The sequence below is a fragment of the Caballeronia jiangsuensis genome (genome assembly GCF_046030135.1).
In the GTDB taxonomy this organism is placed as follows: domain Bacteria; phylum Pseudomonadota; class Gammaproteobacteria; order Burkholderiales; family Burkholderiaceae; genus Caballeronia; species Caballeronia jiangsuensis.
In genome coordinates this window covers 166,159-223,829 of record NZ_JAQQDB010000005.1, presented here as the reverse complement: position 1 = coordinate 223,829, position 57,671 = coordinate 166,159, and the positions used below count along the sequence as shown (strand labels likewise).

The 57,671-nt window shown below is 61.0% G+C and carries 49 protein-coding genes and 3 pseudogenes (2 of these 52 only partly in view); 29 read left to right on the top strand and 23 right to left on the bottom strand.

Annotated features, from left to right (window positions below; translation table 11 throughout):
- Both PQR08_RS07635 and PQR08_RS07630 read right to left on the bottom strand, forming a co-directional pair.
- A protein-coding gene (locus tag PQR08_RS07635; RefSeq protein WP_408161219.1) for an O-antigen ligase family protein crosses the window boundary here: on the bottom strand, nt 1-1,214 show its 5' portion. The gene continues 88 nt to the left of window position 1, outside the view; only the first 1,214 of its 1,302 coding nucleotides appear in the window; the start codon lies at nt 1,212-1,214; the stop codon falls past the left edge of the window.
- A 20-nt stretch (nt 1,215-1,234) separates the two neighbouring features.
- A complete protein-coding gene (locus tag PQR08_RS07630; protein ID WP_250483981.1) occupies nt 1,235-2,263 on the bottom strand; it encodes a glycosyltransferase family 4 protein in 1,029 nt (342 codons plus the stop codon).
- A 551-nt stretch (nt 2,264-2,814) separates the two neighbouring features.
- Here PQR08_RS07630 and PQR08_RS07625 point away from each other — a divergent pair.
- A pseudogene (locus tag PQR08_RS07625) lies at nt 2,815-3,241 on the top strand (FAD-binding protein); the annotation flags it as partial.
- Nucleotides 3,238-3,977, top strand: a pseudogene (locus PQR08_RS07620) (SDR family oxidoreductase). The pseudogenes PQR08_RS07625 and PQR08_RS07620, both read left to right, overlap by 4 nt.
- A gap of 1 nt (nt 3,978) precedes the next feature.
- On the opposite strand, the gene PQR08_RS07615 reads toward PQR08_RS07620, so the two are convergent.
- The 4 genes and pseudogenes from PQR08_RS07615 to PQR08_RS07600 form a co-directional block, all read right to left on the bottom strand.
- On the bottom strand, nt 3,979-4,380 hold the full coding sequence (locus tag PQR08_RS07615) for a GtrA family protein (RefSeq protein WP_408161244.1): 402 nt from the start codon (nt 4,378-4,380) through the stop codon (nt 3,979-3,981).
- A 1,167-nt stretch (nt 4,381-5,547) separates the two neighbouring features.
- Nucleotides 5,548-5,808: pseudogene (locus tag PQR08_RS07610) on the bottom strand (IS256 family transposase); the annotation flags it as partial.
- A 724-nt stretch (nt 5,809-6,532) separates the two neighbouring features.
- Complete coding sequence (locus tag PQR08_RS07605) at nt 6,533-7,924, bottom strand: FAD-binding oxidoreductase (RefSeq protein ID WP_250483967.1); 1,392 nt, start codon at nt 7,922-7,924, stop codon at nt 6,533-6,535.
- Nucleotides 7,921-8,910: an isopenicillin N synthase family dioxygenase gene (locus PQR08_RS07600; RefSeq protein WP_250483968.1), complete on the bottom strand. Its 990-nt coding sequence runs from the start codon at nt 8,908-8,910 to the stop codon at nt 7,921-7,923. Before PQR08_RS07600 ends, PQR08_RS07605 begins: the two co-directional genes overlap by 4 nt.
- A gap of 287 nt (nt 8,911-9,197) precedes the next feature.
- On the opposite strand from PQR08_RS07600, the gene PQR08_RS07595 reads away from it, so the two are divergent.
- The 10 genes from PQR08_RS07595 to PQR08_RS07550 all read left to right on the top strand — a co-directional run bounded on the left by PQR08_RS07595 (nt 9,198) and on the right by PQR08_RS07550 (nt 16,532).
- Nucleotides 9,198-10,025, top strand: a complete 828-nt coding sequence (locus PQR08_RS07595; RefSeq protein WP_250483969.1) for a transporter substrate-binding domain-containing protein — start codon at nt 9,198-9,200, stop codon at nt 10,023-10,025.
- A 34-nt stretch (nt 10,026-10,059) separates the two neighbouring features.
- The gene (locus tag PQR08_RS07590) at nt 10,060-10,710 is read left to right on the top strand and encodes an amino acid ABC transporter permease (RefSeq protein ID WP_250483970.1); all 651 of its coding nucleotides are present in this window, start codon (nt 10,060-10,062) and stop codon (nt 10,708-10,710) included.
- 10 nt (nt 10,711-10,720) lie between these two features.
- Nucleotides 10,721-11,383, top strand: coding sequence for an amino acid ABC transporter permease (locus tag PQR08_RS07585; RefSeq protein WP_408161218.1), 663 nt, complete (start codon nt 10,721-10,723; stop codon nt 11,381-11,383).
- Between the two features lie 45 nt (nt 11,384-11,428).
- Entirely contained in the window at nt 11,429-12,307 is an 879-nt protein-coding gene (locus tag PQR08_RS07580; protein WP_284508977.1) for an amino acid ABC transporter ATP-binding protein, read from the top strand.
- Nucleotides 12,304-13,431 carry a histidinol-phosphate transaminase gene (gene hisC, locus PQR08_RS07575; protein WP_408161217.1) on the top strand — a complete coding sequence of 376 codons (1,128 nt, stop codon included), beginning with the start codon at nt 12,304-12,306 and terminating at the stop codon, nt 13,429-13,431. The genes PQR08_RS07580 and hisC overlap by 4 nt, the downstream gene beginning before the upstream one ends.
- A gap of 12 nt (nt 13,432-13,443) precedes the next feature.
- A complete protein-coding gene (gene hutC, locus PQR08_RS07570) occupies nt 13,444-14,247 on the top strand; it encodes a histidine utilization transcriptional repressor HutC (protein ID WP_250483972.1) in 804 nt (267 codons plus the stop codon).
- A 735-nt stretch (nt 14,248-14,982) separates the two neighbouring features.
- Nucleotides 14,983-15,585, top strand: coding sequence for a hypothetical protein (locus PQR08_RS07565; RefSeq protein WP_408161216.1), 603 nt, complete (start codon nt 14,983-14,985; stop codon nt 15,583-15,585).
- Between the two features lie 137 nt (nt 15,586-15,722).
- Complete coding sequence (gene tnpA, locus PQR08_RS07560; RefSeq protein WP_408161243.1) at nt 15,723-16,139, top strand: IS66-like element accessory protein TnpA; 417 nt, start codon at nt 15,723-15,725, stop codon at nt 16,137-16,139.
- The gene (locus PQR08_RS07555) at nt 16,139-16,270 is read left to right on the top strand and encodes a hypothetical protein (RefSeq protein ID WP_408161215.1); all 132 of its coding nucleotides are present in this window, start codon (nt 16,139-16,141) and stop codon (nt 16,268-16,270) included. The genes tnpA (PQR08_RS07560) and PQR08_RS07555 overlap by 1 nt, the downstream gene beginning before the upstream one ends.
- Nucleotides 16,271-16,385: 115 nt before the next feature.
- Entirely contained in the window at nt 16,386-16,532 is a 147-nt protein-coding gene (locus PQR08_RS07550; RefSeq protein ID WP_408161214.1) for a helix-turn-helix domain-containing protein, read from the top strand.
- A gap of 355 nt (nt 16,533-16,887) precedes the next feature.
- On the opposite strand, the gene PQR08_RS07545 is transcribed toward PQR08_RS07550, so the two are convergent.
- The 7 genes from PQR08_RS07545 to PQR08_RS07515 all read right to left on the bottom strand — a co-directional run bounded on the left by PQR08_RS07545 (nt 16,888) and on the right by PQR08_RS07515 (nt 26,109).
- The gene (locus PQR08_RS07545) at nt 16,888-17,064 is read right to left on the bottom strand and encodes a hypothetical protein (RefSeq protein WP_408161213.1); all 177 of its coding nucleotides are present in this window, start codon (nt 17,062-17,064) and stop codon (nt 16,888-16,890) included.
- A gap of 151 nt (nt 17,065-17,215) precedes the next feature.
- A complete protein-coding gene (locus tag PQR08_RS07540; RefSeq protein ID WP_408161212.1) occupies nt 17,216-17,848 on the bottom strand; it encodes a hypothetical protein in 633 nt (210 codons plus the stop codon).
- Nucleotides 17,849-18,461: 613 nt separating this feature from the next.
- Entirely contained in the window at nt 18,462-18,938 is a 477-nt protein-coding gene (locus PQR08_RS07535; RefSeq protein ID WP_408161211.1) for a hypothetical protein, read from the bottom strand.
- Nucleotides 18,939-19,520: 582 nt separating this feature from the next.
- Entirely contained in the window at nt 19,521-20,261 is a 741-nt protein-coding gene (locus PQR08_RS07530; RefSeq protein ID WP_408161210.1) for a nuclease-related domain-containing protein, read from the bottom strand.
- A 3,000-nt stretch (nt 20,262-23,261) separates the two neighbouring features.
- On the bottom strand, nt 23,262-24,554 hold the full coding sequence (locus tag PQR08_RS07525; RefSeq protein WP_408161209.1) for an integrase domain-containing protein: 1,293 nt from the start codon (nt 24,552-24,554) through the stop codon (nt 23,262-23,264).
- A 917-nt stretch (nt 24,555-25,471) separates the two neighbouring features.
- Complete coding sequence (locus PQR08_RS07520; RefSeq protein ID WP_250490198.1) at nt 25,472-25,861, bottom strand: type II toxin-antitoxin system VapC family toxin; 390 nt, start codon at nt 25,859-25,861, stop codon at nt 25,472-25,474.
- Nucleotides 25,858-26,109: a type II toxin-antitoxin system Phd/YefM family antitoxin gene (locus tag PQR08_RS07515; protein ID WP_250483977.1), complete on the bottom strand. Its 252-nt coding sequence runs from the start codon at nt 26,107-26,109 to the stop codon at nt 25,858-25,860. Before PQR08_RS07515 ends, PQR08_RS07520 begins: the two co-directional genes overlap by 4 nt.
- 143 nt (nt 26,110-26,252) lie before the next feature.
- On the opposite strand from PQR08_RS07515, the gene tnpA (PQR08_RS07510) reads away from it, so the two are divergent.
- From tnpA (PQR08_RS07510) to PQR08_RS38830, 3 genes are read left to right on the top strand one after another with little or no spacing between them, the layout of a single operon-like run.
- Nucleotides 26,253-26,630: an IS66 family insertion sequence element accessory protein TnpA gene (gene tnpA / locus PQR08_RS07510; protein ID WP_408161208.1), complete on the top strand. Its 378-nt coding sequence runs from the start codon at nt 26,253-26,255 to the stop codon at nt 26,628-26,630.
- On the top strand, nt 26,603-26,782 hold the full coding sequence (locus PQR08_RS07505) for a hypothetical protein (RefSeq protein ID WP_408161245.1): 180 nt from the start codon (nt 26,603-26,605) through the stop codon (nt 26,780-26,782). The genes tnpA (PQR08_RS07510) and PQR08_RS07505 overlap by 28 nt, the downstream gene beginning before the upstream one ends.
- Nucleotides 26,749-27,273 (top strand): hypothetical protein, encoded by a 525-nt coding sequence (locus tag PQR08_RS38830; RefSeq protein ID WP_456264719.1) that lies wholly within the window; start codon nt 26,749-26,751, stop codon nt 27,271-27,273. The genes PQR08_RS07505 and PQR08_RS38830 overlap by 34 nt, the downstream gene beginning before the upstream one ends.
- On the opposite strand, the gene PQR08_RS38825 is transcribed toward PQR08_RS38830, so the two are convergent.
- Nucleotides 27,211-27,381 carry a GtrA family protein gene (locus PQR08_RS38825; protein ID WP_456264718.1) on the bottom strand — a complete coding sequence of 57 codons (171 nt, stop codon included), beginning with the start codon at nt 27,379-27,381 and terminating at the stop codon, nt 27,211-27,213. The two genes, PQR08_RS38830 and PQR08_RS38825, sit on opposite strands and share 63 nt — an antisense overlap.
- A gap of 89 nt (nt 27,382-27,470) precedes the next feature.
- On the opposite strand from PQR08_RS38825, the gene PQR08_RS07490 reads away from it, so the two are divergent.
- From PQR08_RS07490 to PQR08_RS07430, 13 genes are all read left to right on the top strand, one after another.
- The gene (locus tag PQR08_RS07490; protein WP_408161207.1) at nt 27,471-28,676 is read left to right on the top strand and encodes a hypothetical protein; all 1,206 of its coding nucleotides are present in this window, start codon (nt 27,471-27,473) and stop codon (nt 28,674-28,676) included.
- A gap of 196 nt (nt 28,677-28,872) precedes the next feature.
- Complete coding sequence (locus PQR08_RS07485) at nt 28,873-31,092, top strand: hypothetical protein (protein ID WP_408161206.1); 2,220 nt, start codon at nt 28,873-28,875, stop codon at nt 31,090-31,092.
- Between the two features lie 66 nt (nt 31,093-31,158).
- The gene (locus PQR08_RS07480) at nt 31,159-32,109 is read left to right on the top strand and encodes a glycosyltransferase family 2 protein (protein ID WP_408161242.1); all 951 of its coding nucleotides are present in this window, start codon (nt 31,159-31,161) and stop codon (nt 32,107-32,109) included.
- Between the two features lies 1 nt (nt 32,110).
- On the top strand, nt 32,111-32,326 hold the full coding sequence (locus PQR08_RS07475) for a GtrA family protein (RefSeq protein ID WP_408161241.1): 216 nt from the start codon (nt 32,111-32,113) through the stop codon (nt 32,324-32,326).
- A 313-nt stretch (nt 32,327-32,639) separates the two neighbouring features.
- The gene (locus PQR08_RS07470) at nt 32,640-33,515 is read left to right on the top strand and encodes a glycosyltransferase family 2 protein (protein WP_408161205.1); all 876 of its coding nucleotides are present in this window, start codon (nt 32,640-32,642) and stop codon (nt 33,513-33,515) included.
- Nucleotides 33,502-34,416, top strand: coding sequence for a lysylphosphatidylglycerol synthase domain-containing protein (locus PQR08_RS07465; RefSeq protein WP_408161204.1), 915 nt, complete (start codon nt 33,502-33,504; stop codon nt 34,414-34,416). The genes PQR08_RS07470 and PQR08_RS07465 overlap by 14 nt, the downstream gene beginning before the upstream one ends.
- Entirely contained in the window at nt 34,413-35,888 is a 1,476-nt protein-coding gene (locus PQR08_RS07460; protein WP_408161203.1) for an aminoglycoside phosphotransferase family protein, read from the top strand. The genes PQR08_RS07465 and PQR08_RS07460 overlap by 4 nt, the downstream gene beginning before the upstream one ends.
- Before the next feature lie 10 nt (nt 35,889-35,898).
- On the top strand, nt 35,899-36,297 hold the full coding sequence (locus tag PQR08_RS07455; RefSeq protein ID WP_408161202.1) for an HAD family hydrolase: 399 nt from the start codon (nt 35,899-35,901) through the stop codon (nt 36,295-36,297).
- A 2-nt stretch (nt 36,298-36,299) separates the two neighbouring features.
- On the top strand, nt 36,300-37,037 hold the full coding sequence (locus PQR08_RS07450; RefSeq protein WP_408161201.1) for a glycosyltransferase family 2 protein: 738 nt from the start codon (nt 36,300-36,302) through the stop codon (nt 37,035-37,037).
- A 141-nt stretch (nt 37,038-37,178) separates the two neighbouring features.
- Nucleotides 37,179-40,013 (top strand): hypothetical protein, encoded by a 2,835-nt coding sequence (locus PQR08_RS07445; protein ID WP_408161200.1) that lies wholly within the window; start codon nt 37,179-37,181, stop codon nt 40,011-40,013.
- A 1-nt stretch (nt 40,014) separates the two neighbouring features.
- Nucleotides 40,015-40,389 carry a GtrA family protein gene (locus PQR08_RS07440; protein WP_250476998.1) on the top strand — a complete coding sequence of 125 codons (375 nt, stop codon included), beginning with the start codon at nt 40,015-40,017 and terminating at the stop codon, nt 40,387-40,389.
- 357 nt (nt 40,390-40,746) lie between these two features.
- Nucleotides 40,747-41,907, top strand: a complete 1,161-nt coding sequence (locus PQR08_RS07435) for a methyltransferase domain-containing protein (RefSeq protein ID WP_408161199.1) — start codon at nt 40,747-40,749, stop codon at nt 41,905-41,907.
- A gap of 4 nt (nt 41,908-41,911) precedes the next feature.
- The gene (locus tag PQR08_RS07430) at nt 41,912-43,912 is read left to right on the top strand and encodes a glycosyltransferase (RefSeq protein WP_408161198.1); all 2,001 of its coding nucleotides are present in this window, start codon (nt 41,912-41,914) and stop codon (nt 43,910-43,912) included.
- Between the two features lie 55 nt (nt 43,913-43,967).
- Here the strand turns inward: PQR08_RS07430 and PQR08_RS07425 are convergent, their stop codons facing one another.
- The 5 genes from PQR08_RS07425 to PQR08_RS07405 form a co-directional block, all read right to left on the bottom strand.
- On the bottom strand, nt 43,968-46,151 hold the full coding sequence (locus PQR08_RS07425; RefSeq protein ID WP_408161197.1) for a glycosyltransferase: 2,184 nt from the start codon (nt 46,149-46,151) through the stop codon (nt 43,968-43,970).
- Nucleotides 46,152-46,162: 11 nt separating this feature from the next.
- The gene (locus tag PQR08_RS07420; RefSeq protein ID WP_408161196.1) at nt 46,163-48,217 is read right to left on the bottom strand and encodes a methyltransferase domain-containing protein; all 2,055 of its coding nucleotides are present in this window, start codon (nt 48,215-48,217) and stop codon (nt 46,163-46,165) included.
- 89 nt (nt 48,218-48,306) lie between these two features.
- A complete protein-coding gene (locus tag PQR08_RS07415; protein ID WP_408161195.1) occupies nt 48,307-50,490 on the bottom strand; it encodes a glycosyltransferase in 2,184 nt (727 codons plus the stop codon).
- A gap of 46 nt (nt 50,491-50,536) precedes the next feature.
- Nucleotides 50,537-51,250: an ABC transporter ATP-binding protein gene (locus PQR08_RS07410; RefSeq protein WP_250477004.1), complete on the bottom strand. Its 714-nt coding sequence runs from the start codon at nt 51,248-51,250 to the stop codon at nt 50,537-50,539.
- 3 nt (nt 51,251-51,253) lie between these two features.
- Nucleotides 51,254-52,072 (bottom strand): ABC transporter permease, encoded by an 819-nt coding sequence (locus PQR08_RS07405; RefSeq protein WP_162066855.1) that lies wholly within the window; start codon nt 52,070-52,072, stop codon nt 51,254-51,256.
- Nucleotides 52,073-52,481: 409 nt separating this feature from the next.
- On the opposite strand from PQR08_RS07405, the gene PQR08_RS07400 reads away from it, so the two are divergent.
- Nucleotides 52,482-54,656 carry a glycosyltransferase family 2 protein gene (locus tag PQR08_RS07400; protein WP_408161194.1) on the top strand — a complete coding sequence of 725 codons (2,175 nt, stop codon included), beginning with the start codon at nt 52,482-52,484 and terminating at the stop codon, nt 54,654-54,656.
- A gap of 17 nt (nt 54,657-54,673) precedes the next feature.
- On the opposite strand, the gene PQR08_RS07395 is transcribed toward PQR08_RS07400, so the two are convergent.
- The 4 genes in view from PQR08_RS07395 to rfbA are tightly spaced (at most 14 nt apart) and all read right to left on the bottom strand, a layout consistent with a single transcriptional unit that may run on beyond the window.
- Nucleotides 54,674-55,588, bottom strand: coding sequence for a glycosyltransferase family 2 protein (locus PQR08_RS07395; RefSeq protein ID WP_408161193.1), 915 nt, complete (start codon nt 55,586-55,588; stop codon nt 54,674-54,676).
- 2 nt (nt 55,589-55,590) lie between these two features.
- Nucleotides 55,591-56,490: a dTDP-4-dehydrorhamnose reductase gene (gene rfbD, locus PQR08_RS07390; protein WP_408161240.1), complete on the bottom strand. Its 900-nt coding sequence runs from the start codon at nt 56,488-56,490 to the stop codon at nt 55,591-55,593.
- A gap of 14 nt (nt 56,491-56,504) precedes the next feature.
- The gene (gene rfbC / locus PQR08_RS07385) at nt 56,505-57,056 is read right to left on the bottom strand and encodes a dTDP-4-dehydrorhamnose 3,5-epimerase (RefSeq protein WP_408161192.1); all 552 of its coding nucleotides are present in this window, start codon (nt 57,054-57,056) and stop codon (nt 56,505-56,507) included.
- Nucleotides 57,041-57,671, bottom strand: partial view of a glucose-1-phosphate thymidylyltransferase RfbA gene (gene rfbA / locus PQR08_RS07380; RefSeq protein WP_408161191.1) — the 3' portion only. 263 nt of this gene lie beyond the right edge of the window; only the last 631 of its 894 coding nucleotides appear in the window; the start codon falls outside the window, past its right edge — the gene reads right to left on this strand; its stop codon occupies nt 57,041-57,043. Before rfbA ends, rfbC begins: the two co-directional genes overlap by 16 nt.

The following is a 57,671-nucleotide window of genomic DNA, read 5'->3' as shown; positions in this document are numbered from 1 at the left end:
CCTTCAGTGAAGTTGAGCAGCAGGGAGTTCGCGAGACAGCCTACCGTGAATGCAATCAGATATCCGAAGACGAGCGTGCGCGAAAGAGGATCTACGCGCCGGCATTCGCGGTACAGCGCGACGAGCAACCACACGAAGAGTGCGATGCCAACGATGCCTAGCTGCACGCCCATCAGCAGAAACTCGTTGTGCGGATTGCCTGCCGCGGTGGCCCGCCCACCCGTCTCGTTCTTCACGAGACGCTCGAACTCGGACAGAACACTGCCCACGCCATAGCCCGCGACCGGCCGGTGCTCGAACAACTCGATGCTCCGGCGATAAAACTCGAGACGCACGCCCGCGGACGTGACCACGTTCTTGTCCCTGAAGTTCGCGATTTCCTGGCCGGTATCGGCAAGACGCGAATCCCTGGGCATGAACTCGTGATACGAGAACGCCAGGCCGGCGACCACGATGGCGAGCGTCGCGCCGGCGCGCATGCGCCCTGCGCGCGCCCTGCTCAGCTGCACGAGCCGCCACATCACGTACATGACGACATAGACAAGCGCCACGACCTGGCCGGTGCGGCCTTGCAGCACGAACAGCACGTTGAAGAGCGCGAGAAGCGAGGTCAGATAGAGGAGCCAGCGCCAGACGGGCTTGTCGGCCGCGTTGCCGAGCGCCATCGACAGATACACGAGGAAGGCCATCAGCAGCCCGCCGGAGATGTGATCCTTGAACACCCAAGACCGGCTCATCGGTCCTTGCGTGTCGTGCATGGGGCCGACCGAAGTCCAGCCGAGGAAGTTCGTGTACGTCAGCACCATCGCGAGCGTGAGCGCGGCAAAAAGGCCCCAGATCGCCACACGGCCCCATTTCGAGCGGTCGTCGCTGCCGTGAAACACGAGGAAGAGAATCGGCAGCAGCAGCAACTTGCGATACTTCAGCAGAACATCGACCGCCTCTTTCATCGGCGCCGTGGTGTAAAGAAGACTCGCGCCGAGTGCCGCGAAAAGCGCGACGGCGGCAATACTCGTGGGGGACGTGACGAGTCTCGGCAACGCGCGCCATGCCTCGGGCGAGCAAAGCGCGAAGACAAGCACCAGTGCGGTCGCGACATTCACGCCTGCGGTGGAAATCGGCACGGACACGAGTGCGAGCACCGCCGAACCCCGTGCGAACAGCAAGGGCCAGGACGCTTCGCGCGTCGGCCCGTTTCGATCCAGAAAGGTCATCTTGTTTTGGTACGGTTATTTCATTCGGTCTCGGGAGCGATTGCGTGACCGTGATAAAACTGCGAGCGGCGAGCGAGGGCATCAGGCGAGTACAGGGCTTCGACCGTGCGTCGCGCATTTGCGCCGACCTTCGCGCGCAGCGCAGGTTGAAGCAGAAGTTCGCGCACGATCTGGCGCGCCTCTTCCGTCGTGTCGAAGAGAAAGCCGTTTTCGCCGTCACGAATCGTGTCCGCGTAGCCGCCGCGCCGATGACAGACCACGGCGAGTCCGCAGGCCATCGCCTCGAACACGACGCGTCCGAAGGTTTCGACGTGACTGCCGGTACGGTAAAAGAAGATATCGAGCGAGCGCATGAAATTGGCCGAGGGCATCGCGCCTTCCGGCATCAGTTCGAGATAAGGACCTGTCTCGATCCGATCCGCGAGACAGGTCGCGCCTTGCAGCTTCACGTGCGCGCCATCGGCCGACCACTCGCGGTACAGCATCAGGTCTTCGATGTCGTGCTTGGCGAGCGTATCCCGGCTCATGCGGCCGATCACGGGGCGCGCGTGCGAGCGCTGCTTTGCGGGCGTGAAATACGCGATGTCAATCGGCGACGGATGAACGACGCCCCGCGTACCGAGCAGCCTCTTCTGATACTCAGAGATGAACACGAATTCCGTCTTCGGCCAGCGCAACAAAAGCGGATGGCTCGACGTCATCGCCAGAATTCTCGGATGGAATGTGTTGAACACGTAAATGAGCCGCTCTGGCGCGGGAATGACTAACGGCCAGACCTTGTTGCGCCAGTGCGCGCCGACGAACACATAGGTGCCGCCGTCAGGATAAGCGTCCCGCATCAGCCCGAGACCGCCGCCGCCCGCGCGCGAGAGCGTGATGCGCTCGATGCCGTGCTGCTTGCGCAGCGAGGCCGGACTGCGCGACGAAGTCGCCCACAATCTGACGACGCCTTGTTTGCGCAACTCATTGGCAAGCGCCAGCGCTTCGAGCTCGCTCCCGCCTCGAGGATTGAGAAAGCCGTTGAAAACATGGATGACCTGGCTATTCATGTGATTAATGATTCAGCTGCTACTGTGCTGGTAGATCCATCATGATGTCATCGATGATCTTCGTGGGCATTACCGTGGCAGCGACAATACCAGCTGCTCCAGTTTCGGCCGGAATACGCCCCTTTCCACCAGAAGCCGCGTTCAGCCTTCGCTCGTGCATCCAATGTCAGTATGGCTTTAACCCGTAGGACGCATTTTTTAATGAGAAACCACGCAAGTCATTGTGGCGCGTCATATTGATTCGACGGGCTGGACAGCTCGGGTACCGCGCGCCAGCGTCGGCACCTATATCACCCCCTATCGCGAACGAGAGCAGCGTGCGGACGCGCGCACGGTGGCGTTCGCTCATTGCGTGCACACGAATCAAACGCTTCGAACTCACCAACTCCGGCGTCCTAAAGCGACAATGGGTTTCGGCAATCGGCCAGGCTCAAACGCGGGTCGCATTACCAGGCCTCACGCGGCGCAGCTTTCCGGGTGGCCGGAGCAGCAAGATCCCAGTTCAAGCAAATTGAAACTTCGCATTTTAACTCATTGACTTCAGCTTCCACCGATCGAGAAGCTACGACCTGGGCTTTCCCCCTCGCGTCTACTGGACGTCGGGTTTTCAGCAGCATCGATGCCTCGTGCCGATCACAAGCACGCGCGAAGCTCGATCGCATTTCGTCGAGCGGCACGGGTTCGTTTCTCGCGGTGCTCAAGCGTTGCGGGGACATTCCATCGCCGGGACTGCTGTCGTTTCCGATGGAAGGCACCTCGCTCGCGCTCGACTTTCCGCAACACGAGATGCGCAACTCATCACTCTTCGGCGCGCTCGACACGATCGTGCGCGAAGCCGGCGGACGCATCTATCCGGCCAAGGACGCGCACATGTCGGGCGCCGATTTTCGCGCCGCCTATCCTCGATGGCAGCAACTCGAATCGCTTCGCGATCCCGCGATGCTGTCGCATTTCTGGAAACGAATGACCGGCCTATGAAGAACATCGTCATCGTGGGCGCCACATCCGCCATTGCCATCGCCTCGCGCGCGAATGGGCGACCAAAGGCGCGCGCTTCTTTCTCGTCGCGCGCAATCAGGAGCGCATGGAGCAGGTCGCCGCCGATCTGAGCGCGCGCGGCGCTGCTGCGGCGGCTGTGCATCGGCTCGATATCGACAAGCTCGACGATCACGCCGCGATGCTCGCCGACTGTGCCGCACAGATGGATTCGATCGATATCGTGCTGGTCGCGTCGGGTACGCTGCCGGATCAGGCGGTCTGCCAGAACGATCCTGCCGTCGCGGTGCGCGAGTTTCATACCAATGCGCTCTCGCTGATCGCGCTGCTCACGCCGATCGCCAATCGGCTCGAGGCGCAGCGGCATGGCACGCTCGCGGTGATTTCGTCGGTGGCGGGCGATCGCGGGCGGCCGTCGAATTATCTTTATGGCAGCGCGAAGGCCGCGTTGCAGGCGTTTCTCGAAGGCTTGCGCGCGCGGCTTTTCAAAGTGGGCGTGCATGTGGTCGATATCAAGCCCGGCTTCGTCGCCACGCCGATGACCGCGGGTCTGCCGCTGCCGGGGCCGCTCGTCGCGACGCCGGAGAAGGTCGCGAAGGATATCGTGCGCGGGATCGAGAGGAAGAAGGACGTGCTTTATACGCCGTGGTTCTGGTGGGGCATCATGCTGATCATTCGCAATGTGCCTCGTTTTGTGTTTAAGCGGGCTTCGCTTTAGGTCAGGCGAAGGTGCGGAAGACGTAGCGCTTGTCGAGGCGGTACTTGATCACGTAGCCGATCGCCAGGCCGATGCACGCACCGATGTAGCGCGCCTCCGCCGTTCCGAAGATGTGGTTGAAGCCGAATTCCACGCCCCAGAAGATCGCCGTCGTGACGAGGCCCATCGTCACGTAAAGCGTGAACATGGTCGCGTCGTGACGCGCGTTCTCCGCCTTGAAGCGGAAGATCCATTTCTTGTCGAGCACGTATTTCACGACGAGACCGACGCCGGTGCCGATGAATACCGAGAGCAGGATGTGCCACGGGCCCGTGTAGAGGCGCGTGGCGAGGTCCTGCGCGCCGATGTTGGCGGCAGTGGCGATGGCGGCGAAGAACGTGTAGAGAAGGGCGGTTGCATTTATCTAGAACCGGGATAGCTATTTGACACTCGAGTGCCTCTTCGGCATGTCGGAATTCGAACGCGTTCACTTCTCGCACAATGGCCCGAACCGAAGTGAAAGGAACTCAATGTCGGAACCGGAGCAATATACATTGTTGCCGAGTCCACGTCCTTCGCGACGGCCAATACACTACCGTCACGACACCGGGTCATTGGAGTTGCGGCCATCGTTCCCGCACACGCAGCAGCGGAGAGGGCGGAAGTCGAGCGCATGGATGACACCATTTGAGCAGATGAATAACATATATCGAAGCCGCCGTTTGACGTCGTAAAAGCGTACGACTTCCTTGAGATGCCTCGCGAAGCCGATTAATCGAACCGATCAGCAAAGGTCCACGAAATAAATCAATCTAACTACCTCGTGTATGCGTACGCATGTAAGCTAAAGCCACGAGGCCAATCAGAATATTCTGTACTCTTCTCGTCTCCCGCGATAAGGCTAATGCGGGTCGCCCATGCCATCGCGTTTTCGACAGACGTTCTGCGTCGACGCTCACAACTCGCCGCCCCATTTATCTACTCTGCCAAATTTGCAAATGACTGATGCGGCAACTGTTAGATATTGATAAAGCTACAATTCGTTGACTTGGAAGCTGTTGAATAAATTGGCCCACTCACATTTGGCTACTCATTTATCGCTGTAATGCACAACCCAAGACTCGGGGAATAAACTGTTCGGGAAATTGAGTGTCCCTGGACTACTGGCTCATTTGCCGTGCAAACACCGATGGAAACAACGATGGATTGAGAACATGCTCGGGCGGACACTTAGGCCAAGCGGTACACCCTTGTCTCACGGCCGAGGCATTTCGCACACGTACATACTAGATTAATGGCAATGCTTAGGGATGTTGATCGCTAGCTTTCCTGCCTAATGCATATTTGCAGAGCGTCGCACTCGCAAGACGGCGATCTCCACTTTAATCGCCGGGGTTAATCTAATAGACGGGGCTAAAAAATGTAGATAAAGTTTCGAGCTTTTTCCGCTTTATAACTCCAGCAGCTCGAATATATCTAAAAGGCATTGCGAGTTTCGACTCGAATGGCAAACAATCCACGACGCATTGATAAGTTAAGGCGCAAGGGCGTCAGGGTCGTTTGCCATGATTTCCCAGCAATTCGAGCGGCCAATCGCTTCCTTCCCGTTTCCGTTGCGATGATTGCCAGCCACGCCTTGATCTACTTCGCTCTCCGATTGGTGAGACAGTTCCGCCGCGAGCATGCGCTCGCCAGTTGCTTCTTCAATTGCCCGGCCAAACCCGATTCGCCGAGAATCGACTCCGCATCCCTTGCTTTGCAACTGCGCTAGCAGTTGGTCGATCAACTCATCGGGGAAAAGCTTCGGCGCTTTCTGGATCTTGCGCTTCTTGGTCACGGTTGCTTCGGTCATAGGGCATTATTCCCGTTATCGTCTCATGACCTCGGCACACTAAAAATCTGAAAGGCTCGGAGCCCTGGCGACCCCGTGCTTCTCGACAAAACCCAGCCGTACGTCGCTCCGTTTTAAGGCAATTGACTTCCACTCTTGGAATTACCTGTTGATCGTTTTACCCCTTAGCCCGTGTTTTCCGTTCCTGTAGCCAGGTTTCGAACACGGCTGTTCAGCGCTTCCTGCTGTGCCTTGCACACAGCATCCGCCACGAGTGTATCCGCGGAGCGGTCCGGACGACGAGTCTCTAACGGCTTCTTCGGCATGCATCATGCGGTACCACGCTTGTCGGAATTTTGTTCCCGCGGCAATCATCCGATAGTAGCCCTACCGTAATACGCCAGTTTTCTTTAAGTCAAACTCGTCTTCGCGCCCGGGCTTCAAGTGCGGCCTGCGGGTATTGTCCAACTCGGGGCTCCTACGCGATGCTTTGCGGCTGCTCACAGAACGACGTTGCCGTGCTCGCTTTTCGACATCAAGGCCAAAGAGTGTTCAGGCGAGGTCGACGATCCCACGTTCGCGTAGTCCATTTCGTCTAACGTTTTTTACGTGCTAATGGATACTGCTCAACAGCTTGGGTGGGATCGCAAAATTGCCGCACGATGGATTCGAGCCCGCCCGGTCGCGGACGTCGAAGAGAAAGTGCTGCAGGTGTAGCGCGAGTTCTGGTCGAAACGCTGACACGCTAGATCAGCTTGCCGGGGTTCAAGATGCCGTTCGGGTCGAGCGCGCGTTTGATCGCGGTCATGGCCGCGATCTCCTCGGGCGAACGCGAGAGCGGCAGGAACTCGCGCTTGAGCAACCCGATGCCATGCTCCGCCGAAACCGATCCGCGATATGGCACGACCATGTCGTAGACGAACGCGTAGAGCTCATGATGCGGCACGCCCGGCACCGAATGACCGTCCACGGTCACGTGCAGGTTCGAATCACCGATATGGCCGAAGTAGTACGAGCGGTTCGACGGCCAGCGCGCATCCAGCGCGGCGCGGCATTCGTCGACGAATTGGCCGATTGAGCCGACCGGCAAGCTGACGTCAAAATTGATCGGATCGAGCCGTGCCGGAAATTCCGCGGTGCACTCGCGAACTTGCCACAGCGCGCGCGCATCCGCCACCGATTGCGCGACGATCGCATCGCGCACCGCGCCGGCGTCGAAGGCGTCGGCGAGCGCGGCAGCGAAGCGCTCGCCGTCGTGGTCGGCATCGAAGCCCGCATGTTCGATCAGCGCGTAAAGCGAATGCGCCGCGACAAACGGCGAGCGCGCCGAGGATGTGAGCGAAACGCCGAAGTCGAAGAAGTCCGGCCACATGATTTCGAAAGCGCCGATATCGTTACCGAAGCGTGCCGAGAGCGCACGCAATAGCGCGACGACCTGATCGTAGCCATCGAGCGCGACGAGTGCCGTGTGACGCCTCGCGCGCGGCGGATGCAGCCGCAACACTGCGCGCGTGATAACGCCGAGCGTGCCCTCCGAGCCGACGAAAAGCTGTTTCAGGTCATAGCCCGTGTTGTTCTTCATCATCTTGTTCATCGAACTGAGCACGGCGCCGTTGGCGAGCACGGCTTCGAGGCCGAGCACCTGTTCGCGCGCGGTGCCCGACTGGATGACACGATTGCCGCCCGCGTTTGTCGCGAGGTTGCCGCCGATCTGGCACGAGCCGCGCGCGCCGAGGTCAAGTCCGAGTTCGAAGCCCGCCGCCGCCGCGGCTTCCTGCGCGCTCTGCAAGGTGGTGCCGGCGAGCACGGTCATCGTCGCCGATGCCGCGTCGATTTCCTCGATTCCAACGAGCCGTTCGAGCGAAATCGCGATGTCAGCCGGGCGCGCGATTGCGCCGCCCGCGAGCCCCGTCATGCCGCCTTGGGGTACGACGCTCTGGCGCGCTTCGTTGCAGATCGCGAGCGCGCGCGACACCTCTTCGGTCGAGCGCGGCAGTATGAGCGCTGCGGGTCGCGCGGGTGCATGGCCGGTACAGTCGGTCATCGAGCGTTGCCCGATGGCTTCGCCCACGCGCACGCGGTCGTTGCCCAGGGCCTCGCGCAACGCGGCGATGGTGGCGTCGAGCGGCGCGCTCATGCGGCTGTGCCCTGCTGCTCAGCTGCGCGTTTCTTGCGATAGCCCATTGAATCGTTGATGCGCCCGAGGATGTAATCGCCTGCCGCCACCGGCGCATCACGCACCTCGCTCGCCGGTGTGCCAAGCTCGGCCGGATCGACGATGGCGCCGTAGGTCGGATCGTAGAAAGTCGCGATCGAGTAGCGCTGCTGGCCCGACGCATTGATCACGCGATGCAACGTCGAGCGGAATCGGTCGTTGGTCCAGCGCGCGAGCAAATCGCCGACATTGACGACGAAGCTGCCCGGAATTGGCGGCGCGTCGATCCAGGTGTCGTTCGCGATTTCACGCACTTGCAGACCGCCCACCTGGTCCTGCCAAAGCAGCGTGATGCACCCGTAGTCCGTATGAGGCGCGACGCCGAATTGATCCTCGTCGGATTGGGGCGGCTGCGGTGGGTAATAGACCATTTGCGTGCGCTGCATGCGCTTCGTGTAGCGCGAGGCGAAAAAATGCTCGTCGATGTCGAGACTTGACGCCACGGCGCGCAGCAGATGACTGCCGCACTCGCCGATCGCCTCGTAATACCCATAGAGCGCCGGCCGCAGCTCGGGCATGAAGTCAGGCCAGTTGTTCGGGCCGCGCAGCGCCTGGCCCGCACGCACGTCGGGATCGTCCTCGGGCAGCTCGAGGCCGATGCTGTAGAACTCCTTATAGTCAGGGCGCTTGGCCTGATACATGGTCGCGTCACCGAGCGAATTGAAGCCGCGATGCCGATGATTCACCGCCGCGCGCCGCTTCATTTCGACGGGAAACGCAAAGAACTTGCGCGCGGCGGCTTCGGCTGCGGCGATCACATCCTGCGGCACACCATGATTAACGATGTAGAAGAAGCCAAGGGTCGTGCAGGCTTCGCGAATTTCGTGGCCCACGCGCACGAGAGCGGCAGCGTCGCCTTCGCGCACGCCGCTGAAATCAATGAGGGGAATTCGGGTGACTGACGGCATCGGCTGGCTCCTGGAGCGGCGTGGCGACGGGGATGTTCGGCTCGCCGTCCCGCGAAAAAACTCGCGCACGGCATCACGCATCTCCGGTTGTATATACCGCCAATTCCAACGCCGCAAGTTGCAACGCAGCGAACCAGACCGCCACTTGTCGGCATGCTCATGCACCTAGGAAGCTGCAAAGAATTTCTTTTTGGCCATCGAAATTTCGCGGTATATACTGCCCCGCATACCGCGCTGACCAATGTCTGCCGCACGCGCGACGACCGCTTTGCTACCTGGAGACTCTAATGAATATCCTTGCAGGCTGGAGAAGTCGAGTGCTGATATTGACCCTGTGCGCCGCGAGCGTGTGCGCGCATGCCGAAGATCAGCTCGCGAAGGTGAAGAAGGCGGGCGAACTCGTGGTCGGCACGGAGATGCAGTTCGCGCCGTTCGACTTTCTCGAAAACGGCCAGCAAGCAGGTTTCAACAAGGATCTTTTCGCGGAGATCGGCAAGGAGATCGGCGTGAAGGTGCGCTTCATCGACTTGCCCTGGCCGAGCGTGCTGCCTGGTCTTGAAGCGGGCAAGTTCGACATGGTCGGCGGCCCGATCACGGTGACGAAAGCGCGTATGGAACGCTATGCGTACACGCTGCCCGTCGCCGATGCCACCGACGCCTTCCTCAAGCGTGCCAACGATTCGAACCTCAAGCAATCGTCCGATGTCGCGGGCAAGACCGTCGGCGCGGGTAAGGGTTCGGCGCAGCTCGATCAGTTGAAGGTCTACTCGGCCACGCTGCCGAAGCCGCCGGAAATCCGCGAATACGTTGATAACAACCAGGCCTACGCGGACCTCGCGGCGGGCCGGATCGTCGCGGTGGCAAATTCGATGACCAACATCGCGTACGTCGCAAAGCAGCGACCGGAGACGTTCGCGGTCGTCCAGCCGCCGTTCGGCGCGAAGGTGTACTTCGCGTATTGCCTGCGCAAGGACGCGGACAGCAAGCCGCTGGCCGACGCGTTCAACAACGCGCTCCTTAAGCTCGACAAGGACGGACGCCTCGCCACGCTGCAGAAGAAGTGGTTCGGCGTCGCGATGCAGGTCCCGCCGACGCTGCCGACGCCGAACTACTGAGTCAGCGCATCACGCGTCCGAACACGGAGGCCCCATGTTCAGCATGACTGTTTTCGTGCAAGGCATCCCGCTGCTGCTGCAGGCGGCGGTCGCGACCATCGGCATTTCGCTTGCCGGGCTCGTGATCGGATTTTTCGTGGCGATCGGCGTGTGCTCGGCGCGGCTCTCGCCGAGCCGGGCCTGGCGCGCGGCGGGCGGCGCGTACGTATTCTTCTTTCGCGGCGTGCCGATGCTTGTGCAGTTGCTGCTCGTCTACTACCTGCTGCCGTTCGTCGGCATCAACGTGCCGCCGCTCGTCGCCGCAATCAGTACGGTGTCGCTGTGTTCGGCGTCGTATATCGCAGAGATCTTACGCGGAGGCTTTATGAGCATTCCGCCGGGCCAGATTGAAGCCGCGCGCATGCTCGGCCTGCCGCCGCTTGACACGCTGCGCCGCATCCTCGTGCCGCAGGCGTTCCGGCTGACGCTGCCGTCGCTCGTGAACGAGATGGTGCTGCTCATCAAGGCGTCGTCGCTGATCTCGGTGGTCGGCATCGCCGAAGTCACGCGCACCGCGCAGAACATCGCGGCCAGCACGTACCGGCCGCTGGAGGCGTATGTCGCGGCGGGGCTCATCTATTTCGTGATCTGCGGCGCGCTGTCGCTCCTCGCGCACGCCGCCGAAGTGCGGCTGCAACACGCCTAAGGACGACGCCATGCAGCAGTTCGACCCCGCCGTCATCACGCACAACTTTGCCGCCATCGGCGCGGGACTTGCGACGACGCTCGGCACGTGGATCGCCGGTGTCGTGCTCGGCCTCGCAATCAGCTTCGCCATCGCGCTGCTGCAACTCTTTTGCGGACGCTGGGTGCGTGCCGTGCTGCGCGCCTACATCGAACTCTTTCGCGGCACGCCGTTTCTCGTGCAGCTCTTTTTGCTGTACTACGGCGGCCCGTCGTTCGGGCTGACGCTCGAACCGCTGACTGCGGGCATCCTCGGGCTCGGACTCTACGGCAGCGCGTACTTCGCCGAAGCGTTCCGCTCGGGCTTTCGCGCGGTGCCGCCGGGACATCTCGAAGCGGCGTCGTGTCTTGGCATGTCGCGCTGGCAAATCGTCTTGCGCATCCAGATTCCTCAGATGTTCGTACTGATCGTGCCCGCCATCGTCAACTTGATCATCGTGCTTAGTAAGGAAACCGCGGTGCTGTCGATCGTGACCGTTCCCGAACTCACGTTCGTCTTGACCGGCATCGGCTCGGCGACGTTCGCCTTCGTCGAGACGCTGCTTGCGCTATGCGTGTGCTATCTGTTGCTCGTCGAACTCGCATCGCGCGCGGGACTCTGGGCGGAGGCACGGCTCACGCGCTTTCTCGTCTGACATGCGGACCATGTGGATTGTTATGCCTCGTCACCAGGTGAACCGATGAATGCCATGATCGACCTTCCCGCTTCCGCTTCCGCGTCCGCGTCCTCCGTCATCGAGCCGCCCGCGCCGTCCTCGCCGCTGATCGAAGTGCGCAATCTCGGCAAGCGCTTTGGCGACGTCGAAGTCCTGCGCGGCGTCGATCTCGACATTGAACGCTCGGAGGTGGTCTGCATCATAGGGCCGTCTGGCTCGGGCAAGAGCACGCTCTTGCGTTGTCTCGCCGCGCTCGAAACGTATGACACGGGGGAAGTGCGCATCGAAGGCGAACTGCTCGGCTACGGCGAGAAGAACGGCCGGCGCGTGCGCGCGTCACAGGGCGAGATTAATCGCGTGCGGCGCAACATCGGCATGGTGTTCCAGCAGTTCAACCTGTGGCCGCATATGACCGCGCTCGAAAACGTGATGGAGGCGCTCTTGCGCGTGCAGCGCCTGCCGCGCGCGCACGCACAGCGGCGCGCCAATGCGATGCTCGAGACAGTGGGCCTTGCGAACAAGGGTGACGCCTATCCGGCGAAGCTCTCGGGCGGGCAGCAGCAGCGCGTGGCGATCGCGCGCGCGCTCGCGATGGAACCGCACATCATGCTCTTTGACGAACCGACCTCCGCGCTCGATCCTGAACTCGTTGGCGAAGTGCTGCAGGTGATGAAGCAGCTCGCGCGCGACGGCATGACGATGGCCGTCGTCACGCACGAGATGGGTTTCGCCGCGCAAGTTGCGGACAAGGTGATGTTCATCGATCAGGGACGCATCGCCGTGCAAGGCAAGCCCCGCGAAGTCTTTCACGACGCCCGAGATCCGCGTCTGCGCCAGTTCCTACAAAACTATTTCGACCGCAACGCGTTCTGGTCGCGCGGCGGCGAAGGAGAAACGGCATGAGCGCGACCGATGCGTTCATCGCGGCGCTGCGTCCCGATGTGCGCGATCTGCCTGCCTACAATGCCGGCGCATCAGCAGAGCGCGTGCGCGAACAGTTCGGCGTGTCGCGCGTCGTCAAGCTCGCGAGCAACGAGAATCCCTGCGGCGCGAGCCCGCTCGTGCGAGAGGCGTTGCAGCGTGCGGTCGAGGAAAGCGTCGCGCGCTATCCGGACTCGTCGAGCAGTGCATTGCGCAACGCGATCGGCGCGACGCTCGACGTCGAGCCCGCGCGCATACTGTTCGGCAATGGATCAGAAGATCTGCTGGCGGTGGCGGCGCAGACGTTTCTCTCGCCCGGCGATGAAGTCGTCACTGTCACGCCCTCGTTTGGCTTGCATGTGATCTATCCGCAACTCGCGGGCGCGCGCGTGCGCGCCGTGCCGATGCGCAAGCTGCGCTTCGATGTCGATGCGCTTTGCGAAGCGCTCACGCCGCGCACGCGCATGCTGCTCGTGAGCAATCCGTCGAACCCTGTGGGCGCGGCGCTTTCGGGCGACGAATTCGCGCGACTGCTCTCGGCGGTCGCGCCGGGCACGCTGATCGTCTGGGACGAGGCGTATTTCGAGTACGCGCGCGTCGATCCGTCCTACGCGGCAAGTTTGCCGGCCCTTGAGCACTCGCATTCGCCGTGGCTCGTGCTGCGCACGTTCTCGAAGGCCTACGGGCTGGCGGGTTTGCGCATCGGTTACGCCGTCGCGTCAGATGCGCGTCTCGCCGATCTCATGAACCGCGTGCGCACGCCGTTCAACATCAACCGTCTGGCGCAGTGCGCAGCGCTCGCGGCATGGTCGGACACGGCGTATGTCGCCGACGTCGTGCAGCACACGATCCGCGAGCGCGAACGCATGCGCGACGCGCTCACGGCGATGGGCTACGCCTGCGCGCCGTCGCTCGCCAACTTCCTGTTCTTCGACGCGCGCGAAGACGCGGACGCGCTTGCCCAACGCCTGATGCGCGCGGGCGTGATCGTGAAACCGTGGCGCGAGCCGGACTTCACGCGATGCGTGCGTGTCTCGACAGGCAGCCGCGACGACAACGATTTCTTCATCGAAACGCTCGGGCGCGTGCGCTCGGCGCGGCACTGAGGAGGCGGCGCGATGTCGGGGACCCCGCATGCGAAGCCGGCCGAGCGGGCGCACCAGACCCTCGAAACCGCCGATATCGGTGCTGAGACGGACGCGCCGCTCGCCCGCTACGCGCAGGTGAAGACTTACATCCGCGGCAAGATCGAGGCGGGCACGTGGCGGCCGGGCGATCGCGTCCCTTCGGAACTAAGCCTTGTCGACTCGCTCGGCGTGTCGCGCATGACCATCAACCGCGCGCTGCGCGAACTGACGGCCGAGGGCTGGATCACACGGCTGTCGGGCGTCGGCACGTTCGTCGCCGAGGCCAAGCCGCAGTCCACACTGCTGATGATCGCCCACATCGGCGACGAAATCCGTGCGCGCGGCCACGAGTACACTTCCGAGACGATTCTCGTGCAGCGCGAGAGCGCGCCCGCCGCCGTGGCGAACGCACTGAGCCTGCCGCCGAGTTCGTCGGTGTTTCACCTGATCTGCGTGCATCGTGAGAACGGCGTGCCGGTGCGTCTTGAAGACCGCTATGTGAATCCTGCCGTCGCGCCTGAGTTTCTCGAGCAGGACTTCACGATCCTGCGCCCCTCCGAATACCTCGCGGCGACGGTGCCGGCCCATGAGATCGAACACGTCGTCGATGCATGCCTGCCCACGCGTTCCGAAGCCGAATTGCTTGAAATGGCACCCGACGAGCCGTGTCTCACGCTCGTGCGCCGCACATGGTCGGGCGATGCCGCCGTCACGTTCGTACGCTTCGTCCATCCCGGTTCGCGTTATCGGCTGGGATGCCGCTTCAAGCCCGACGACTCGCGTTACCAGAGCTAATTAGCTGCGACCCCATAACGCTTGCCGGTTCCTCGCGTCATGGGGCACCGCGCTTCTCAGCCAGCACTGCGCTGAGAATGACCCGTTTCCCAAGTTCTCTTTCGCCTTGTGTCGCTGCTAGGTAGCGCCCTCCCGCGAATCGCAGCTAGTACATGTTGTCGCGACGCAATTTTTGCGTGCAGTTGCTGTGAGCACGAACACGCGCGTTTTAGGCACCACGTCGCCGCTTGCCGCTTAAATAGCTTCGGAGAACGGTTGCTCACACAAGCCAGGCAGGGTTTGTGAACACGTGGCACTGGCTCATCGACGGATGCGCGTGATAACCGGCAGGGTTGTGGTGCTGATAGCTAAACGCGGTTGCTTCCTTCGACCTCTTTCTTTTTAACGTCCTGCTTCGGGTACGAGGCGAACATTGGACGGTCAGTCGGCAAGAAGGGACGAAACTCGAAAGCTACCCCTTTTTCGAGAGCTTTCGCTTGCTCGCATGTGCCTGCACCTCGATACAGTGGGATCTGACCTGTCGAGCCTGGAGCGCCTATCAGCCACGGCAAGCCGAAGAGCCTTGTGCTCGCAGGCGCGAAGCCCGCCCTTGGAGTGCAACATCGGCCTTCAGGGTCCCGACCCACAAATCCATGCTATGGCAAATCTCTGCCCCTTCGATTCGGGCGTTGTCTTTGCTGCGGCGGGCAAGGCAACTTTGATGCAAGAGAAGAACCCCAACGATGGAATGACCACATGACGACTTCATTGGAAATAAAGATAACTATCAACGAGTTTGTCACGCCAGACTTGTTTCGCGCCGTGTCTGCCGTCTCGAATCCAAGGCAACGAGCGGCGCTACTTAAGCGCCTCGCCGAGGACGCGCTGCGCAACAGCGGTCCGATCAGTCAGATAGCGCCGACTGCGACCTCCGGTGCGGCAGGCACCAATGTCGCCCCGCGGGTGATTCAATCCGGAGCTGAGACAAGTTCATCGTCGATTAACCCTTCGTGCCTCTTCTCCGAGACAGGCGTTTCCGACGAAGACCAAAGGCAGTTCGAATGCACGTCCGACGTGGCAGGAGCCCGCTCACAGCGTGATACCGTCGCGTCTTTGGTAGCAATCGTCCCTGACTTCAAGGCAAGCGCGATAAGTTCGACAAAAGAACCGACGATGCCTGGGCAACCTGTCGAATTTGAGACGCCCTATGCGGGCACTATCGCTCAATCGAGCGACAGGCGTGGCTTTCTCACCCAGGCGTTGGTAACGGCGGCGTTCGCTTTTGAGAGAAGCGCATACTGGCTCCGTTGCGCCGTCATCGGCCGAGAAACAAGGGCGAAGAAGATAAGTGGTAAATGATGGAGCAGCCTTGCACTGCCCGCTGCTCCTTACTGCGACCGATCCGACTCATGCATGATTCCGTTCTTCGTTAGCGTCCGCATCTGGCGAACCCAACTGAGTAGGGTCTTGATTCCCTCCCTTTCAAAGTCACGCATATCGATGAAGGCGGCCGGCGCTGCTTTGATCCAGAGGGCAAGCGCCGGTTGGTCGAGGCATGCCAAAGACCGGTAACGTCGGTGTCCGGGCTGGCCCTCAAGGCTGGCGTGAACGCCAACCAGTTGCGAAAATGGGTTCAGCGCGAGCGCCGACTAGAGTGCCACTGCGCGCAGAGGCCTCTTGACGTCCGGGTGCCGGCGTTCGTGCCGGTCGTAGAGTTCGCACCTTCCGTGGCAGCGAGGTCCGAAGCCTTGCCAGCCTCCACGCGACGTGAAGCAATGCGGCCCTCGCACCGCCCGCCGTTGCCCTCACGCCTGGTGGCGCAGTTGCCCAACGGAGTGAGTCTTGAACTCGAATGTGGCCAACCAGATACGGCGCTGCTCACGGGGATGATCGACGCGTTGAGGAGTCGCTGATGCCGCGCTTCGCCGATGACCTGAGGGTCTGTCTCTACCGCGAGCCCATCGACTTCGGTTGTGGCATTAATACCCTTGCCGCCCCGGTCGTGGGCTCGATGCAGATGGACCCGCTCGCCCACGCCGTGTAAGGGTACGGGCGAACTTGCGCCGAAGGCGCAGCACGAGGAGGCGAAGCGTCAGGTGGTCGAAGCGGCCGGTCATAGCTGACCCTCGCTTGCAAACGCGTATCTATCGACGCATAGGGTGCCGCAAAAAGCGCCCGACATCACCCTCGATCAGGTGCGTGATGCCATCGCTAAGTTCAACGGCAACAAAAAAGCTGCCGCAAACTTCCTTCGGTTCTCGAGGCAAAGCGTATATCGAATCCTCGAGCGGAGCCGTGAAATGTGACAATTTGCAGAAAGTCCCCACTTGTCACACGTTAAAATTTTGGGATTCTCGTTTAGCCTCAAAGAGCTAGAGGAGCGGGGCCCGCGCAAAGCGCCATATCAGTGATATGGCCCGTGGGTTCAGTCCCGCGCTTTGGGTCAATTCAAGAGCCAATGCAGCGACCGGCTTGTTAGCGTGATAGGTGAGAATGGCGGCCAAGGCAAGCGCCACAGTGATCTGCGGTGCGAGCTTTGCGCGCAGGCGGTAAGCGGCGCGAAGGTAGTCGATGGCGACATGCGTTTCCTGTGGTTGTGGTTGCTGCTGGCGCCAACTGGCCAGCACCTAACCCGTATGGACGCATGAGCCCGAAGTCGAGTTACCAGCGATTGCGGTCCGGCAGATCGTCAACCGCGAGGTTCACGCTGTTCTCGAAACTGCCCTCGTCACCGCCGGTCGCAGCGATGCGCGGAAACTGGATCGTGGCGATTCCGTCGATGTAGACGCGTTTAGGAAGTTGCTGGAGCTTCCGGTATCTCGCTGCATTGTTGAGCACGGTGTCGACAGGCCAGAATCGCTCAAGGTGATCTTGCTGTCGACTATCTTCGCAGCCAGCATGGCGGAAACTGGGCCGCGCTTCTCCCAGACGCCTTCCGCCCGTGCCAAGAGGTTGATAAGGAACGGCGCATCGCGACCGGCACGCGGCCCTAGCGAAGGCGGGCGCGATCTGGAACGCTCGGGCGCGGCGCCCCCCTGCCAAGCACATTCGTACCACGGACGCAAGGCGTGGGTGCCGGGCGCTTAAGCTTTAGAACATACAAGGACCGGTCCTTGCGTGGGATGGTCTGGATCGCGGACACATGGCCCACGAGCGCGACAGGAAAGGAAACCGATGTTTGGCCGATCCAGCGATAGGCTGCAAGAAATCGCTCTTTCTCATAATAGAAGTCGTTCCAAGATTCCGGCATCCCATTGAATACCAACTTAAGACGGTCCATCACCACGCTGTCCCCTCCACATATGGCGCGAAGCGAAATAACTCTCTTTGCAGTGTTCAGGTATGCAGATAGAAAACTTCGCGGATCATGTGAAAAATGCTGGACGGTTTCATGCGTTGAGTCGATCGCTTGCCCGAGCGTTGCGCGCGCGCGGAGAGCAGTCAAATCGTGCATATCATTGAAGGCAAGGAGACGGAAGGAATAGCGTTCCCGCTCTAGCGCCTGCAAGAGGCCGAGCGACCGACGTGCAATCACTTGAACGTCATCGCAGACATCGAAGACGTACGCTTTTTCGTGTGTGCCTTTCGGAAGCAGGCGGAAGTACCCTTTCACCCGGTGCACCTTACCTCCGTGCTCGCGCGCGTGTGTGGCGGCACGTAAGAGACAGCAGCGCCGCAATGCTTACATTTCAACGCTTTCGTTTCAGCAAGAGAGGCGATTTCGTCCGCGACGATTTCTCGCCCCTCGATTGTTACTGCGGAAGCCATTTTTCGGCCATTACTTTTCTCCTGCGCGCTCGGGTGGCGCCGTTTAATATGAGTGGAATTTGATACTTGATTGCCGCGGCTGTTCGTTTGTTAAGCTAACTAAATAGCTGACTGTCCGGCGAGGGGGCGCTGACTTGCGTACTGAAATATTTCAGATATTCCGTTCTTCAGTTCACCGATTAATGTGATTGGAAACCCATCCTAAAAGCGACTCGTGCTGTACCAACTGACTTGGGTGACTCGGAACGCGCGGTTAGTTTGCCTGGTCGTAACGCACCTTCGAACGTGGGTCCGGGCCGTGCAGTGTCCCAGGGATGGTATCGCGTCGCACGATTGAGGCAAGCCGCGCCTTACTGCGCGGCTTGCACTTAACGAAAAATCGCAGGCGCGCTTACAGCACGCCTGGTTATCACTCCGCCTATTCCGGTAAGTCGCGAACCCGACAACCTTAATGGTGAACTACCCCGTTAGCGATCCGGCCTATGCACGTCCGAAAAGCAAATGTGCCCAACCACAAACAGCGTCAGCGATGTGAAGCAAAGCAAGACTGTTTCAATGATTGCGCGCAAGTCCCAGGTCTTCGTCGCATAGACCAAATACCCTGCACCGACAAGCGCCCAGGCGCTCAGCAAGTGTGCGAATTGACCATTAAGCCGCCGCTGAGACTCAGTCGCCGCCTCAAAGAGTCGCAGCCTGGACAACCAGCGCTCGCCGTAACTACGTCTCGCGCCTACGACATAGTCACCGTTCTGCTTGCGTTCAACTCGGTAGCTGACCCCATCTACCTTAACGCTCATACTGATCTGTCGCTCCGACTTCTCTAGGATGTCGAGCAACGCACTCAGACGCGGCGAGAGGGTGAGACGAGATGACTTCTGCACCACGACATGATCGGTCAGATCCAGACCGCCTGCATAACGGACTTCCAATATAGCGACTTTCATAAAACCTCCTTGGGTTGAAAAGTGTTTGCCTCCAGCGCTATGCCGAAAGCGGACGACAACGGTTAGAAACAACGATGGCGGCGGTATGCGCGTCGCGATCAGCTAAGCCCATCGGCCCGCAAGCGCAGAGACGATGGAAATAAAGTGGAGGTGGAGCGGCACGGGAATCGTCGCCGTCGATAAACGTCCGGTCCGGCTAATCGGCATCAAGAACGCGACCGACAATGGTGGCGACACGTCGGACGCGCTCGCGAGGGCAAGCGTGTTCTTAATTCCGCCGGAATAGAGAGATGAAGATCTGGTGACGGGCGAGCAGAAGCCGCTCGCCTGACATGTCGATGCGTTAAACGCGGTGGATGGATTCAATATAGGCCGACAGCCGTTCTCCGTGAGGCCGAAAGCTTCGAAAAAACGCAGTCTTTCCGGTTTTGCTTGGACCCGCGCCGAGTTCTATCCGGAACGGGGGTATGGATCGCTCTTGTGTCGGCGCGTTGCCCGTGTTGAATCGACGTGCGCCTGCCCTACCCTTGGCCTTGTTTCGCTATCTCGCTTTCGTTGTATGTCCGCTCCGATTTCGTCGCGTTACCGGCTTGTTCTGAAACGACGGGTTAGCACCGCCCGGGGATCGATAGCGTGACTGGTTTCGCCGGCATGACCGCATGTTCGACCTATCTGGCTATCAAGTCGCGCAGCGTCCAGATAACGTGCATGCGTTGCGCGAAAATTGACCAATCTCGTGCGCAAAAAGTAGTGTAAATCCGACAATGCTAGAACGCCGTCCGGTGCCGTCGGATGAATGCGACAGTCCGCCTCCGCGAATATGGCGACGCTCTCGACCGGACAATCGTGCTGAGAGAGCACTGACCGTAGATGGCGCACCGCCGGCTTTGCGCGCCGTAAAGGCGACGTGTTCACCGTGACGCCGCCCAAATCATCGATCACGCGCAGTTCATCTTCGTTGGTCCCGGGCCTGACCTCGCCCCGCCAATCGTAGTAGTTGACGACAAAAACACCGAAAGGCGTAACAGCAAGGCAATCGACCAATGTCGTCGCGTTTGCAGTGCCCGGCGCATGTTCGAGAGTTACGTCTTCACGAAAGCGCACTTGGCTCTCACACACGCGGGCGAATATGGGCGCGATTCGGCGGCGCAACCAGCGGCAGACCCGCCGACGGCGCGCGCGCAAGACCGAATCTTGCTCTTGCAGATGACTGAGGTAATCGGCGCCGCTTTGCATTCGATCGTTCAACGGATGGAATGCGGGTTCTCGTTTTTGAGCTGGATCTCTCATTTCGTTTTCTCGCGGTTGGTTCATTGCGGTCATCAATCAGTCTCCGCCGGGCGCTGCAGGTTGACTGATAGCGGCGCGTGAGTCCGATTGCTACGTGATAGATTCGGTTGAGCGGGTTCCAATGAATGAACGGTCACGCACATTCCTGGCGACATGATGCTTCTGCAATCAGGCGATTTCGCAAGGCGCCGAGACGCTTCATCTGCGCGGGGACGAGGCGCGTTTCTTTCTCTAGAAGCTCGAGCCGCCTGAGCCAGTAGAACCGGTCAAAGTAAAGCGGCATGGGCGGTGCATTCGCGCCTTGGAGGTGGCGTATCACACTCTCGAGGTGCGTCAATTCGGCGTCCGCGCACCTTGAGGGCCGCTTCAGTTCCGACGCTCCAGACTTTGCGATGGGTTGCCGCTTTATCGCACGCATGATTTGGCTCCGCGAGCGCGCGGGCGTCGCGCGCGCATCGGGTCGTGCGTGCGCGCTCGAGACCACATAAGGCGCGAAGTACGCTGCTTAGGAGCGACGCTTCGCGCTCGTTGTGCGGGTGGCGGATGACACAGACGCTTCGTTGTCGGCATAGCGACGGAGAACTGGTTTGAACAAAACCAGCATGCCTGCGACAACAGGAAGTCAAGGCGCGGCCGTGACCTGCAGGAAAACGCAGAAAGAAAGGGGTGCACCTCGACATGCGGGTGAAGTCATTACGTCTGCACGCTCGTTCAGCTAGCGACAACGACACGGAAGAATGCGTGAGCCGCCTCGACAACTCGTTTGGAGATTCCTGTAGCTCGTCAAGCGACAGAAAACCGCGCGGTCGCCTTGAGCCCTCGACACATCGCACAACTAATGTTCCTGACGGGTTCGAACGCTTAGATGCGCTCGCGTGCTCTCTTACGGCTCACAGATCAGTGGCTCGACGCTAGCCTCACAGTCTCCGCCGATGCCGTAATTGCGTTTCAGACGCACGGAATCCGAACGGCGAAATCAGCCGCTCCCCCTATCATGGACCAAGGACCGGGGCCGTGGACGGCGCGGCACGACGCTGGTTCTTGAAGAGAGGCATAACCCTGACACTTCCCAACTTTGGTCGAGGGGGAAGAGAGGCTCTCCAGCGGGCAAAAAGGCACCTAGAAAATATCATGATATTTTCTGACAACACCGCTCAGTCGACGCAAATTATTGATTTAAGAAGGAAAGAATTTCTGAACAAGGGTGTAACAAAATCCCAGAATTCGAAATATTGTTACACTGGTTCGTCGAGTTGGCAGCTCGCCTGCCGACAGGCTGGTTGCTTATTACGCGGTGTACGCATCGTCCCAGCGAAAAGCGATCCGTTTTCGTGTCTCTTTCGCCGGCTCGACCATTATCATGATATTTCCTACGGTGCACTCGTGAATCGGCGCACGGTGAAGGGAACCGTCCAAAGCGTCAGGCCGTGACCAAACACTCTCGTGTGACAATTTCTCCCGATGCCGGTTTTTGTCACACACCTCCTCGCCATAATAATTCCTTTTGAATCAGGCACATGGTCGATGCGCTAAGCGTGCGCAGGCTATATCATGATATCGCCTCGCCCCTGCCGTCCACTTTGCAAGTCAGGACGCCAAAATCAGTAATGGCCTAAGCGCGGGAAGCAAGAAGCTGCTCGAGTTCCTTCAGCGCTCCGAAGCCCACGGCGCGCGTGTAATCGCGTCGCGAAAGCGAATACTCTCTCATTTCCCCGTGCCCCGCGGCGTTGTCGCAAACGGCACTTTGGTGAGTGACACTCCGCAAATCCAGCGTCCTCGCACCGGAGGATTTGGTGAACACGCGCGCGATCATCAGAGGGCAGAATGCGCCGATGCGCCGTGACTCTCTCGCTGCGTTGGCGACTTCAGCAGCTGCTTGTTCAGCGATCTGCGATCGCCAACCTGAACTGTGAACGAAAAATCTCATGCGTTCACCGGCGCATGCGCCAGCGCGAAGCCCCGTACCTCGCCGAGCAGCGGTGACAGACGAAGCCGTAGACCACGTGGGACGCTCTCCGGAGAGCGTCCCACCGCGTCGACGCGAGGATCTAAATTATTGAATCTACTAAAAAAAAGCGCTGTTACAAAATGAGCCGAATATTCACACCCCCCTTATTCGGCTCACTTTTTACATTATGAAACCGTGAGTTTCGCCGTTTCTCTTACAGAAACCGAATTTTTGATTCCGCGACGCGTCTTCCGGCGCGGCTACGACGCCACGCACGAGAACGCACAATGAACGGTCCTTGCGGTCATCGCCCGAAAATTGCTCAGGCCAGAACTCTTCGGGCCTCTGCCACGCCTCGCCCGAAATGGCCGCCGCCGGGCGGTAACGCGCACGCGGTGACATTGGCTAAAAAGAGGCCATCGCTTTGCGACGTGGAAGTTAGCCCGCAAGATCGCCAAGCAACGCGCGCCGGATCATCGAGGCACACACCGCGACATTCGCTAGGCGTGTAATCACCGAGGCACGCTTGCGCGGGGCGTGCACTACGGCGAAGCCTGCCGTTGCAACGGATTGAGTACTCCACACTGAAACACCTACGTTCGACTGGCGCATGCGTTAGCGCGAAGCCTCGTACCTCGCTAAGCAGCGGTGCCAGACGATGCCATAGGCCACGAGGGACGCTATCCGGAGAATGTCCCGTCGCCTTGACGTGAGGATCTAAATCATTGAAATTGCATCAAAAAAGCCTTGTTACAAAACGTGCCGAATATGCACATCCCCCTTATTCGGCACGCTTTTCGTATTGTGAAATCGCCGATATCACTGTTTCGTTTCCGGAAATCAAACTTCGACGCCGAAATGTGTCTTCCGGCGCGGTTAATGGCGCCCCGCACGAGGAGGCAACGACCGGAACTCCTCGTTCTGCGATAAGCGTTACGCAGATTGCGCTCATCGCCCGAGTCGCTTGGATCAGGGTTGATTCGGATGCTCCGCCACTGCCTAGACGAGATGGCCGCCGCAGGGCGGAAGACGCACGCCGCGGTGGCACTTGGCGAAGTAGAGGCCATCGGTTTGCGAGATGGAGGTTAGCCCGGTAGATCGCCGAGCAACGACAACTGACGGCGCGCCGGATCGCCGACGGACCCACCGCGGTGTTCGCTAGGTGTGTAATCACCGAGGCACGCTTGCGCAGGCACAGCGTGCACGCCGGCGGATTCTGCCGTTGCAACGGATTGGATACCCCCGCACTTCGCGAGAAGGCGATAAAACGCTTGCCTCGAGATATTCAAGCTCTTCGCGGCTTCCGATTTGACGCCATTCGCGCCCTTAAGAGCTGCGATCACCTGTTCGGGCGTGATCACGGGTCGCGATAGGCGCTCGGCCGTGGCAAATGTCGAGATGTATGCCGTTGCCTTTGCGGCGAGACTATGTCCTGCGGCTTCCACTAACTGTTGCATGGCCCTCTGATGAAGCTCTGGATCGGGCCGGTGGTCGGCGCGCTTGATGGGTGCCGGCACGCCGGTGATTTGCTCGTACATTCTCTGAAGGTACGCATGGCGTAGTCCATGCACGGTTACGCCCAAGCCGCCGCGGGTGATGCCCTCCGTTTGCAGGACGTGGTAGAAATGGCGATACCACTTTTTGAGGGACCACGGCTCTGGAATCATCGACCCCGTGCGTGGGTTGGCGAGCCTTGCAGCGCGGATCAGGACTTCGTATTGCCACTCGGCATCAATCGGCACGATCCTGGGCCGCCCACCCTTCGTGCCGTCGATGACATGCAGGTGGCCTGAGACGCGCAAACACTGCAGGGGACGCAAGAGCATGCTCTCCTGCGCGCGCAGCCCAAAGGTGGCCTGCAGCTCGACTTGGATTGCGACCCAACGGTCGCGTTCGCAGAGTCGGCAGATCGTGTTATTGACGTCGACGTTGGCCGCTTCCCAAGATCTATCTTCCTGAGCCACATAGTAGCGGCGATATCCGTCGGGCCGCTTGATGTAGTCATCGACGGTTCCCACGAGCTGATGCTTTTTCATCCACGCTGCAAGCGTGCGCCAGTAGGTGAGCTTGTTCTCGACCGTACCCGGCGCTTGTTCCTTCTCGGTGACCCAAAGTTTAACCAGATAGGCGATGTGTTTTTCAGAGAGGTTCCACGGCGACTGAAGCGCAAATCCGCCCTTTCGAAGTTCGCGAAAGCCCGCGATGAGATGTCGCACGCGGTATGTCTGTGTTTTGATGGAGATTGCGTTCGAGGTCACGCGTGTCTTGCTGTGTGCTTTGGATAGGTGGTGCTGAAAGAGTTCGGTGAGTTCTTTCGTGAGCCGCTGTGGCAGCCCGGCGTTGTCCAACAGTGCCGAAAAGTTGAGTTGGATTTTCACAGCTGTCGCATGAAAAGCGACGTTCTCACCTATCAAAAGAACGTCCCGGGGTGGTTGGAATGCTGCACGCTTTGCTTTCCGGGATCTTAGAGATCAGATTTTTGATTCACCCGGCACAGGGAAGCACTGCGGCCTGATGATCCTTGCGACGGACGAATCCGACGCACGGCTACTTGACCGCAGGCATAAGCCTGTCGAGCCAAGCAATTCTTGTTGCGCATTTTGTTTTCGGCTGCGCGGGCCGACAGAAAGAGATGAAGAAATCCGCACCGAGGGTGCAAGTGATTTCCCGTCTCGAGAGCTTGCTCATCACGATCGCCTCGATGTGGGACCGCGTGAGTCGAGCTTGGCGAGAATGCCGGAGACGAAAGGAAAGATTGACGTTCGCACTGTCCGTGCGAGCTTGTTCTCAGTCGATGAGGTTTTGCGTATTGCTGGCAAGGCTAGCGTTCATGCGGTTCTTGTTGAACTCAGTTTCCGACATGACACGGCCAGTTCAATGGGCAGCGCCGCTGCCGTTCAGTGAGATTGCGCTCATCGAGCGCGAGACTTGGTACAAATGGAGTGCGATGCACTCAGGTCGATGCGTCGGTGACGCGGATAGGTAATTAGGATACTAGGCTCTTCGGCGCGCGAGGTTTGACGGAAAGCTCGCGATTTCGATACGCCTTTCGACATTCGCCTTTCAATGCCCATACAAACCAGCTCAGCAGCGCAAAGCGAATCGAAATGTTGTGCTTCATCTTATGGTCGGCGGTCTCATGCTCACCGGTTCCATCGGTGGGCCGAATTCGCGCCGACGCCGATTGGTGCGCTTCTAGCGGCGCGCAAGCGTTGCGGGAACATTCCTGTCAACGCCGGCTAAAACCCGATCGGGTGATGGCCTTGACGATCCTGATTGCGTTGGTCGAAAAAGATCAGACGTACCGCACCGGAGCAGAATCGTACTGCCGCACGATGTCATCGTGCGTAAGCAGCACGATTCCTTCCGAGATCGCCTGAGCGATTAGCATCCGGTCAAACGGATCTCTGTGAATTGGCGGAAGCTGCAGTATCTCGAGGGCGTGATGAGCCTCTATCGAGAGCTCGTTATATCCGGCGTCAAGAAGGTTCGTTCGAAAAACGCGGGCATCGAGTTGGAAATCGGGACGTCGGAGCGAGCTCTTGATGACGATCTCCCAGATACTCTGAACACTGAAATAAAGCGTGTTGTTCGGGTCTTCGATCAGACTGCGCGCTTGCCCGGACAGCGCCGGATCATCGCTCGCCGCCCAGATGAGCAGATGCGTATCGAGAAGAAGCTTCACTTCGACTTGCCCTCGAACATATCAGCAATCTCGTCTGCACCCATCGCATCGAAGTCAGCAGGCACCTTCAGCTCCCCCTTCATGAATCCAATACGTCTGCGCGGCTTCTCCGCTTCTGTGTCGATCCGGACAACCTTGACCAACGGCTTACCGGCTTTCGCGATAACGAACGGCTGTCCGCCGTTCACCGTCTCATCGATGAGCTTTGAAAGATTTGTCTTGGCTTCGTGCATGTTGAACGTACGCATTTGCACCCCAATTAAACTTAGTCCGATAGACTTAGTTTATGATGGCGGTTGCGAAATTGCAACGGTATCGCATCGCCGAACTGAGACGAGCGAGCGTCGTTTTTTAGGGACGATCCGACGGTCATCCCGGGACAATTCGCCGCTTGGGACGCGGCAGAACGCGGAAGCTAGCTACCGGAGTTCACTGCACGGTCCCTTTCGGCCGCTGTCCGCTTCAGAGAAAGGTACCACGCAGGTACGAGCAGTCTCAGATGAGCGGCGTAGGCACCCGACGTTCCTGTCGCGAACATCGCCTTGCCGTCAGCACGTTCGGGTTGTGGCGTGAGAAGTTTACGGGCGAAACGCGTTCAAAGAGTCCGCAGGCCGTGAAGGAAGACGCCGCGTTTGTTGTCATTGCTCGCCTCGAAGGTGAGCCTGCGCTGACGCCATCTTCTGCGTCAGCCGAAACGGCATCGTTATCGACGCGTGATCGAGGGACGTTATCGCGGCGGCTGTGCATCGGCTCGATATCAACAGGCTAGACGATCACGCCGCGATGCTCGCCGACTGCGCCGCGCAAATGGATTCGATCGATATCGGGCTGGTCGCGTCGGGCACGCTGCCGGATCAGGCGGTCTGCCAGGACGATCCGCCGTCGCTGTGCGCGAGTTTCATACCAATGCGCTTTTGCTGATCGCGCTGCTCACGCCGATCGCCAATCGGCTCGAAGCGCAGCGGCATGGCACGCTCGCGGTGATTTCGTCGCTGGCGGGCGATCGCGGACGGCCGTCGAATTATCTGTATGGCAGCGCGAAGGCGCATTGCAGGCGTTTCTCGAAGGAGCGGCCCCAGCAGCGGCAGGCCCGCGATCATCGGTGTGGCGACGAAGCCGGGTTTGATATCGACGACATGCACGCCCACCTTGAAAAGCCACGGGCGCAGACCCTAGCCGATCGCCAGGCCGATGCAACCGCCGACGTAGCGCATCTCGGCTGTCCCGAAGATGTGGTTGGAGCCGAATTCCACGCCCCAGAAGATCGCGGTCGTGACGAGGCCCATCGTCACGTAGAGCGTGAATATGGTCGCGTCGTGGCGCGCATTCTCCGCCTTGAAGCGGAAGACTTATTTCTTGTCGAGCACGTATTTCACGACGAGGCCGACGCCGGTGCAGATGAATACCGATAGCAGGATGTGGCACGGGCCCGTGTAGAGGCGCGTGGCGAGCTCCTGCGCGCCGATGTTGGCGGCAGTGGCGATGGCGGCGAATAAGGTGTAGAGGAGGCCGAGTTGCATATGTCCGGGATCGGATGAGTGATCGAAAGCTTTATAATTGCACGCATCCAGAGCGCGAGCGGCGCTAACTTGCACTAACTAGCGCGATAGTGGAACCGGTCGCGCCTAATGCGTATCGATACACGTTCCTGATATACCTGAAGGCATTCGCGAGAATTCCGCGCCAGGACCCTGCGAACTTACACCCTCAAGCAGCAGCAACAACCGGTAACGATTATTTTGAATATCTTGATGTCGGCGTTCACGAGCCGCTGCTTGATGAACTTGCTGCCGATCGCCAGCAAGATCCGGACGGAGGGTGGCACGTGCATTTCCTCCTGTTCCCCCGTCTTTCGGACCCGGATCACACCGGCCTCTATGACAGCGATATCCAGTCGCATGCCTTGTTGACGGCGCCCATCAATTCGACTTTCGAATTATGCGAGACGACGGAAGCCGATTGCATCGCCGCCATTCAGCGCTGCGTCGGGCAGAAGCATTATGACGGCGTCCTCATGACGACCTGTCATCTCTGGCCGGAGTTGAAACTGCGCAAATGGGTGCAAGCGGTGTCGCCGAAAACGCGGTTTGTCGGGCTTCAGCATGGGTTCGTGCAGTTGTGGTCGCATTACGAAGCGCGGTTCGAGTCGTACGACTATCTGGGCGTTTTCGGAGAAGCCTTCACGACTCGTCTCTCTCCCGAGTTCCAGGACCGGGCGGTGGCGCTTTCGCTTCCCATCCTCGATTCCTACAGCGCCGAGGCGCGGCCCGAGGAAGAAAGCATACTGTTCGCGCTGCAAAGAGACATTCCCCCCGATGAACTCCGGCAACTGTTCCAGGACATCGAAGCATCGTCCGGCAAGAAGATCATTCTGCGCGTTCACCCGGAACACGTCTCGCACTATGATGTGCTTCGGCCGATCTTCGAGTTCTCGGATCCTGCCGAGCCGCTTTCCCGCGCGCTCGAGCGCACTTCGGCGGTGATCACGTCAGGCAGCACGCTTGCGCTTGCGTCGCTTTCGATGAATCGACCCACGGCGATCTTGCGTCACCTGGGCGGTGAAGAGTATGAACCGTTTGGCATAGTCGCCGACGGGATGACGGCTTACTCGATATTGCAGATTCTGATCGATATCGGGAACCCGTTCGGGGTCCGGCTCGACGGCATACTGGAACCTTACACGGGCCGTCCGGGACGACGCGTCGATGATGCCTATGAGACGCTGCAAGCGCTGCTCGTGCCGCCGAAGCGCGATGCAACGGGCGCAGCGAACATGTTCAGCGGCTGGCTTCGACGCATCCTTGGCGGGGCCTGACGCCTGAGGGCGCCCGCGCTCACAGGACTTCCCCACAACCCACGGGCGGCAGGCTCACGCCTGCCGGTCGCGACGCCCGGTTGCCGTATGATTTCGGATCTTTCGAGTTCCCCCTTCCGCGCTTATGCACCCTGCCATCAAGGACCGCCCCCTTCCGACATCGACTATCCGGTCACCGGGCGTCTGGCCTTGTCTCGTGCTTTTGCTACTGGCGCCCATTCTCGTCAAGGCGCCCTTGCTCATCGGAGCGCTGATTGCGGATCCCGCACTGCTCTACGCCGGCCTGCACAGCCACTTGCATGCGGGTCCACTGACGGGCTATCCGCCGTACCCGACTATCGATCCGAATATCGCCTTCACCAGCCACGCGCTCGGACGGCGGGCCGCGCTCAATCTTTTCGACGGGCAATCGCTGTGGTGGAATCACTTCGAAGGTGTCGGCGTGCCGCTCGCCGGGGAGGTGCAGTCCGCAGCGCTGTTTCCATTGACCTGGCTGCTCATCCTTCGCGACGGACAGTCGTATATGCACATCGCGCTGCAGGTCATCGCCGGCTGGTCGACATGGGCGCTGCTGCGTCGCATCGGATGCACACCGCTTGCCGCGACGGCCGCCGCGCTTGTCTTCGAATTCAACGGCACCTTCGCCTGGCTCGCCAACGCGGTCGTCAATCCGATCCCGTTCCTGCCGCTCACCTTGCTGGGTATCGAGGTCTTGTGGGATCGTGTGGCGACCCGGCGCAAAGGCGGGGCGGCGTGGCTGATCATCGGACTGGCAGCGTCGCTGTATGCCGGGTTTCCTGAGGTTGCGTATCTGGACGGCCTGCTCGTCCTGGTCTGGGCGCTGGTCCGCGCGGCGTCGCTGCCGCGCGATCTTCGCCTCGCCTTCTGGGTGCGTATCTGCGTCGGCGGCCTGGCGGCCCTTGCTCTGGCGGCGCCCGCACTGGTTCCCTTCTTCGACTTTCTTCCGCTCGCGAATACCGGCGGCCACGGAGACGGTTTCGCATCCGCGCACCTCAGCCCGAGCTATGCGCTGGCACTGCTCTCCCCTTATGCGTTCGGCAGCATTTTTCAGCAAGCGCCGTTCGCGGACTTCTGGGGCTCCGTCGGCGGCTACGCGGGTTACGTCCTAATGGCGCTCGCGCTGTGCGGTATTCGAGGGCCGACGCATCGCGGCTTGAGTCTCGCGCTCGCGCTCTGGACGGCGGTATGCCTGGCGCTGACCTACGGAATGCCGGGCGTGAGCGTGCTGCTGCATATCGTTCCCGGCCTCAAGCTCGCGGCTTTCTACCGCTATCTGCCGCCTTCGTGGGAATTCAGCATGTGCACGCTGGCTGCGTTCGCGCTGACCGATCTCGCAACGGCCCCGAGCGCGCGCCGGCTCAGGGTCATGACCGTGCTCGTCGGGCTGGCTTGCGCTCTCGGCGCCTGGACGATGGCTCACGCGGGCTTGCATCCCGTCGGCCGCATCCCCCATATCGCCTGGATCGTGACCGCGGCGTTTGCAGCGGCGCTGTTTGCAATCACATGGCAATGGAGGCCGGTGGCTTCGCGCACACGCGTGCTGGCAGGTCTGCTCGCGTTTGAAACCGTGTTGTACTTTCTGATACCGGTCCTGAGTTATCCGTCTCGCGGCACGATCGAACTCGGCGGCGTCCACTACCTTCAACAGAATCTCGGCTTTCAGCGGTTCGCCACGCTCGGGCCGGTGCAACCGAACTACGGGTCGTACTTCGGCATCGCATCGGTCAACCATAATGATTTGCCGATTCCGAAGGCATGGACCAACTATGTCGCGGCCCATCTGGACGGCAACGCCCCGCCCATTCTCTTTACCGGTGTTTCGCGCGACGATCCGGGCGGTCCGAGTGCAGCCGACAGCCTAGTAGCGAGCCTCGAAGCCTACCGTCGAATCGGCACACGCTATGTGCTCGCGCCGAAGGATTTCGAGGGAACGCCAGGCTCCGCCGGGTTCATGCAACGTACTCGTGATCCCGATACCAAACTCGCCCAGGTCTTTGCAGATGACCGCATGCGAATCTTCGAGATTACCGATCCCGCGCCGTATTTCTCCGCCGCCGGCTGTACCTTGTCGATCAAGGATCGCGACACGCTCGACGCACGCTGCGACAAGCCCTCGACGCTCGTCCGTCTCGAGCTTGCGATGAAAGGCTGGAGCGCTCGCGTGAACGGCGAGTCACGAAGGATCGAGACGACCGGAGAGATCTTCCAGAGCGTCGCACTGCCGCAGGGCGAATCGACGGTTCGTTTCGTGTTCACTCCGCCATTCATCAACTGGGCGTGGCTTGCGTTCACTCTCGGTTTGCTGGTGCTTGCGGGTGATTTGCTTCGTGGACGTTCGAGATCCGCTGGAAACCGCGCCGCGAGTGGCGAGGGCGCGACGCGGGGCATGCGTTAACATTACGCAACATTCACTTTCCTTCGCACGCCAGCGCGTGCCCGGATTCAGTACGTGACTTCATTCATGGCCGAAATATTGCAGCTACGCATTGCCGTCGTCGTACCGTGCTACAACGAGGCAGCAACGATCGCGCACGTCGTCCGCGATTTCCGGTTTCATCTGCCGTCGGCCGAAATCTACGCGTTCAACAATAATTCCACCGACGACACGGGCGCGGCCGCGCGCGCCGCCGGCGCTCAGGTGATAGACGTGCCCTTGCAAGGCAAGGGCAACGTGGTGCGACGCATGTTCGCGGACGTGGAAGCCGATGTCTACGTGATGGTGGACGGCGACGCGACCTACGATGCCGCCGCCGCGCCGGAGCTGGTCGGAGCGCTCGTCGAAAACCGCCTCGACATGGTCGTGGGCTCGCGTCTGAGTGACGAAGAAACGGCATATCGGCTCGGACACCGCTTCGGCAACATCTTGCTCACACAGTGCGCCGCAACGATTTTCGGCCGGACCTTCAAGGACATGTTGTCGGGCTATCGCGTCTTTTCGCGGCGCTACGCGAAAACCTTCCCTGCTCACTCAGCCGGTTTCGAGATCGAGACCGAACTCGCCGTCCATGCGCTCAGCATGCGAATGCCGGTGGTCGAAATCGAAACGGATTACAAGGCTCGTCCGGAAGGCTCCGAAAGCAAACTGAATACATATCGCGACGGATTCCGGATCCTGCTCACCATTCTCAAGCTGTTCAAGGCGGAGAAACCCTTCGCCTTTTTTTCCGTGGGCTTTACGGTTTGCGTCGTGCTGTCGGTGCTGTTTGCGATTCCTGTCTTCGAGACCTATGTCGAGACCGGACTGGTTCCAAGGATTCCGACCGTGATCCTCAGCAGCGGCTTAATGCTGACCGGCGCGATTCTTCTCATCAACGGACTGGTGCTCGATACCGTCACGCGAGGGCGCAACGAACTCAAGCGCCTCGCTTACCTCGCCATTCCGGTCACGAAAGCGCGAGGGCGCGTTGAGTAACGTGCAACGCGAGTTCCTGCGTTTCGACTTTGCCGGCGTCGTCGGCTTCGTCGTCGATGCCGGTGTGCTGTACGCCGCGCTTTCCCTCGGATGCGGACCTTATCTGGGGCGCGTGATCTCTTTTCTCTGCGCCGCTTTTGTGACCTGGCAGATCAATCGCCGTATTACCTTTGCCCGGAGGGCTACGATTTCGCCATGGCGGGAATGGTGGGAGTAGCTCTTTGCGATGTCGTTCGGAGGCGCATGCAATTACGCCATCCTATGCGCTGGCCATCTCGATCCTGCCCCCCTCGCCCGGCGCGCCGGCGCTCGCGGTAGCCGCGGGTTCCACCGCGGGGATGTTCGTCAATTTCCTCTCGACGAAGCTCTGGGTGTTCCGTCACGCGCGGTCGAAGTCCCGTTAGTGACAGCACGTTGCGCAGGCGCCGTCTGAATCCGTTTCCCGAAGGTTCGGGTCAGACCGATGGGTTAGAATGCGGCACATAATCCGCTAGACGCCCGTCACAGCCTGTCCGTCATGGCCTGCAGCGGTGCTCAGCACCTTTCTCGAGAAATCCAGCAAGATGGGCATTACACCGAACCGCGAAGGCATTCTCGTCTTCATTCCCGCATATAACTGCGCGCGTCAGATTGGCCGCACGCTCCTGCAACTCAAGGGATGCGAGGCGCTTTTCCGTGAAGTGATCGTCGTCGATAATCGAAGCACCGACGACACGGTCAAATCCGCGATTTCTGCCGCGGCGCAACTGGACTTGCCGGTTCGCGTCATGCAGAACTGGGATAACCTCGGTCTGGGCGGCTCGCACAAGAGCGCGTTCGCCTATGCCGCGCGTGAGGGATTCGATTTTCTAGTGGTCCTTCACGGCGACGATCAGGGCAGCATACGCGATTTGCTGCCTCATATCGAGCGAGGCGAACATCGCACGGTCGACTGCCTCCTCGGCGCCCGCTTCATGCCCGGCTCGCGGCTCGAAGGCTATTCCGCGTTCCGTACGTTCGGCAACGAGGTATTCAATCTGCTGTTTTCGGCGGCCAGCGGCAAGCGCCTCTATGACCTGGGCTCGGGTCTCAATATGTATCGCGTCGATGCCGTCAGGAATCTGCGTTATCAGGGTTTCGCGGACGACCTTACGTTCAACTACTTCATGATCCTGGCGACAGTCTGGCGCCGGTGGAAGATCCGCTTCTTTCCAATCAGCTGGCGCGAGGACGATCAGGTGTCCAATGTCAAACTGACACGCCAGTCGCTCCAGGTTCTGAAACTGCTGACGACGTTCGTGTTCCGGCGTCGTGATTTCCTCGACGGGCAGCACACCATCCGCTCTCCCGACGACTACCGGTTCGATACCGTGTACGACAGCACGCTCTCGACTCAGCCATCGGGGCAGCCTGATGTCCCTCGTTAGTCGAAAGCGCCTGTTGTTTTGGGGCTTCGGTGTATCAGCGGTCCTGTTCGTCGGCTCGCTCGCGCTCTGGCTCCCGCTCGGCTGGTCCCGCACGGGCTTCCCTCCAGCCAGCGACCTGATCTGGCCGATCGTCCTGTATGCGATGGCGCACGGCGCCCGCATGCTGCGACTCGGCCTGCTTCTTGGCAGCATTCGGTTGCGCAAGCTGCTGGGGCTTTACCTCTATACGGCCGCCTGCTCGGCAGTGATTCCGTTCAAGCTCGGCGAACTGGTGCGCGTCAATGAGTTTGCCTGGCAGCAGTCGGGAAGCATCGCGCGAGGTGTCGTGATCGTCTGGGTCGAGCGCGTATTCGACATGGTCGCGCTCGGCGCCATGATCCTCGTCATCCTGACACGCACCGACGTGGAAGTGGCACCGATCGCCCCCGTTCTCTGGCTGAGCACGGCATTCGTGCTGGCCACGCTGTGCTTCTTCTTCGTGTTGCCGGAACAACTGGCCACGTTGAATCTGCATGTGATCCGAACCTATCGCGACGAAAAGGCCGTTCGCATTCTCAGGGTTCTCGAGACGATCAACGATCTGTCCCAACTGGCAAGGCCTCTTCTTAGCGGCCGCATGTTGACGCTCGCCTTCGTCACGCTGTTCATCTGGTGTTTCGAACTTCTCGCCCTGGGGCTGCTCACGCGGGATCTGAATAGCTGGAGTCCGCTCCTCAGGCTCGTCAGCCAGTTCGCCGACATCATCATCCATCGGCCGGCGCACGCGGCGTCGAACGACGCGCTGGTCTCTGTTTTCGATCAGTGGAAGATTCAGATTCTGTGTGTTCCCGGAATCATCGCATTGATCCTGTTTCGCAAATGGCGACGCGCCCCATCTCAGCCTGAAGGATTGACGAGGTGAAGAAGATACTGATCTACGACAACACTCAGCCGCCGCCGAGTGACGTCTGCAACCTGCTGGGTATCGAACGATTCTCGGATGTGTACTACCGCAAGCGCTCACTGGACCGCTGGATCTCCGACCTCGCCGGGCAGGCGGGTCTGACGTTCGTCGATCTGGAATCGCTGATGCATGCCGACTCACTGGCGAAACCGCCGCTTTCCGGCCCCGGCAGACAGACGATCATCTATATTCCCGCCTGGATCGCATTCGGCTGCGCGGAAAAGGAGGCGGCGCTCTTTCTCCAGAAACTCAGCCTGACGCGCAATAACCTGCGGGTGGCGAATGACACCAACCAGTTCGATCCTTATGCACCACATATGATGGTGCTCGTGGACGACCTGGCTCAGTCGTTCCTGCGGGCCGTCGCATCGGGGGAGTCGGCCGAGTCGTTCTTCCGGGAAGCTGGCGAGCAGTTGCAGCCCGTGCCCGATCACGCCAGCATGATCGACTTGCGCGACCCGCTTCGCTTCACGGATTACCTGACCAGCAATTTCGACGCGCGCTTTTTCAATTCCGTTCAGACAGTCAACGAATTCGTCCTGCTGAAGCGGTCGACCGACGCCGCCAAGTTGAAGCGCGAACACGACTTCTATCGTCTTCTGCCCGCGTCGATGCAGATGTTCTTCGTGCAGCCCTACGATTTCACGCGGGAAGCGCAAGGCGCGAGCTACAAGATGGAGCGCCTGTTCGTTCCTGACATGGCGCTGCAATGGATCCACGGCTCGCTCAACAGGGTCCATCTCGAACGCTTCCTCGATAAAGTGCTGTTCTTCGTGCGATCGCGACCGGCCAGGCCGGTGCCGCGCGACATCGCCGAACGTACGCGCGACGAAGCGTACCGGTCGAAGCTGCTCGTGCGTCTGGAGCAACTCGAAGCGCTGCCTGCCTATGCATCGATCGAGCCTTATGCACGTGCGACGTTCGGCGGGGTTCGCTCCCTGCTGGACCGGTATCTGAAGTTGCTCGACAAGTCGCAACCTGCGGAAATCGAGAAGAGCCTGTGCATCGGGCACGGCGATCTGTGCTTCTCGAACATTCTGTACAGCAAGACGACCGGCCTCATGCGTTTCATCGACGCGCGAGGCGCGGAAACCGAAGATGAGCTGTATGTCAATCCTTACTATGACATCGCCAAGCTGTCGCATTCGGTGGTCGGCAACTACGACTTCATCAACTATGGGCTCTTCCGCCTGGACATCGGCAGCGATCTGAAGGTGCGCCTGCACATCGATGCGAAGCCTCAGCCGTGGGCCACCGAGATGTTCCGGCAGAAGCTCACCGAGAGCGGCTTCGATCCGGAGCTGACGCGACTCTACGAGGCGTCGTTGTTCATCAGCATGGCTCCGCTGCACATCGACGTTCCGAAGAAGGTGATCGCTTTTCTCGTGAACGCGGCAGACATACTCAACGAACTCGAACGCAATTTCTGAGGAGGCTCAGGTGCTGGTCAAGCAAAAATGCATTGTGATGGACATCGACGGCACGTTGTGTCCCAAGAAACTTCCGGACGAATCGTATGCCGATCTGCTGCCGATACCGGAAATGATGGAGCAGCTCGCACGCTATCGCGAACAGGGCTTCTACGTGATCTTGTTCACGGCGCGCAACATGAATACCTACGACGGCAACGTCGGCCTCATCGTCGCGAACACGGGCAAGCTGTTGATGGAATGGCTCGACAGGCATCAGGTCCCCTATGACGAACTGCATCTCGGCAAGCCCTGGCCAGGACGCGGCGGTTTCTATGTCGACGACAAGGCCATTCGTCCCGACGAATTCCTCAAGCTCTCCTACAACGAGGTTCTCAAACTTGTCGGCGAAGAGCCGGGCGGAGAATGACGATGGTGAACGTGATCATCACGATGGGTGGCCTCGGCAAGCGTTTTCGGGATGCCGGCTACACCGTGCCGAAGTATCAGATCGAGGCGCATGGCAAGACGCTCTTCACATGGTCGATGCTGAGTCTCTCGAGTTTCATCGAGCAAAGGGCGCGGTTCATTTTCATCGTTCGTGAGGAAGACGGCGCGCGAGCGTTCATCGAAAGCGAAGCGGCACGGCTCGGCATTGCCGACCGTCAGGTGCTCGAGATCGGCTATCTCACCGACGGACAGGCAACGACCGCGACGCTCGCTCGCGATCTAATCACCGATCCGTCGCAACCGATGCTCGTGTACAACATCGACACGTTCGTGCATCCGTCGGCGCTGCCGGCAGATGCCACGCGCGGCGACGGTTGGGTGCCGTGCTTCCCCGGCAAGGGTGACGGCTGGAGTTTCGCCGCGGCGGAGCCGGACGGGCGCATCACGGAACTGCGAGAGAAAGTACGCATCTCGCCTCATGCAACGATCGGCCTGTACTGGTTCTCGTCGTTTTCGCTTTATAACGATGCGTACGAGCGCTACTACCGTGACGGCAGCCGCATGGAGAAGGGCGAGAAATACATCGCCCCGCTCTATAACGAGCTCATCTCCTCCGGCCGCCCCGTCTATCTGCATGAAGTGCCGGAAGGCGCCGTCTATCCGCTGGGCACGCCTGCGGAAGTCGAACGATTCCTGCAAAACGCGCCGCCCTCGCTCTGATGCGTCGTATCTGCCTCAAGCCTTCTCGCCCGAGTTCGTTACGTGACATCTGACTCCGTCCCTCTGCGCGCTGCCCGCCCGATTCTGGCTTCCGTGCTTGCAGGCTTGTGCGCCGCGCTTCTGACGGCTCTCGTCGTCGCGTTGTTTCTGCGCGCGCATGCCCTGCCTCGTGTGGCCTGGCTCACGACGCCGGTCACGCTCGCGGCGGGCGCGTCGGTGGCGCTGTTCGTGCGCCGTGGTTGGCGATCGGTACGCATAGTGGATCTGGCGGCACTCGTCGTCGGTATCGCATGCGTCGCGGCGCTCGTTCCGCCGGTCGCGCAGCACTATCCGAAAGTCAGTGTCACGGCGACGGGACAGAAGAATCCGGCATCGGCTTCGTCGGAAGTATGGGTCGGACTCGAGTCCGGTGCGCAGTCGTTCGACGGTCACTGGTCGGGCGCGGGCGATGCCTGGGAGCCGCGCGGTCAGCGCTATGTTTCCTATCGCAACCAGCCAGCGACACTCACGTGGGAAGGCGCCTGGGGCGAAGGTGCAAGACTCGAGCTGGGACGTCACTCGTGGTCCGGCATCGCGCGGGTGGACATCGGCGGGAAAGAGCAGACGCTCGATCTCTATGCGCCAGTCGCGAGCACATTGACCATCCCGCTGCCCAGACCTTCGCTCTCGTGGAAGGACAAGGCCCTGTGGGTCGGGTTCGCGGCGGCCGTCATGCTGGCTGTCTCGGTGTTCGGCCACTTCCTCAGGGCGTTGCCGGTCCTCTGGTCGGGTAGTCTCGCCATCGCATTTCTGATGTCCTGCATCACGCTCTTTGCGGTGCACGAGCGGTCCTACGCGGGCGATTTCGACGTCGTGGCATTCGATTCGAACGCACCGGTGACGACAGTAGAACTGGACGCGGGGCAAGGTTTCGCTCCCGAGTTGAATTACCCGTTGAAACCCAGCACGCCGAGCCGCTTCGAGACCGCAGCGTCGCCTGATGCCGCGTGGCGGATCGAGGCGACGGACAGCGCGATGATCGGCATTCCGTTGGCCTCGAGCGAGCCGAACGGGCCAGAGACGGCCAACGACGGTGTGCAGCCCGTTTCGGTCGGCCGCACGTCGATCTACACGCTCGAGGGCAGCAAAACTCCGACGCTCGCGGTAGTCGAACCGGACTCGCAGAAGCATGCCATCGCAATACCGCAGTCGGGATCGGACAAGATTTTCGTGCTCGTCGAGCGCGATGCAACGAGCTTGCGTGTCACCGTGAGCCGTTCGTTCGGTTCGCTGGCCATCGGCTCGGACTTCTCCGGCGATGTGACGAAAGCACGTATTCTGGCCGACAACGGCCGCGCCGCCAGCAAGCTCTTCCGCATTTCCTTCGACGCGCCATTTCAGGCGTTCGAGCTTCAGCCCGCCGGCAACGATGCCTATGCGGTCACGTCCATCCGTCGTCCCGATAGCCGCATGTTCGTGGCGATCAAACTGCTAGCCGCCGCGGAGACCTTCCTCCTCGTCATGCTGATTCCGGTTGCGGCCTGGACCTGCAGGTCGCTGGCGCAACTGGCGAAACGCGGAAGACCGGTCAGCGTCATCATCGGAACCGTTGGCATCGTCGGCTGGATGGGGGTTGCGGCGCTCATCACCTGGCCAGGCGTAGTCGGATGGGACGGCACGATGCCCTACGTCGTCTTCGACGCGGGAGCCTACGACACATGGTATGGCATCGGATATCCGCTGCTGGTCGGCGGACTTCTGTTGCTGGAAGGGCCGAAGCTCGTCACGGCAACGGGTGTCGCAGGAACGATGCTTCTGCTGCTGGTCACTCTCACGATTGGGCTCGGCGCCACGCGCCGGGGAATTCGCGCGCTGATCGTCACGCTTTGCGTCGCGTGGCTGCCGCTGACGATCATCCCGTTTGCCAGCGCCGTGCATTTGCGTGACGCGATGAACGGTCTGGTCATGGCGAGCTTCGCCGTGTGCGTGTTCGTGATGCTGATGAAGTGGAGCCGCTGGTCCGCGAGCCAGCGTTGCGTCATCGTTGCGGCGCTCGTTTGCAATGGCCTGGTTGCAGCACTGCTTCGGGTCGACAATATTCCTACGCTCGGCATCTGGTTCGCCGGTGCATGCCTGGTTCTGAGCGGCAGCCGTGCGCGTCGCCTCGCCATGGTCGCGATCGCCGCAGTGGCGTGGCTGTCGATCACCCCATTGGCCGAACGCGCGCTGTTTTCTGATCGGACCGCACTGAGCGCGGCAAAGCGCATGTACGCCACCACGGCGCTCGTGAATCCGGTGACCGGCATGCTAAAGATTGGGCAGAACCGGTTGTCGGCAAGCACTTCAGCGCAAACGCGCGAGGTACTGGATAGGCTGATCGACGTGGATTTTTCTCTGGCGCACTGGTCGCCCTACGAAATCGTCTACTGGCATCAAACCCATACGGAACGAGCGCCACCGACAGACGCGGACGTACGGGATCTTCAGAAGACGTACGTGCGGCTGGCGCTGGAAAGTCCCGTCCTGTTCATCAAGATCCGGCTGGCGACGTTCGCCTCCAATCTCGGCTTCAGCGGGTCGGTTGACGGTCTGAGGATGCCGTCCAACTCGTTTGAACTTCAGTCTTTCTATGATCAGCTGGCCGATTCGGGCGGCTCGATGAAGAAATTCCAGTGGCTTTACAGCTTCGCTCCCGAAGGCCATCACTGGATCGACAGCCTCCGGTCCCTGCGTCACTGGACGGCGATGGTCGCGACTCACATTCCGCAATTGATCGTCTGTCTCGTCGCGCTCGCATGGTTCCGGCGCTATCCGCCCTGCGCGCTGCTCGCGGCGGGAAGTGTCGCGCGCGTGTGCGTGTTCTTCCTGTTCGCGCCCGCTTCCGTGTTCCTTTACCTCTACGATCTGCAACTGATTGGTTTCTGCCTGCCATTTCTGATGGCGGGCTGGACACCCCAGCAGGAATCTCCTGCTACCCGCCATTGTGGAGATGCCTAGCATGCTCATGCGTTTCGGAGTCGTATCCGGTCTCGGATGGCTCATCGACTTCTGCCTGTTCGTCACGCTGACCGCTTTCAAGTCGCCAGTCTGGCTCGCCAATACGGCGAGCGCGACCGCCGCGGTTCTGTTCGTATTTTTTGTGTCGGTGCGGCGGATCTTCGAATACCAGGGTCACTATCTGCTCGGGAAACTGGTGCGCTACATCGTGTATCAGGCGATCGCGATTCTGACTGCTTCCGTCATCATCGACTTGCTGACTCATCATCTGGGCCTGGCACCGATCGTCTCCAAGATCATCGTCACGCCCCTGACCTTCTACTGCAACTTTCAATTCATGTCGTTCATTACGACTGGCCGGCTGAGGCTGCGCTAGACACACACGACTGAACCCGCACCTTTAGAGATAGACCGGCCCCGACCGAACGACTCGCGTTGTTTGAGCAAAGCGCCCTCTATATTTTGAGATAATCGACGCGCCCGATCGAACGACTCCCGTTGTTTGAGCAAAGCGCCCTTATATTTTGAGATAGCCGGGGCGCCCAATGGACGACTCGCAATGTTTGAGCGCAGGCGCCTCTATATTTTGAGATGGCCGAGGCGCCTGATGGAACGATTCGCATTGTTTGAGGAAAGTGCTCCTTATATTTTGAGATAACTGAGACACCCGATGGAACGACTCGCATTGTTTGAGAAAAGCGCTCCTTATAGCGCAATCGAAGCATCCATTCACATGGCGCGCTATCTCTCGGCCAGAGATGCGTGCAAGGGTCAGGATGTGCTCGACATCGCCTGCGGGGAAGGGTACGGCTCGTGGCTCATGCGCCAGTGGGGCGCTACCTCCGTGCTGGGTATCGATGTTTCCGAAGATGCGGTGCGGCGTGCGCAGGTGCGTTTCCAGGATCCCGCAGTCACTTATCGCGCGGCGCCCGCGGAAAACCTTCAGGAAATCGTGGGCGACAAGCGGTTCGGATTGATCGTCTCACTGGAAACCATCGAGCATCTGAACGATCCGAGGGCGTTCCTGCAAAATCTCAAGGCGGTTGCGGCGCCCGGCGCGACGATCATCGTCTCGGCGCCCAACGATCACTGGTACTTCAAGGACGGCGGCACGAATCCGTATCACCTGCACCGGTTCACGCGCGCGGAATTCCAGCAACTCGCCGAAGACGTGCTCGGACCGGCCACTTCGTGGCATTTGGGGACGCTTGCCGTCGGTTTCGGCATGTTCGATGAAGCCGGCGAAGCGAAGCGCGCGCGCAGCAACGACACCCAGGATCGCATGCTCGAGTACGTCGATCTCGCGCCCGGCATTTTCGTACCGATGCAGGACGATGTCGCTCCCGTGCCAGAAGAGACGTCCTACTACGTCGGCGTGTGGGGGCCGGCGAAGATTGGACCCGCGCTGTTCGCGGGCTACCCGGTATCGATGGATATCGGTAGGCAGGAGCTCTTTCCAGGCGACGCATTGTGGGGCACGCGGATCAGCGCGGAGCGCACGCGCGCGGCCGTTGCTGCCAACTTTCAGAAGAGCCTGGAAGTAGCCGAGAACAATCGTGCGCAACTTCAGACGCTGCTTGAAACCGCCGAGCAGTCGAGAAGCGCGATCGAGGCGCAACTGCACTTCTGCGAACACGAGAACGAAGCGCTACTGGTCGGGGTGCGTGCGGCGAAGGCCGAGAACCAGCTCGTCTGGGAGGCGATCGCACGCCACGAAGACCAGAACCGCATCCTGCAGGATGCGCTGCGCAACCAGCAGGATGCGCTGAACGAAGCCAATCAGCGACTGGCCTCGGTCCCCTGGCGCATCGTCCGGATCTGGTTCGCGATTCGCCGACGCGTGCCGAAGCCCATCCTTCGTTTCATCGGCGCGTTGCTCGCGAGGAGGCGTTGATACGATGAACACCACTTCAGCGCTGGAACTGGAACTCGAAACGCGCGCGTATCTCGGCCATCGTCTGCATGAGTTTCTGGCGGCCGATTCTGGAAAGCCCGACGGCGCCAATATCGGCGATAACGGGCTGCATCTCACCATCGCCATGTGCATCGACGGAGACAGCGCGCCGGCGCTTGCGCTCTGTCAATCGATCGCACAGCATCTGCCCCACTTCGCGGGCAAGGTGCTGATCATGGTCAACGGCGCAGACGCAGCGAGGTTCGATTCGCTGAAGCAGTTTCGGAACGAGTCCGGCCTCAACTTGCGACTGGAGTTCACGGGTGCGAAAGCGAACGCGTCTGCATGCCGGAACCGGATGGCGAGCTTCGCGGAAACGAGCTGGATCATGTTCGCCGAGACCGGCCTGACGTTCACGCGCGACATGCTGAGAGATGCGCAGCGCGACATCGCGAGTCTCGGATGTCACTTTCTCGCGATGTCGGCCGCCAGCCAGAGCGCCGTTAATGGAACCACCGGCATCGGCTATCTGGTGCCCCGGATCGCGCCCGGACGGCTCGAAATCTCGCGTGAGATGCTGCTTTCGACGAGACCGCACACACATGGCGGCGGGTACCTCATCACCTTGCTTGCGGGTCCGGCGGTATTCCTGAAGGTTGCGTCCCTGCAGGCGCTGGGCGGATACGACGAAGCGCTCGCGGAAGGGCTGGACGAAACCGACTTTTCCCTGCGAATCTTCGAGGACGGCCGGAAAATCGGCATGAGCGATGCGCCGGGACTGACGCTCGCTCCCGCGCAACCGCGCCCTGCCGTTCCCGATGCCGACGTTCTACGAGCTTCGACGGATCAATTCAATCGCAAGCACCATCTCCGCGCACCCTGGGTCGAGCCGGCTCCGCCGGCGCCGCAAGCCGCCGCCGTCGCAGTCGCGCCGCCCATGGCGGGAACGATCGCAAAGACGCGTCCGCGCATCGCGCTCATGGTCGACACGGGAACCTGGGCGCTCGCGAACATCGCGCGTCAGATCATGCGATACACCTCGGACGAGTTCGAGTTCGACATGATCACGCTCAAGGACATCGGCAATCCCGTGCTGGTGCTCGAGATGACACGAGGGCACGATCTGGTGCACATGTTCTGGCGCGAGCCGCTGCATCATCTCGACAAGGACTGGGGACGTCCGTACGTCGAACGTTTGTGTGGAGGCTGGAAGCCCTTTGTCGAGCGGCTCATCGCTCCACGCCCGGTCACGTTCACGGTGTTCGATCACCTGTTCCTCACTCAGGAGGAGACGCTTGCGCGTGGGCCCATGTACCACTTGGCAAACGGATACACGGTCAGCTCGGATATCCTAAAGCGCATCTACGAGAACATTCCTCACTACCCGAAGCCGCAAGGCGAAACGCCGGACGGCGTCGATCTGACGCGCTTCAGCCCGTCGAATCTCGGACGCTTTGCAAGCGGCAACACGCGGGAACTGCGGATCGGCTGGTCCGGCAACAGTGCCTGGGGAGCCGCCGGGACGGGTGGCGAGCGGCTGGATCCGAAAGGATTTCATACCATTCTCAAGCCCGCGCTGGAGATGCTGCGCGCGAAGGGCCTTCGGGTCAGCGAGCATTTCGCCGACCGCCAGGTGCGGCACATTCCGCACAGTCAGATGCCGGCCTACTACAATTCGCTGGACGTTCTGATCTGCTGTTCAGAAGCCGAGGGCACGCCGAATCCGGTTCTCGAAGCGATGGCCTGCGGCGTTCCGGTCATATCGACGAACGTAGGAATCGTGTCGGAGGCGCTCGGACCTCGTCAGCGGGAGTTCATCCTGAAAGAGCGGTCGTCCGAATGCCTCGCCGAAGCGATCGAGAAACTCATCGTCGACCGGCATCGCTTGCAGGAAATGTCCGCTGAGAATCTGGAGAGCATCAAAAGCTGGGACTGGAGCGTTCGAACGCAGGCTTATCGCAAGTTTTTCCGCGAAACCCTTCAACGCGCCAAAGCGCATCGTTGAGGCGTCTGCCGGACCGGCGCGATATGCGCTGTCCGGCTATCGCCTTCGAACGCTGCTACCCCCGCAGGCGTCGCTTCACTGCGCGCGCCACTCTCGCGCCCGCCGACAATGCGGACAACGCCCACGGCGCGACGCGCTTCAACTTCTCGTGGAACCGCACCGCGACGAACACCGCACGGCTTCGTTCGAAGTAGTCGAGTCGCGCGCGCGCCGCATCGAGCTCCTCTCGCAATGCCGCCGCATCCGCGCCGGCCGCTACGCCGCCCTCGATCACATAGAGTGGCAGACGTGAACGTCCCAGCGTGAGCGACTTGTTGCGCAAAAGATCGTGATACAGCGTGCGATGCCGCGCCAGCCGCTCTGGCGAATGGAACATCGATTCGCTGCGCCGGCGATAAAAGAAGTGGATGCCATTCGTTACGATGAAGCGCTTGCCCGCCATCACGGCGCGCATATAGAAGTCCCAGTCTTCGTACGCCTCGAGCTCGTCGCGGTATCTCAATTCACGCAGCACCCGCGTCCGGCTGATGCACGTCGCGGTCGAGAAGCGATTCTCGATCGTGCCGGCGGCGCGAGCCTCGCCGTAGAAGACTGCATAGTCCGCGAAGGCGACTTGCTGACCAATCTGCCCTTCCTCTGCATCGTGAAAGAAACCGGTCTGCGGCACGACGAAATCGTACTCAGGCTGATTCTCCAGAGCCCGCACCGCCAGCTCGATGAAGCCAGGGCCGATGAGATCGTCCGCATCGAGCGTCAGCACGTATTCGCCGCGGACATGCGCCAGCGCTGCGTTTCGCGTCGCCGCAAGACCGAGGTTCATGGGATTGCGCACGATGCGCAGGCGTTCATGCACGCCCTCGAGACGCTCGATCGTGAGCTGGCTGAAGCTATCCGTCGAACAGTCGTCGACGACGATGATCTCGACATTCGAATACGTCGACGCGAGGACCGAGTCGATCGTCCGGCGCAGATAGTCGCCCAGGTTGAAATGAGGGACGAGCACGGAAACAAGTGGCTGCGTCGCTTTATCCGCTTGCGAGCCCGGGTCGCTCCTGTCGCCAAGGGTCCACGGCGCCGGCGTCGAAGGAATCTGCACAACAGCCCGCGCGCCGCCCTTCACCGCGCGCGCGAGTGCCGCGGCAAGGCTTGCTGCGCTGCCGTCGAACTTGAGGCAATTGACGTTGTCGATCCACGGCGAGTTCTCGCCGAACGCGGGATTCGATCCATTGAGGACACACACCGCGCCAGAGAGCGAAGCCTCGTAAGCCGACAGGCAGAACGATTCGAACGACGACGCCGTGACGCAGACGGAGCGCGAAACGATCGCGTGTCGCTCGGTCGCGCTGAGATCGATCAGAAAACTGAAGCGATTCTTCAGGTCGTCCGGAATCATGCGCTTGATGCGCGCGAGGAATTGCGGGTCTGTCGCGTGCGCGGCAAGAACGATCGAGCCGCGGTAGTCCGGCGTCGCGCCGAGAAAGCCGCAACATCCGCGCACGAAGAGTTCCGGCCGTTTGAGATGCTGGATCTTCGACGAAAAAACAATGTTCACATCGATCGAAGGTTCGATGGATCGCGTGGCGACCGTGCCCGTATCGAGCAACACGGGCGATGCATGGAAACACAGGCGCGGCGACCATTGTTCGTCGGAGAACGCGAAGAAGGTCTGAATTGCCTTGGCGACTTCCGGCAATTGCGCCACGATCAGATCGCAATCGTCCAGCGCCTTGCGTTCGAGATCGAACACCACCAGGGCTTGCTTGTCGGCCGGCCGGTTGTCGACGTCCGCCAGAAGACTATCCGCCGTATGCAAGCGAACCGCCAGCACCGTGTCCTGAAACGCCGATCCGAGCAGCTTCTCCTGAATGCTCGCGAAGCCGAGACCGCCCCAGTCGTGAAACTCGACGTAATCGAGATGCCCGACTTCATCGGCGAGCCGGCGCAGGCCCTGCATCGCCCTCACGGAAAGCCAGTGCCATTCGGAATCGGTGAATGCCCACTCGGGTGGATAGCTCGTTCCGTCACGATCGGACAGGCTGTAGTTCTGCCGCGATGCGACGACCAGCCGTACCTTCGGATAGAGCATCGCGAACGAGCTTGTGTCGATATCATTGCCGACCCAGACGACGGCCGTGCCAGCCAGTTCTTCTTCGGTCGACACCGACAGCATGTTTGCGATGGAACGCCCGATGCCGCCATGCGTGAAGGGATACAGTTCCTTGGTAACGAATACTCTCATGGGCATCGGCTTCAGATTTCGAGAAATTCCAGATATCGCTGACGCGACAACTCGAGTAAGGCGTTTTTGTAATCGGACATCATCCCGTCGAGCGTGAGCGTCTCGACGCTCAGCAGTCTTTCGATGCACCGGCTGATGTCTTCGACACTCATCGGATTGTCGACCGAAGTCAGACGTACGTATTCGTGATCCTCGAGCCCGTCGAGAAACAGCGGTCCGCGCACACATGGCGTGCCGACCGACATGGCTTCGAGATCGACCATCGGATGGCAGTCGATCGTCGTGACGTTCAGCACGAGGTCCATCGACGCCATCATCTCGAGCATGCCGGTGTGATCTCGGTAAGCCACCTTAGTCAGCTTCGGCGCCAGCCATTTCGGCAAGTCGAAGTCCTTCGCCACGACATGGATCCTGCCGATTCGGTCGACGCACTGCGCCGCCAGCACATTGGTCGCGAGGTTCTTGCGCAAGTCGTTCCACGAAGGCGCGAGCGCGTGACAGTCCTCGCGTCGCGGCGAGCGGCGCGCAACCGTGCGGTTCGAAAACAGCGGCGGCATGTTGACGAGTTGCGGCGCGAAGTTTCGCTCTCCGACGATGGGCCCGAGACCCCGCCGTATCGCGCTGAAACGCCGGACCTTGCCTTCCCGCGCCATTTGGATGGCGCGGTGCGCGAAGCGGCGCTCGTCCTCCCAGACCCATTGAGTCGTCGTGCCGTGCCACACGAGGTATTGCGCATCGAAGCCGACTCGCGCAAGCGCGAGCGACAGCGCGTACATCGGGTCCGAGATGCCGTGCAGCACGAGCTTGCGAATGTCATGCTGCCGAAGCAGCGCCACGATGCGTTCGATATCGGCAACCGGAATGCCTTGAGCCGACGGAATCGAGAGCTTCCAGCCGGGCAAAGCGCCGACGGCCGAGCGCATGCCCACCCAATCCTGATGGAACACGTGGCAGACCTGAGCGAAGCGCGAATCCGGATTGGCATAGATTGTGTCGCGCGCGGCTTGCCACTCGAAGGACTGCTCGGGAGGAAACGCGCGCGTGAAACTCTTTTGAGCGAGATCATCGCCCGTTTGCGGGACCACGTGAATGGCCTGCGACTGGGCATGCACCTGCGCGAGCGTCTGCTGGATGTGCGCGCGCAATTGCTGAACGCTCCTGAGCGTATCGCGCTCGGCGCTTATCTCATCGATGACGCGTTGCCGCTCATCGAGCGCGCGCCCCTGTTGCTCGATGAGGCGCGCCTGCATAACATGCGCTTCCGCGACATCGTGCAGACGTGCCTCGGCTTCGGCGGCATCGCGATGTTCCAGTTCGCTCTGGAGTCCCTTCAACGCCACATGCAAGCGCGGAATGCTTGCAAGCAGGCGCTCTTCGTCGCCGAGCAGACGCGCCGCGCCGTCGCCTTCGATGAGCGTCACCGCGCGCTGCGCGCCGCGCACGGTCCGCACGAGATAGATGTCATGATCCGGAATGCGTCCGCGGATGACCTCGACGTCGTACTCCCTCGCGAGATCGCCGGCGTAATCGTGCAGCCAACATCCGCCGTGCCAGTTGTTCTCCTTGAGTTCGAACGGCACGAGCTGGTTCTCGATCAGCAGAAGGTATCCGTCCGGGCGAAGCAACGAAGCCATCTCGGACAAGACCCGCGCGGCCGCTTCGCGTGCATTGTGGATCAGCACGGACACCGTGAACACGATATCGAAGCGCCGGTCCGCAAACGCCTCTCGCGGATTCGGCGCCACGCGCACACGGCCGGCGACCGGCTCGAGACTCGCGGGTGGAGCATCGAGCAGTTCCTTCGCCATCGTGGCGGAGAAATCGTAGCCGTAGTAGACGACGAACGGGCAGTCGGCGAGCACGCGCGCCATGCGTCCGAATCCGCAGCCGACGTCCAGCACTTCGACCGGCCTGCCGAGACGCTCGCTGCATTGCTTCAGATGCGCAACGAGCCAGGCTTCCTGCTCGCGATAGTTCGTGTTGCCTTGTTCGCTACGCCACTCTTGCTGACGCCGATAGGCTTCACCGTCCTGGCTCCGCCAGTAGTCCTCGTTCTTGCGTGACATACCGATAATCCTGATGCGGAGCGCACCTGCTTGCCGAAGGTTGCGCGCTCCCTGTGTTCCCGGGCAAAGCGGCCCTTGAGTTACCTGCGTTACGCTCCTCGGCGCGTCGCCCGCATCGTGCGAGCGGCATTGACCAGCCGTTTCAAAGGCGCGTAAAGCCAGTCCGGAAGGCGATCCAGTTGCGCGCGCGCCGCAAGCGCTGCCTGCACGAACGCACTGTTGTCATAGCTCGCGAGCCGTGCCCGCAAATGATCGACGGACTCGCCATGTCCGATGCCGCTCACGGCGCCTTCCAGCACGAACAACGGGAGTCGATTGTCGCCGATCTTCAGTTCCTTCCCGTGTAAAACATCGTGATAAAACAAACGCATGCGCTGCAATGCCGACTCGCTGTGGATCATGGAGTCTTGTCGCCGGCGATAATGAAAATGCACAGCGTTGGTCACGATGAACCGATGGCGCGTCATCACGGCGCGCACGTACAGTTCCCAATCCTCGTACGCGTGCAATGACTCGTTGTATTGCAGCGAGCGCAGAAGCGCCGTGCGCGCCATCAGCGTCGCGGTCGAAAAACGGTTGATGAAAAGTCCCGACGCGCGCGCTTCGCCGACGAAGGTCATATAGCGCGGCTGCGCGTCGCCTCCCGGGCGATCGTCGAAATAGGCCGTCTGCGGCACCACGAAGGAGAAGTCCGGATTACGCTGCAACGCCCTCGCCGCGATGCCTATGAAACGACGCTCGATGAGATCGTCCGCATCCAGCGTCAAAGCGTACTCTCCTCGCGCATGCGACACCGCGACGTTGCGCGCACCCGCCAGTCCGACGTTGTGCTGGAGTTTCACGACGCGTACGCGAGAATCACCGCTCGTCTGCCATCGCGCAATGACGTCGATGCTCGCCGGGTCGGTCGAAGCATCGTCCACGATCACGACTTCCAGCCGATCATGGTCCGAGTCCAACGCACTCCTGACGGTGTCATTCAGATACGCGCCGAGGTTGTAATGCGGGATGAGCACGCTGACCAAAGGCTCGGCGACCGGGCCGCGCTGCGTGTTCGCGCGCGCGGCCGTACACGTCGACTCCCAGGAGGGTGGCGAGGACGGGCCGGAAGAAACGGGCTGAAGGGCCTGCTTGATCGAGAAAGCGCGTGTCAACGCGCGGCTCAGCCCGTTCGCGCCGCCATCGAACTTCACACAATTCACCGCATCGATCCATGCGGACTCCCGCGAAAACGCCGGATTGGATTCATTTACGATGCAGAGCGCACCCGACATGGAGGCTTCGAACGCAGCGAGGCAAAACGATTCGAACGAGCCTGGAAATACGCACACCGAACAGGCGATGAGCCTCGCGCGCTGCTCGGGCGTTGCATCCTGGATAAAACTGAACCGATCGGCGAGATCGGGCGGCACGAGGCGCTTGACCACGTCGAGATAGTCGACGTCCTGAGCGATCGCGGCCAGCACGATCCTCCCCGCATAGGCGGGGTTGGCTTTCAGAAACTCGCAGCATCCGCGAACGAAAACGTCGGGGCGCTTGATGCGCTGAATCTTCGACGAGAAAACGATCGGGGTCGCCGACTGCGCAACGACCGACGCCAGGGCGGGCGCACCGTGCTCGAGCCTCACCGGCGGCGGATCGATGCGCAGGCGCGGCAGCCACTCGGAATCGGGGAAATCGAAGAAGCGCTGCATCCAGCGCGCGGTGGCGGGGACTTGGCCGATCAGCAGATCGCAGTCCGCAAGCGCCTTGCGTTCGAGGTCATAGAGGATCAGCGAGGCCTGATCGACAGGCTTGGACTCCGTCGCGCTCAGTACGCTGTCGGAGGTATGCAGCCTGACAGCCAGGGTCGTATCCTGGAACGCGAGGCCGAGCCGCTTCTCCTGCAACGATGCGAACGCCACGGCGCCCCAGTCGGAAAACTCGACATATTCCAGCGGGCCGTGCTCGTTCGCCAGCCGCTTGAGCGCCCGCATCGCGCGAACCGATTCGGCATGCAGCGGATGCGTGGAAAACTGATCCGCGGGCGGATAGTGGAAACCGTCTGTATCCGACTCGACATACGACGACGGCGACGCATCGATCAGCACGGCCCCCGGATACCGCTCGCGAAAACCGGTCTCGTCGAGCGGCTGCGCAAGGTAGACGACCGCGAATTCGTGACCGCCCCGCACGCCGGCATGCGTGTCGAGCAGATTCGCGATGGCGCGGCCGATCCCGCCAGCGGTAAACGGATAAAGCTCGCGGGTGACGAACACCTTCAGGCCGGCCATGCGCGCTCCGATCTATTTCTGTCGTGATTGAGGGCGGGTCAGCCGCTCAGACCCGCCGCACGTCCTTCACCGTGCCATGCTCCAGCTCGACGATCACGTTGCACAGATCCTGGATGATCTGCGCATTGTGAGACGCCAGCACGAGGATGTCGGCCTTCCCGACGAACTCCTGCATATGCTTTTCGGCCTTCTGAATGAACGAGGCATCGCCCACGCTCAGCCACTCGTCCATGAGCAGGATATCGGCATGCACGCTCGTGACGATCGCAAACGCGAGCCGCAGCACCATGCCGCTCGAATAGGTGCGAACCGGCATGTTCAGATAGTCGCCGAGCTCGGAAAAGTCGGCGATGGCAGGCGTGAGCCTCGTCATCTCCGCCTTCGACGCGCCGAGAATGAGCCCGCGCAGGACGATGTTCTCGTATCCGGTTGCTTCGTAGTCGAGGCCGAGCGTCAGGTCGAGCAGGCTCGTCACGCGTCCTTCGCAGAAAAACGAGCCGGCACTTGGTTCATAGATGCCTGCGAGCAGGCGCAGAAGCGTCGTCTTGCCCGCGCCGTTATGACCGACGAGACCCAGGCGATCCCCTGCCCTGACGTCCAGGCTCACATCGCGCAGCGCCTCGACGACCGTTAGCTTTCGGCTATCGGCCGCGATGCGGCCACCGGTGGCCTTCGAGAGCATCATCTGTTTGAGCGACCGATTGCTCGCGCCGTAGACTGGCAAGTTCAGACTGCAGTTTTCGAGTTTGAGAAACGCCATGAGCTAGATCCAGAACGCGATGCGAGAACGGAAGCGGATGAACAGCGGAATCGCGATCACATAAAGAATCAGCGTCGTGACGCCGGCGCCGATATAAACGTGCGGATTGAGCCCCTCGCCGTACAGTGGCGCGCGCACGAGCTGGACGAACATGTAGAGCGGGTTCCAGTCGGCCACATAAGCCCGGTGACCGAGCGCGCTCGGCTTCCAGAAGATCGGCGTCAGGAAGAAGGTCAGCTGCACGACGCTGCCGATGATCGGCTGCATATCGCGAAAACGCGCGCAGAAGATGCCAAAAATGATGTTGAGCGGCACGGCGGCGATCACGATGATGAGCAAGCCGGGAATCGCCATCAGCCATTCGACGCGTGGAGCGAGCTTGAGGAAAAGCATCACCGGCAAGTAAGCCAGAATGTTGTGGCCGAAGAACAGTATGTTCCGGTACACCGTGCGGAAAACGTGCAAGGTCATCGGCAGGCGCACCGATCTCACGATGCTGTCCGAACCGATGAAGACGATACAGCCGTCGAGAATGAGCGTCGAAATGAGGCCCCAGGTGATGATGCCGAGCGCGAGGTAAGGGACGAATTCTTCCGTGCTGATATTGAGGAGCGCGCCGTAGAGCGGACCCATACCGGCGATCGTCACGATCATCGTCAGCGTGATCCAGAACGGACCGAGCACGGAGCGCCGGTAGCGCTGGCGGATATCCTGCCAGGCTAGCGTCGACCAGACCGGATAAGAGCGAATGCCATCGAGCACATCGCGGGCAGCGAGGACAGCTCTCGTCTCGCCGCCTCGTACCGAAATTCTTGGTTGCATCGTGTAATTTGAACCTTTTGATTCCAGGTAGTGATCAGCGGTGGGCCTAGGCGGCCGCTGCGCCGGGCGGCGGTTCTGCCCGCGAGCGGAACCGTACCGAACCGTTTGGAACGCGGCCTGCGCCGCTTGACCGGGCCGCGCCAGGGCGGGGCTATTCCGAATATCGAGGCAGTATTGTAATGGTCGCGCCCCGAAGTTCCAACGTGCGCCCGGAGACGCAAGCCGCCCGAAAGGCCGCTCGCGCTGACGGAACAATCAGACCGCCCGTCCATCGGCAGGTTCATCCCGTTACTTTTGGGTGCATCGGTTGCAGGCACCGCCCCCTGCGGACCGGGCGCGCCCGTCCGATATAATCCGGAACCGGCTTTCCACCGCACCGGCCTCTCAACCACGGCCTCCGGCATCCTGAATGACTCTACAGCCCCCGCGCGACGTACCGCCGTCCCCGCAAAATACCGACGAAACCGCGCAGGAGCGTGATTCCCGCTTCGCCTCGGATGCCGGGCGCATCGCGGCGCTCGAAGCGACGGTCGCCGACCTCCAGCGCCAGCTGGCCTCGTCTGGGCGCGCAGATTCGGCCAGCGATAATCAGCAGCAAACCATCGCGTTGCTCGAAGCCGAACTGACCGCGCTGCGCACCTCGATGTCCTGGCGCGTCACAGCGCCGCTGCGCGCCGCGTCGGTGCGGGCGCAACAGGCAAACAGGTCTTTCGAATCGGCTGCGCGCGCCATCCGGATGCGTGGCGGTCTGCGCTCGGCGCTCGCGCATTACTACGCGATCTGGCGCAAGGAAGGCATCGACGGCATCGTGCGGCGCGGACGCCGCATCCTGGCGAGCGAGCAGTTCGAGGACAGCCCCGAAGCCTACACGCGCTGGATCGCGCAGCACGACACGATCGACGACGCGAAACGCGAAATCCTCCGCGCACAGGCGCGCGCTCTGCCAAGGCAGCCGCTGATTTCCGTTCTCGTTCCGACCTACAACAGCGACATTGCGCTTCTGCGCGCGATGATCGAATCGGTGCAGGCGCAGGTGTATCCGCACTGGGAGCTGTGCATCGCCGACGACGCATCGCCGCACCCCGAGGTCATCGCGACGCTGCGGGAATGCGCCGCGGGCGATGCGCGCATCAAGATCGCGTTGCGCGAGCAGAACGGCCACATTTCGGAGGCGAGCAACAGCGCGCTCGCGCTCGCGACGGGCACGTTCGTCGCCCTGCTCGATCACGACGACATCCTGCCCGAACACGCGCTCCATCAGATCGCCGTGGCCATCAACGCGAATCCCCGCGCACGCCTCTTTTACAGCGACGAGGACAAACTCACGCCCGATGGGCAGCGCAGCGCTCCGTACTTCAAGAGCGACTGGAACCCGGAACTGTTCCTCGTACAGAATCTGTTCTCTCATCTCGGCGTCTACGAAACCGCGCTCGTGCGGAGGGCCGGCGGCTTTCGCAAGGGCTTCGAAGGCAGTCAGGATCACGATCTGGCGCTGCGCTGCATCGAGATCGCCGGGCACGATGCCGTCCATCACATTCCGCACGTGCTCTATCACTGGCGCATTGTTCCGGGCAGCACGGCAGGCGCCGGCACGGAAAAGCCCTATGCGCTCACGGCCGGCATCCGTGCAGTCGAGGAGCATCTGGCACGCGCCGGCGTGCGCGCGACGGTCGGCCAGCTCGCGAGCGATATCGGCATTCTGCGCGTGCGCTATGCGCCGCCTTCGCCCGCGGCGCTCGTTTCCATCGTCATTCCGACGCGCGACGGCGTCGACTTGCTGCGCCAGTGCATCGAGAGCGTTTTCGCCAAGAGCACGTATCCGAACTTCGAGATCATCGTGGTCGACAACGGCAGCGTGAAGCCCGAGACGCTTGCCTATTTCGATACGCTGCGCGCGCGGCCGAACGTGCGCGTGGTTCGCGACGACCGCCCGTTCAACTTTTCAGCGCTCAACAACGCGGCCGTCGCGCTCGCCCAGGGCGAATTCGTCTGCCTGCTGAACAACGACATCGAAGTGATCACGCCCGACTGGCTCGAAGAACTCGTGTCGATTGCCGCGCAGCCGGGCAACGGCGCGGTCGGCGCGTGTCTCTGGTATCCCAACGATACCTTGCAGCACGGCGGCGTCGTGCTGGGCCTGGGCGGCATCGCGGGGCATATGCACTACAAGATGCGGCGCGGCACCTTCGGGTATTTCGGGCGCGCGGTCGCCATGCAGAATCTCTCCGTCGTGACGGCAGCCTGCCTCGTGATCCGCAAGTCGATTTACGAGGAAGTCGGCGGCCTCGACGAGCAATTCGCCGTCGCCTTCAACGATGTCGATTTCTGCATCCGCGTGCGCGAAGCGGGTTATCGCAACGTGTGGACGCCGCACGCGGAACTCTATCATCACGAATCGGCGACGCGTGGCTCGGACATGGCGCCGGAAAAATTCCAGCGCTTCCAGCGCGAAGTGCGTCAGATGGAAGCCCGTTGGGGCGACGCCCTGTTGCGCGATCCCGCCTACAACCCCAATCTCTCGCTCGACACCTCGAAGCACCCGTTTGCGCTCGCCGACGAACCGCGCATCGGGCAATTCGACTGAGCAAGCCTGGCTCACGTTCAGGCCAACGGGCCGAGGCGCCCGATCAACCCGTGCCACAAGCCGCGTAGCGACATCTTCACGTGCGTGCGGCCATCGGGGACGAAGCACGCGTAGATCACGAGGCGCACAGGCAGCTTGATCAGCTCCGTGGATTTCCACGTGCATGGCACGTAGCCGCGCTTGAGCAACGCGACGGCATTCCGGAACAGGTAGTAGTGCCGCACGGGACTGTGCATCGGATAATTTCGCCCGAATGCGCGGACGGGCTCTTCGCCGAGTTCGTGCGTCATGCTGATCCAGGGCACGCCCAGCACGCGAAAACCTCGCGATTTCGCGCGAATGCACCACTCGGTATCGACGAAATCGATGAAAAGCGCATCGTCCATCGGGCCGATCTCGCGCCAGCACGCGAGATTCACGCAGGAACCGGAACTTATCAGAAAGTCCACATCGAGCGGCACGTCGCCCGCCGGCATCACGCGCTGGAGCTTGAAGTATCCGAAACGCACGAACGGCGCAAGCCCGCGCAGACGCGCATCTTCATACGCCGGTCCGACGAGCGCCACCCGCTCGCGACGCGCAATGCACGCGCGCATCACGTTCGCCAGCCCGCCGATGAGATCGAGCGTCGATTCGCTGTCCTGGTCGAACAGCATGGCGAATTCGAAGCTGTCCGCGATCAGCCGCTCGATGCCCTGATTGAGCGCCGTGGCGATGCCGACATTCGCGTAGTTCGGCAGATACACGATGGAAGGGTCGAGCGACGCCCTGATGCGTTCGCTTTCCTCACGCGCGGGCGTGTTGTCGACGACGACGCATCGGCACCAGCGCGCAAGCCGGTTCGCCCTGTCGATGCAACTCGAATCGGGGTTGTAGAAAACGACGACGGCGCCGAGCCGATCGAGGCTCGCTTCGTCTGCCCGATGCGGCACGTTCAGCGCGACGCCAGGCACAGCGCGAGCGCTTCGCGCCAGTCCGGCGCGACCAGGCCGAACACGCGGGCCAGCTTCGCGCCGTCAAGCCGCGAGTTCAACGGGCGGCGTGCGGGCGTCGGATACTCCGACGACGGAATCGGAATCACACGCGGCGCACGCTCGACCTGCGCATCGGCAAAGATCGCGTCCGCGAAACCGGCCCACGATGTCGAGCCGCCCGCCGTGAGATGGTAGATGCCGCTCTTTTCGCGTGCCCAATCGGCCAGACCCGCTTCGTTCGCGACACCCTGCGCGATGACCGATGCGGTCAGCATGGCGATCGTGGCCGACCAGGTCGGTGCGCCGATTTGATCGGCGACGACGCGCAATTCGTCGCGCTCGCGCGCGAGCTTGAGCATCGTCAGAAGAAAGTTGCGGCCGCGCAGACCATAGACCCAGCTCGTCCGGAACACCAGATGCGATGCGCCCGAAGCGGCGATCGCCTGCTCGCCCTCGAGCTTGGTCGCCCCGTAGGCGTTTTGCGGGTCGGTCGCGTCGTCTTCGCGAAAGGCATGCGTTCCCGCGCCGTCGAACACGTAATCGGTTGAATAATGCACGAGCAAGGCATCGAGGCGCTTCGCTTCTTCGGCGAGGACCGCGGGCGCATGCACGTTGATCGCGCGCGCGGCAGCACCATCGCTTTCGGCCTGATCGACCGCCGTGTACGCAGCGGGATTCACGATCACGTCCGGCTTGAGCGACTGAAGGCACGCGCGGATACCGGCCGGATCGGCGAGATCGAGCGCGGCACGATCCAGCGCGACGATGCGGCCGAGTCCTTGCAGCGAACGCCGCAATTCGAAGCCCACCTGCCCATTCACACCCGTGACGAGAATCGTGCGTTGCGCGCGCTCGGTCATGACTTTCTCTGCATTCAAGCGAACACCTCGGCTTCCGACAAGCGCTTGCCCGCCGCATCCTTTGCCGCGAGCATCGGCTCGAAATCGATCGGCCATTCGATGCCGATTTCCGGATCGTTCCACACGATGCTGCGCTCGTGTTCCTGGTACCAGTAATCGGTGGTCTTGTAGAGAAACTGCGCGGACTGCGACAACACGACGAAACCATGCGCGAAACCCGGCGGCACCCACAATTGCCGATGATTCTCCTCCGACAGATTCACGCCCACCCACTTGCCGAAGTTCGGCGAGCTTTTGCGGATATCCACGGCGACATCGAACACTTCGCCCTCCACCACGCGAACAAGTTTGCCCTGTGCGTGCTGGATCTGATAATGCAGCCCGCGCAACACGCCCTTCGCCGAACGGGAATGATTGTCCTGCAAGAACTCGACGCTTCCTTCCACGCGCTCCGCGAATTCGCGCGCGTTGAAGCTCTCGTAGAAGAAACCGCGCGCGTCGCCGAACACCTTCGGTTCGATGATCTTGACTTCGGGCAGAGCGGTAGCGGTTACCTGGATGGCCATGCGACTTGATCCTTTGGAAGATTGAGCAAGTACTGTCCGTACCCGTTTTTGGCCAGCGGTCGCGCGAGTTCGAGCAACTGCTCGTCGCCGATCCAGCGCCTGCGGTACGCGATCTCTTCAGGACACGCCACGACCAACCCTTGCCGCTTCTGCAATGTCGCGATGAACGTCGCCGCTTCGATCAGCGAATCGTGAGTGCCGGTGTCGAGCCACGCATACCCGCGCCCCATGATCTCGACGTCCAGCTTCTTCAGCGCGAGATAACGCGAGTTCACGTCTGTGATTTCGAGTTCGCCGCGCGCCGATGGTTTGATGTCGGCGGCGATGTCGCAGACCTGATTGTCGTAGAAATACAGCCCCGTCACCGCGTAGTTCGAGCGCGGCTTCGCGGGCTTCTCCTCGATCGACAGCGCGCGAAACTGCCGATCGAACTCGACCACGCCGTAGCGTTCGGGATCGTGCACGTGATAGGCGAAGACCGTGGCGCCGTCCGTGCGGGTATTGGCGGCTTCCAGTTGCTTGGCAAGATCGTGACCGTAGAAGATGTTATCGCCGAGAATCAGCGCCGACGGCTCATTGCCGACGAACTCCCGTCCAATGATGAACGCCTGCGCG

Bases quoted from the DNA above. Each gene is read 5' to 3' on its own strand.
- PQR08_RS07515 (WP_250483977.1), bottom strand. From the start codon at position 26,109: ATGCGTACGTTCAACATGCACGAAGCCAAGACAAATCTTTCAAAGCTC.
- PQR08_RS07435 (WP_408161199.1), top strand. From the start codon at position 40,747: ATGGCGCGCTATCTCTCGGCCAGAGATGCGTGCAAGGGTCAGGATGTG.
- PQR08_RS07425 (WP_408161197.1), bottom strand. From the start codon at position 46,151: ATGAGAGTATTCGTTACCAAGGAACTGTATCCCTTCACGCATGGCGGC.
- PQR08_RS07555 (WP_408161215.1), top strand. From the start codon at position 16,139: ATGCCGCGCTTCGCCGATGACCTGAGGGTCTGTCTCTACCGCGAGCCC.
- PQR08_RS07450 (WP_408161201.1), top strand. From the start codon at position 36,300: ATGGTGAACGTGATCATCACGATGGGTGGCCTCGGCAAGCGTTTTCGG.
- PQR08_RS07580 (WP_284508977.1), top strand. From the start codon at position 11,429: ATGAATGCCATGATCGACCTTCCCGCTTCCGCTTCCGCGTCCGCGTCC.
- rfbC (WP_408161192.1), bottom strand. From the start codon at position 57,056: ATGGCCATCCAGGTAACCGCTACCGCTCTGCCCGAAGTCAAGATCATC.
- PQR08_RS07400 (WP_408161194.1), top strand. From the start codon at position 52,482: ATGACTCTACAGCCCCCGCGCGACGTACCGCCGTCCCCGCAAAATACC.
- hutC (WP_250483972.1), top strand. From the start codon at position 13,444: ATGTCGGGGACCCCGCATGCGAAGCCGGCCGAGCGGGCGCACCAGACC.
- PQR08_RS07565 (WP_408161216.1), top strand. From the start codon at position 14,983: ATGACGACTTCATTGGAAATAAAGATAACTATCAACGAGTTTGTCACG.
- PQR08_RS07585 (WP_408161218.1), top strand. From the start codon at position 10,721: ATGCAGCAGTTCGACCCCGCCGTCATCACGCACAACTTTGCCGCCATC.
- PQR08_RS07630 (WP_250483981.1), bottom strand. From the start codon at position 2,263: ATGAATAGCCAGGTCATCCATGTTTTCAACGGCTTTCTCAATCCTCGA.
- PQR08_RS07590 (WP_250483970.1), top strand. From the start codon at position 10,060: ATGTTCAGCATGACTGTTTTCGTGCAAGGCATCCCGCTGCTGCTGCAG.
- PQR08_RS07600 (WP_250483968.1), bottom strand. From the start codon at position 8,910: ATGCCGTCAGTCACCCGAATTCCCCTCATTGATTTCAGCGGCGTGCGC.
- PQR08_RS07530 (WP_408161210.1), bottom strand. From the start codon at position 20,261: ATGACCGCAATGAACCAACCGCGAGAAAACGAAATGAGAGATCCAGCT.
- PQR08_RS07595 (WP_250483969.1), top strand. From the start codon at position 9,198: ATGAATATCCTTGCAGGCTGGAGAAGTCGAGTGCTGATATTGACCCTG.
- PQR08_RS07415 (WP_408161195.1), bottom strand. From the start codon at position 50,490: ATGGCCGGCCTGAAGGTGTTCGTCACCCGCGAGCTTTATCCGTTTACC.
- PQR08_RS07420 (WP_408161196.1), bottom strand. From the start codon at position 48,217: ATGTCACGCAAGAACGAGGACTACTGGCGGAGCCAGGACGGTGAAGCC.
- PQR08_RS07465 (WP_408161204.1), top strand. From the start codon at position 33,502: ATGTCCCTCGTTAGTCGAAAGCGCCTGTTGTTTTGGGGCTTCGGTGTA.
- PQR08_RS07480 (WP_408161242.1), top strand. From the start codon at position 31,159: ATGGCCGAAATATTGCAGCTACGCATTGCCGTCGTCGTACCGTGCTAC.
- PQR08_RS07605 (WP_250483967.1), bottom strand. From the start codon at position 7,924: ATGAGCGCGCCGCTCGACGCCACCATCGCCGCGTTGCGCGAGGCCCTG.
- PQR08_RS07430 (WP_408161198.1), top strand. From the start codon at position 41,912: ATGAACACCACTTCAGCGCTGGAACTGGAACTCGAAACGCGCGCGTAT.
- PQR08_RS07440 (WP_250476998.1), top strand. From the start codon at position 40,015: ATGCTCATGCGTTTCGGAGTCGTATCCGGTCTCGGATGGCTCATCGAC.
- PQR08_RS07405 (WP_162066855.1), bottom strand. From the start codon at position 52,072: ATGCAACCAAGAATTTCGGTACGAGGCGGCGAGACGAGAGCTGTCCTC.
- PQR08_RS07535 (WP_408161211.1), bottom strand. From the start codon at position 18,938: ATGAAAGTCGCTATATTGGAAGTCCGTTATGCAGGCGGTCTGGATCTG.
- PQR08_RS38825 (WP_456264718.1), bottom strand. From the start codon at position 27,381: ATGCAACTCGGCCTCCTCTACACCTTATTCGCCGCCATCGCCACTGCC.
- rfbD (WP_408161240.1), bottom strand. From the start codon at position 56,490: ATGACCGAGCGCGCGCAACGCACGATTCTCGTCACGGGTGTGAATGGG.
- PQR08_RS07410 (WP_250477004.1), bottom strand. From the start codon at position 51,250: ATGGCGTTTCTCAAACTCGAAAACTGCAGTCTGAACTTGCCAGTCTAC.
- hisC (WP_408161217.1), top strand. From the start codon at position 12,304: ATGAGCGCGACCGATGCGTTCATCGCGGCGCTGCGTCCCGATGTGCGC.